Origin of the sequence: Gracilibacillus thailandensis, assembly GCF_010994055.1 — a bacterium.
GTDB classification, from domain to species: domain Bacteria; phylum Bacillota; class Bacilli; order Bacillales; family Amphibacillaceae; genus Gracilibacillus; species Gracilibacillus lacisalsi.
The window spans coordinates 1-48,058 of sequence record NZ_WJID01000055.1 but is presented as its reverse complement, the minus strand read 5'-3'; the positions used below and the strand labels follow the sequence as shown (position 1 = coordinate 48,058).

Here is a 48,058-nt window from a genome sequence, read left to right as displayed (position 1 = left end):
GTAGATAAAACTACACCACCACATTTGACAAAGAACCCAAAAACGCCAGTCAAGACTATCTCAATTTAGATCCATAAAAATCAAAGACTAATGGATAGCTGAAGATATGTGCTCTCCGAACGCTTTTGTAAAAATAATTTCCAAACTCTTTAGTGATAAATAAAAAATAACGCTAGAGCCTGGATAGACAATAAAAGTACCTAAATCATACAATATTGGATAACCCTCTATTATGTTTATAATCTTCATGACTAAACCAACGATACCGCCGGCGATAGCATAATTAACCCAACGCATTCCTCTATTGATTTTATCAATTATTATAGATGCAGGTATTCCGATAAATAAGAAAAAAGGGAACGAATACCAATAAACTATAAATAATCTTATTAAGTATGGAGCTTCTGAGAAAAAGGTAAACCTGGAACCAGCTATTGCATCGAATGTTAAAAAAGAAAAGTAAAGGATACATGGTGCAATTACAGACGTTATTATCCTTTTCATTTTATTCCTCCTAACATGTACAACATAACATAGAAAATAAACATTTACGAAATATGTTAGCAACAGATAATGATCCGGTATTTGACTGTTTTTTAGTTATTTCAGATCGCCATCTCCTCTTTACTACTACAATCTTTTTGAGGATGACCGTTCAAGATTGTATGCTGATGGTAGGATAGAAATAAAAAATATGTAACTTATGTAATGAGATACAGACGGGCGCCCATCTGTATCTGCAAAGGAGGTTATAAATTGTGCGATACACTAATTCAATCAATTAATTAATAGCCGTAACCACCACCGAAGGAAGCACCAATAATAATTAAGAGGATGAACAATACTACAATTAATGCAAAACCTCCACCGTAACCAGCTCCATATCCACTCATCGGAAGAAACACCTCCTTAAACTCAGATAATGCATACTATGTTATATTTTCAAAAGTTGTAATGGACAGCTGCCATCCTAATTCGAAATAAATCGATTAAGAGATGATCTAAACAATTTTTTTCTAGACAGTAACAAATTAGAGTAGAGGTGAAATGTAACTAGAACTGATCAGTAATAGCTTTTTAGTTAATATTATGTAAAAGATTTATTGGATTATATTTCTCATTTATTTAGAGGACCTAACTAAAGGTGAGGTCCTCTAAATAAGTTATTATCTACCTTGATTACCCATATTTGTTACATTGGAAAGTAATCTTTGAGCTTGTCCTTGCCCTCGACCATTCATCATACTATATGCAGCAATACCGACTCCGATGGAACCAAGTACAGATAGCCATTGTATATTTCTCACCCTAAACACCTCCGAAAGATATGTTGGCTTTATATAGCCTCTCATATTTTTTGGAGATTGGATAAAAACATGTATGGGAATCATTTCTCATTAATAAAGAAACCATCGGAATGATGGGGGACATACAGATACTAAATTTTATAAAAAGAATGGAGTAAATGGCTTTTTAAGGAGTATCAACTTTCTAAGTATCTGTGCGGGGGAATACATGACTATTGGATTATTTTTTATCATTCGAGGGATTGCGCAGATCCTTCACAACTAATAGGCAAGTAATAATGATAAAAATAATCATGGTTATTTGCGTGAAAGTGTGTTCCAAAGCTTGATGAATGCCAATGGATAATCCAGTTAACAAAATAAATAGGTATGTTAGTTGGTGTAATTTCATTTTTAAAATGGTGTTGAAGTAACACCAAATTCACCTCATTTCGGTTAAAATTTTATTTGCTTTATTTGTTATAATAAGAAGAAAAAGGCTGGTGATGATCAATCACAATCAAAGCTGTTTTATTCGATTTAGACGGCACTTTGCTAGACCGAGATTCGTCGATAAATATTTTTGCTGAAAATCAATATAATAAATATTATAAAGCTTTACAACATATAGATAAAGACTTGTATATAAATCGTTTTATCGAACTGGATAACAGAGAGATGGTCTGGAAGGATAAAGTGTACGAACAGTTAGTTCAAGAATTCACGATTACGGATTTAACATGGATAGAGTTGTTAGATGATTATATAAGTCGGTTTTGTTATAGTTGTAAACCATTCTCTAATCTACATGAAATGCTGAACAGATTAAAGAATATGAACATAAAACTCGGGCTGATCACAAATGGAAAAGGCACATTTCAAAGGCATAGTATTAATGCTTTAGAAATTGATAAATATTTTTCAATCATTTTAATCTCAGAGTTAGAAGGGATAAAAAAGCCAAACGCTAAAATTTTCGAAAAAGCTTTACAACATTTGCAAGTACAGCCTAATGATTGTTTTTTTGTTGGAGATCACCCCGAAAATGATATAAATGCTGCGAAACGAGTTGGTATGTATACGATTTGGAAATATACTTCTGGTGTTACATGTGATAGTGCAGACTTTATTATTGCCGATCTAAAGCAAATTCCAATTATTATGAAAGACTTTCAAGAAGAATAAGTTTGTTAAAAAGCTCTTGCCCACGATCATTATGAACAACCAAAATTTATCCAGTCTTTCGCTATATCTGATGCTTGAGTAATATTAGAATAAACTTTATAATAGTATCTACTATCATAAGGAAAGGCAGGTGAGATAATGGAGGAAGAAAGGGAAAACATTATTATTTTTCCTAAATGGAAGGATAATTTAGAAGGTAAAGCGAAAACAGCAATGCAGGAAAATCGTTTTCAAGAAGCTTATGACTTTTTTCATCAATTAACGGAAAATGGTGTCCGGTCACATGAAGTAATGACTGGTAAATTAATATGCATGATGGAACTTAACATGCATGATGAAGCGGAAGATTTATGTGAAGAACTAATCACCAAGAAAGATGATTATTTTGCTTCTTATGTACATATTTATGCCACATTATTATTTCAGTCAAGCAAGTATAATGAAGTGATGTTTCTAATTGATGAGGCTTTAACGCAAACAAATATTCCTTCTCATATTAGAGATCAATTACGACATATGTATCAGCTAAGTAAAGAATTACAGCAACAGGAAGATAAAAAATCATACATAGAAGTTCAGAAACAGTTAGAGGAAGCAATTGAACAGAAAAATGACCGTCAGCAATGGTATATGGTGAAGCGCTTACTCCAGTTGGAGGTATATCACGATAAAACTTTTTTTAGAGGGATGTTAAAGAATCCGGAAATTCATCCAGTGGTAAAGACGGCGTTATTAGAATATTATCAGAAAGTACAACCAGATCAGCCGATACATATAGAAAAGTTTCAATTGACAGATGAAATACATATAAAAGAATTGGACGATATTTTACCTGTTTCCTTTATAACAGGTGTTACCCATTGGTTAGATCATGTACAACAACAAGACCCTACCAAATTTCAAATGATTCAATTCATATTAGAACGTTTTGCATATGTATACACCCCTTTTCTACCACAAAAGGAAAACTATCAACTTTTAGCGGAGTCGTTGGTGTATTACGTTAGCAGAAGTTTCCAATTATTCGGCGAAGAAGACGATCGCCAGGTTTCTGTTATCAAGGAACATTATTTGAAAATGATTGATATATCAGAGACACTTTATGGAACAATTTTAGACGTTTAATGCCTGGTGATAAAATTCATTGCAAAAAAAATACTACATACGTTATTATTATTGAAAGCAAATGCAATTATGTTATAATAAGATGGTTGCAATTTGCGTTCGGTCTATTATAGGATGGTATATTGAATGAACGTCAAATATACAGATTTTTTTATGTTGGAGGGAATTTAGAATGACAGCAAAATGGGAAAAGCAAGAAGGTAATGTCGGCGTCTTAACAGTAGAGGTAGATGCAGACAAATTCGATAGTGCTTTAGACCAGGCCTTTAAGAAGGTTGTAAAACAAGTACAAGTACCTGGTTTCCGTAAAGGTAAAATGCCGAGAGGGATGTTCGAAAAACGTTTTGGTGTAGAATCATTATACCAAGATGCTGTAGATATTATTCTTCCTGGTGAATACACAAATGCAGTAGAGGAAACTGGAATCGAACCAGTAGATCAGCCAGAAGTGGATATCGAACAAATCGAAAAAGGTAAAAACCTTATTTTTACTGCTAAAGTTACTGTGAAGCCTGAAGTGCAACTTGGCGATTACAAAGGACTTGAAGTAGAAGAAGTAAGCACAGAAGTTACAGATGAAGATGTAGAAGAAGAAATCAAAAAGCAACAAGAACAACAAGCTGAACTTGTTGTGAAAGAAGAAGGCGAAATCGAAAATGGTGATACTGCTGTAATCGATTTTGAAGGCTTTGTTGATGGAGAAGCATTTGAGGGTGGTCAAGCGGATAACCATTCATTAGAAATTGGTTCTGGCTCTTTCATTCCAGGCTTCGAAGAACAACTAGTTGGTAAGAAAGCAGGAGAAGAATTAGACGTAGAGATTACTTTCCCTGAAGAATACCATGCAGAGAACTTAGCTGGAAAAGATGCTACTTTCAAAGTGAAAATCCATGAAATTAAAGCAAAAGAACTTCCAGAATTGGATGATGAATTTGCTAAAGACGTGGACGAGGAAGTAGAAACACTTGACGAGTTAAAAGAAAAAACAAAGAAACGTCTTCAAGAACAGAAAGAAAACGAAGCTGATGCTAACAAACGTGAATCTTTAGTTCAACAAGCGTCTGAAAATGCGGAAGTGGAAATTCCAGAAGCAATGGTACAATCTGAATTAGATCGTATGCTTCAAGAATTTGAACAAAGATTACAAATGCAAGGCATGACATTAGACATGTACTTCCAATTCTCTGGTCAAGATGAAGATGCGTTAAAAGAGCAAATGAAAGAAGATGCTGGAAAACGCGTGAAAACAAACTTGACATTAGAAGCAATTGCTGCTGCTGAGAATGTTGAAGTAACAGATGAAGATGTCGAAAAAGAATTAGAGTCTATGGCTTCTATGTACAATATGGAAGTGGATCAAATCAAACAAGCGCTTGGTGGAAACACTTCAGCTCTTCAAGAAGACTTGAAATTCAAAAAAGCAATTGATGTCCTTGTAGATAATAGCAAATCAAAATAAACAGTATAAGAAAACAAGGTGCGTAATCCCGTACCTTGTTTTCTAACCTTCATCCTGCCAAACTATACAGCCCCATTTTTTTTACACAAATAATTGATGAATGAAATAGAAGGATATACATTTGGTAAGACTAACATATACATAAAGAAAACTCTTCTCCTATAAAAGGCAAACTATTTGTAATCGACTTAAAAGACTGATACTCTTTACAAACGTGAAAAAGTGTATTACTTTTTTATTTTGGAACAATTTGATATGATTGCCTAAAGACGAAAAGTGTTTAATCGTTTTTATGAATTACAGGAGATATTTTTTGAACAAGGGGTGAATGTCATGTATAAATTTAATGAAGAAAAAGGTCAATTGAAATGTTCATTCTGTGGAAAAAGCCAAGACCAGGTTCGTAAGCTAGTCGCTGGACCAGGTGTTTATATATGTGATGAATGTATTGAACTTTGTACAGAGATTGTGGAAGAGGAATTAGGTACAGAAGAAGAAGTGGAATATAAGGATATTCCAAAACCACAAGAAATCTGTGAAATTCTAGATGATTACGTTATCGGACAGCAAAAGGCAAAGAAAAACTTATCAGTAGCCGTATACAATCATTATAAACGTATCAATTCACCAAAATCGAAAGATGACGTAGAATTGGCGAAAAGTAATATCGCAATGATTGGTCCTACGGGTAGTGGTAAGACGTTACTTGCTCAAACACTTGCACGTATTTTAAATGTGCCGTTTGCTATAGCAGATGCAACATCATTAACAGAAGCAGGTTATGTAGGGGAAGACGTTGAAAATATCTTATTAAAGCTTATTCAAGCAGCTGATTATGACGTTGAAAAAGCGGAAAAAGGTATTATCTACATTGATGAAATTGATAAAGTTGCTCGTAAATCAGAGAACCCATCCATTACACGTGATGTTTCTGGTGAGGGTGTGCAACAGGCATTATTAAAAATTCTTGAAGGCACAACAGCTAGTGTACCTCCACAAGGTGGAAGAAAGCATCCACATCAAGAATTTATTCAAATTGACACTACTAATATTTTATTCATTTGTGGTGGAGCATTTGATGGTATTGAACAGATCGTGAAGCGTCGACTTGGTAAGAAAGTTATTGGTTTCGGTGCTGACGCTGACAACCAGGAATTAGATAAAGCAACGCTGCTTTCAAAAGTACTTCCTGAGGATTTATTACGCTTTGGTTTAATTCCAGAATTTATTGGACGTCTGCCAGTTATCGGAAGCTTAGAGCCACTGGACGAAAAAGCACTAGTGGATATTTTAACAAAACCAAAAAATGCTTTAGTAAAACAGTTTAATAAGCTTTTCGAAATTGATGACGTTGAATTGGAATTTGAAGAGGGTGCACTGGAAGCTGTTGCTCAAAAAGCAATTGAAAGAAAAACAGGTGCTCGTGGTTTACGATCTATCCTCGAAGGCATTATGTTAGATGTTATGTTTGAACTGCCATCCCGTGAAGATATTAAGAAGTGTATCATCACGAAAGAAACAGTTACACAAGAAAATGGTCGTCCAAAATTAGTCCATGAAGATGGAACAGTTCTCGACCTTGAATCTCCAAAAGAAAGTGCGTAAATAGGGCGCCAGAGCTGGCCGTGATATATGACAGCACAATATTGCAGAAAAAATCCCTTGTTGTTCAACAAGGGATTTTGTATTGTTTTATCACCATAGGTAAAACTAATAAAAAGTACTTTTAGATTTACAAAAAAACGAAACTTCTTTAAACTTATAACAACAGAAGAAACATTCAATGGTACTAGGTATTATGCATATCATTTTATTGGCTATAGTATGAAACGAACGCTTTCGCCAACAGATATAGTGATTACTTTTTGTTTGGATACATAAGAACTAGTAGCTTTGACGGAGGTGCCATATGACAGAATCAAATTTTATACATATTCCATTATTACCATTAAGAGGGTTAATTGTATTTCCAGGTATGGTGATTCATCTGGATGTAGGGCGAGAAAAATCGATTCAAGCGTTAGAGAAAGCAATGATGAATGATCAGCACATATTTCTTGCTGCTCAAAAAGAAAGCGCCATAGATGAACCGAAAACAGATGATATTAATACGATTGGTACGGTTGCGAAAGTTAACCAAATGCTAAAATTACCGAATGGAACGATGAGAGTCTTAGTAGAAGGGTTGTACCGTGCTGAAATTCAACAATTTATTAATGAAGAAAAACAATTTTTTGTTGAAATTGAAGAAGTGGAAGATATACATCAGAAAAAAGCTGAAGAAGATGCGTTAATGCGTGCATTGTTAGAGCAATTTGAGCATTACACTAAAATTTCAAAGAAAGTCAGCAAAGAAACGTTGGCAAGTGTGACAGATATTGAGGATCCTAGCCGTTTTGCTGATCTTGTTGCTTCACATATAACCTTAAAGATGTCAGACAAGCAAGAAGTACTGGAAACGTTAGATGTTGCGAAACGTCTTCGGAAGTTATTGGAAATCATCTCTAACGAAAAAGAAGTATTAGAATTAGAACGAAAAATCGGACAACGTGTTAAAAAATCGATGGAAGAAACCCAAAAAGAATATTACTTGCGGGAACAGATGAAAGCCATCCAAAGTGAACTAGGTGATAAAGACGGTAAGACAGGTGAATTAGCAGCATTAAGAAAAAAGCTAGAGGAAAAAGACTTGCCTGAACGTATTGTGGAACTGGTAGAAAAAGAATTAAACCGATATGAAAGAGTGCCACAAAGCTCAGCTGAAAGTTCTGTGATCCGTAATTATATTGATTGGGTACTGTCATTACCTTGGACAGAGGAAACAGAGGATAACCTGGATATAAACCATGCCGAAAAAATTCTAGATGAAGATCATTATGGATTAGAAAAGGTTAAAGAACGTGTTCTAGAGTATTTAGCAGTTCAACAGCTAACCAATTCATTGAAAGGACCGATTCTTTGCTTAGTTGGACCACCAGGTGTTGGTAAAACATCTCTAGCTAGATCTGTGGCAAGATCGATTGATCGTCATTTTGTCCGGATATCACTAGGGGGTGTCCGTGATGAAGCGGAAATCCGAGGACACCGCCGTACCTATGTTGGTGCAATGCCAGGCCGCATTATCCAAGGTATGAAAAAAGCTGAAACCATTAATCCAGTCTTTTTGTTAGATGAAATTGATAAAATGTCTAATGATTTCCGCGGAGATCCTTCCGCTGCTATGTTGGAAGTATTAGATCCTGAGCAAAATAATACCTTCAGTGACCATTACTTGGAAGAAACGTATGACCTGTCCAATGTTATGTTTATTGCTACTGCAAATAATTTAGCTACGGTACCAAGACCGTTGTTGGATCGAATGGAAGTTATTTCGATTGCAGGCTATACCGAATTAGAAAAATTACACATTGCTAAACAACATTTATTGCCGAAACAGTTAAAAGAAAATGGTCTAAAAAAAGGGCATATGCAGATGCGTGATGAAGCCTTATTAAAGCTTATTCGTGTGTATACGAGAGAAGCGGGTGTACGTGGTTTGGAACGGCAACTAGCTTCTATTTGCAGAAAGGCAGCTAAAATCATTGTTTCTGGTGAAAAACACCGCGTCATCGTTACCGAAAAACAATTAGAAACGATTTTAGGTAAGCCAAAATTCCGCTATGGTATGATGGAGGAAGAAAATCAAATTGGTGCTGCCACAGGATTAGCCTATACCGCTGCGGGTGGCGACATTTTATCGATTGAAGTTAGTATCTCAAAAGGGAAAGGTAAACTAACATTAACTGGTAAGTTGGGCGATGTTATGAAGGAATCAGCACAGGCTGCTTTCAGTTATATTCGTTCAAGAGCAGATCAATTAAAAATAGATCCGGATTTCCATGAAAAATATGACATTCATATTCATGTTCCAGAGGGTGCTACACCAAAAGATGGACCATCAGCTGGGATTACGATGGCAACGGCACTGATCTCCGCTTTGACGGGAAGAGCAGTTCGAAAAGAAGTAGGGATGACAGGAGAAATTACTTTAAGAGGGCGAGTACTGCCAATTGGTGGGCTAAAAGAAAAATCATTAAGTGCACATAGAGCAGGTATTACAACCATTATTATTCCAGCAGATAATAAAAAAGATTTGGAAGATATACCTGAAAGTGTTCGGGAAGGTTTAACATTTGTTCCGGTTGATCATTTAGATACAGTATTAGAATATGCATTATTGGGGGAGAACGATGAAAGTCAATAAAGCTGAAATCGTCATTAGTGCGGTGTCCGAAAAGCAATATCCAAAGGATCGTTGGCCGGAAATTGCCTTAGCCGGCCGTTCAAACGTAGGGAAATCCTCTTTTATCAATAAATTGATCAATCGGAAAAATTTAGCTCGAACATCTTCAAAGCCAGGAAAAACGCAAACATTAAATTTTTATAATATTAATGATGCCTTTTACTTCGTGGATGTCCCTGGTTATGGCTATGCCAAAGTATCAAAGAAAGAGCGAGAAAAATGGGGTAAGATGATGGAAGAATATTTCTCGCTCCGTGATACATTGAGACTGACTGTGTTGATTGTCGATATCCGTCATAAACCAACAGAAGATGATGTGATGATGTATGATTTTCTTAAGTATTATGAGATCCCTGTATTAGTGATCGCAACGAAACTGGATAAAATTCCTAAAAACAAAAAAGCAACCCACTTAAAAAGAGTGATTGATACACTTGAACTTGATTCTGAAGATAGTGTCATTCCTTTTTCCGCTGAAACCAGTGAAGGAAAAGAGCACGTGTGGAGTTATTTATCTAATTATCTCAAGTAAAATCAGAAATCGAAAAAGTATTTATCTTAAAGCTCTTGAAAGAAAACAAGCATAAGAAATTAAAAAAAGTGTCTATCAAAAGGTTGTAAAAGTTGAAAATTATAAGACATAAACAAAAAACCGAGCGTTATTGCTCGGTTTTCGTAATTTTTCTTCGCTTATGGTAAACAGTTAGGAATGCTGCGCTGATTACTAATATTATTCCGATAACTTGTAAAAATTGTAAGTTGTCATTAAAAATAATCACACCAATCAATACAGCAATGATCGGCTCCATAGCTCCTAGAATGGCAGCTTTACTTGATTCGATGCGAGTAAGTCCAAATGTATAAAGTGTATAGGCTCCAATCGTGGATATAATAACGATTCCGCCGATATTCAGCCAGACTTCAGCTGATTGAAAAGCCTCTGTCTTCTCCCATAACTTACTAGTTGGTAAAATAAAAATACTTCCCATACATAACGCATAAACGGTTGTTGTAAGAAAATTATAGTGCCTGCTAACTTGTTTACCAATAATACTGTATAAACCACAGAAAAAGGCAGACAATAAGCCCAATACGATACTAATAAATGGAATTTGCATATTTCCAATTGGTATTAGTTGAATAGCCAGTGAACAACCAAAAATCGTCAATACTAGTGAGGTAATTTTTCTGTTTGTAATGGTTTCTTGAAAGAAATATTTAGACAATATGGTAACAAAAACAGGAGCAGTATACAATAGTACGACGGCTATGGATAGTGACGTCTGTTTCATCACTGTAAAGTAACACCAATTGAAAAAAACAATACTACATACCCCTAGTCCGATAAAGTGAGGGATATGTTTCCATTGAATTCGTAACTTCCTTGGAGCAAGAATGGCGATAAGCGGCATTAAAATGATGGTAGAAACAGTTAAACGGATTGCGACGATTTCCCATGCAGTAAATCCTTCGTTATACAATCCATCCACAAATAAGCCTGTCAAACCCCAAAAGCTCGCTCCGATTAAGGTAACGAAATAAGCCAAATAGTTCTTCATACTTTCACCTTCTTTTCTCTCTATATTTTCAAAGGCTTCTGTATTCAGAAAGCATAGCTATCATAGCACATATTATTTTTTTTTCAACAGCAAATACAAACCTAATCCAATTAAAACTACTGGCCAAAAACGTTCAATCCAGCTCATAAGCTGATGGATCCAGCTAAACCAACCTGGCTGATTATCAGCGAAGATGGCAAAACCGGAAATAATTAATAATATGACACCAGGAATAAACCCCTTTTTCGTTTTAGCAGCACGAGCTAAAAAAGCTATACCGATAATTATGGTATACATTCCCCAATGATCAATCCAAAATGGATAATGGGTAAGAGCGTGAAAATGGATCCCTAGTCCAAGCAAAAGAATACCGGGAAAAACATTTTTAAAATCTTTAGCTGAAAAAGCATGAATGAGAAAGGCTGCCCCTACCAAAATGAATAAAGTAGGCCATGAGTAGAAATCGGTAAAGATAGGGAGACGTAATTCCCTAAGTAAGAAAAAGATTCCGATTCCAATCAATAAATAAGCTACAAGACCATTATTTTTCAAAGATAAACACTCCTAGATTATAATTATTATTAATTTAGATTCATTTTCTTGATAAAATATATTGAATATGATAAAGTACTATTGAATTCAAAATCACATAACAACAACTTTCATTCTATCATAGATGATTAATAAACTGTTCATAAAATCATCACGATTTCGACATGAAAACATGTTATAATAATAATACTTATGTGTTAGGCTTTTGCTTTTTTGGGGGTAGATACAGTGCATATTTTAGCAGCGAGTATAAATTATAAAACAGCTCCTGTTGAAGTGAGAGAAATGCTCGCATTCCGTGAGGATACGGTTACTGATGCAATGACAGAATTAAACAGCAGAAAAAGCATTTTAGAGAATGTCATTATTTCTACTTGTAATCGCACGGAAATTTATGCGGTAGTTGATCAACTTCATACAGGAAGATATTTTATCAAACAGTTTTTGGCCGACTGGTTTGATATTGAAAAGGACGCATTCGCACCACACCTGATCATGTATGAAAACGAAGCAGCAGTGGAACATCTATTCCGCTTAAGCTGTGGATTAGAGTCCATGGTGATGGGGGAAACGCAAATTCTCGGTCAAGTAAAGCAAATCTTTTTAGATGCGCAAAAACGAAAATTGACTGGTACTATATTTAATGAGCTATTTAAGCAAGCAATAACGATCGGTAAAAAAAGCCAACGAGAAACATCAATCAATGATAATGCTGTATCTGTGAGCTATGCAGCGGTAGAACTAGCCAAAAAGATTTTTACTGATTTGCAAGAAAAACATATTGTCATTATTGGTGCTGGCAAAATGGGTGAATTAGCTGCCAAAAACATCTATGGTTCTGGGGCAGAGCAAGTAACCGTTGTGAATCGTACCGTGGAGAAGGCAGAACAACTGGCAAGCCAATTTAATGGGGTCGCAAAATCAACTGCTGAGCTTGAGAACACTTTGGTGCAAGCTGATATTGTGATCAGCTCTACGGGAGCGAATGACTACATGATTACTAAAGATCTGTATCAACGTGTAGAAAAAAAACGTAAAGGTCGTCCGTTATTTCTCGTTGATATTGCTGTACCAAGAGATTTAGATCCAGCTTTGGAATCTGTAGATAATGTGTTCTTGTATGATATCGATGATCTCCAAAATGTGGTGGATGCTAATCTGGAGGCTCGAAAAGAAGCGGCCGAAGTTATTGAACTGTGGATTGAAGAAGAAATTGTTGCATTCAATGAATGGTTACAAACACTTGGTGTTGTACCAGTTATTACTGCATTACGTGAACAAGCATTATCGATTCAACAAGAGACTATGAAAAGTATTGAACGCAAAATGCCTAACCTAACAGAACGTGAACGTAAAGTGTTAAATAAACACACAAAAAGTATCGTCAATCAATTATTAAAACAACCTATCTTGCAGGCGAAAGAATTTGCAGGTCAAAAAAACGCAGAGCAAGCATTAGCCTTATTTATGCAAATCTTTGATATTGAAGACCGTGTCAAAGAAGAAGTGAGAAAAACAGAAAATGACAAAGTGATTACTTTTGAAAAAAATAAGGATAGCATTATACAGAAACTACAAAATGTGTCGACACATTAATCGGGTGGTTTTCCCAATATGTTCGAAGAGAGATTTTTACAAGAGAGTGTATTATTACTCTATGGTTTGACTGTTATTATTTATTTTATAGATTTTCTGTACCATAACCGGAAAGCGAATCGTATCGCTTTCTGGTTGCTTGCAATGGTTTGGCTTTTTCAAACCATTTTTTTATTAACAGAAATTTGGAAAACATCAAGTATACCGATACAAACCTTAAATGACGGGCTATATACGTATACCTGGATTATTATTACGTTTTCGTTAATCGTTCATCGGATGTTCCGACTTGAGTTTTTTATGTTCTTTATCAGTGTATTTGGCTTTTTTATCATGATTATCCATACATTACGATCGATGCAAATCACGGATTCTACCCAGATCCCATTGGTATTAGATGAAATGCTTTTTGCGCATATTGTACTTGCGCTCGTATCCTATGGTCTGTTTACCATTTCGTTTATTTTAGCTTGTTTATACTATATGCAATATAAATTTCTTAAACAGAAAAAAGGGTATAAATGGTTACGAAGATTCCAAGACTTAGAAGGATTGGAGAAAAGAGCATTTCAATTGATTGGATTGGGTGAACCGCTACTATTGCTATCGATTATTCTAGGTGTCGTATGGGCTTACATGACGAACACGGAGTTTTACTGGGGTGACAGTAAAACACTAGGTTCCATCATTGTGTTCGCCATTTATGCTGGTTATTTATACATGCGAATTCAAAAAGGGTATCAAGGTAAAGCTATTTTAAGCTGGAATATATTCGCATTTCTCGTTTTATTAATCAACTTTTTCCTGTTTAACAGTTTATCGAACTTTCATATGTAACAAAACACAAAGGAGGCAACTAGCTTGCGTAAAATTGTCGTAGGTTCAAGAAGAAGTAATTTAGCATTGACTCAGTCAGAATGGGTTATTGAGCAATTAAAGAAGCATGCGGGTGATAAATACCAATTTGAAATTAAAAAGATTGTGACAAAAGGGGATCAAATTCTTAATGTCACACTTTCGAAAGTCGGAGGTAAAGGACTTTTTGTAAAAGAGATTGAAAAAGCAATGTATGACAAAGAAATAGATTTTGCTGTACATAGTATGAAAGACATGCCTGCAGTAATGCCAAAGGGATTGATGATTGGTTCCATTCCTGTTCGAGAAGATCATCGAGATGCTTTCATCTCCAATAATCATATCAAATTAGCAGATTTACCGGCTGGGGCGGTTGTCGGAACAAGTAGTTTGCGCAGAGGATCGCAAATTCTTGCTGCACGACCAGATCTGAAAATTCAATGGATTCGTGGAAATATTGAAACAAGAATGCGTAAGTTAAAAGAAGAGAATTTCGATGCGATTATTTTGGCAGCAGCAGGGTTAAAACGAATGAACTGGAGTGAAGAGATTGTTACAGAATATTTAGAACCAGATGTTTGTGTACCTGCCGTTGGACAAGGTGCCTTAGCAATTGAATGTAGAGAAGATGACCAAGAGCTATTAGCATTATTAGAAAAAATTAATGATGCTTACACGGAAAAAACGGTAACAGCGGAACGCACCTTCTTGCATTTATTAAATGGCGGTTGTCAGGTACCGATTGGTGGCTATGCATACCTTGATGGTGATGAGGTTGTATTAACTGCATTAGTGGCAAGTAGTGATGGTAATACGATATTAAAAGAAACAATAAGAGGGAATGACCCACAACAGGTTGGGAAAGAAGCAGCCGAAAAATTGCAAGCTCAAGGTGCGCAGAAACTGGTAGATGAAGCAATCGAGGAGAATCAGGGATGAGTCTGCCTTTAAAGGGGAAGAGAGTAATGGTGACAAGGGAAGCGAGACAAGCCTTGCCCTTGATCCAATTACTTGAAGGGTATGGTGCTAGTTGTGAACGTGTACCGCTCCTTTGTTTTGAGGCAATAGATGATGATGTAAATCGCAGTCAATTGACCAATCTTGCTTCATTTGATTGGCTATTCTTTACAAGTGTGAATACAGTCCGCTTTTTTCATCAATATATAACTACGCTTGGTATTCAAGTAAAAAATAAAATTGCAGCTGTCGGTGAAAAAACAGCAAGATCATTAGCTCATTATGGTTATGCCGTTGATTTTCAACCTTCCACCTACAGTGGTAAAGCTATGGTCGAAGAGTTTTTAAATGAAAATAGTACGAAACGGATTGCGCTTATTTGTGGCGAAAATGCCAGAAGAGAAATTCCTGAATTACTCAAGGAAGCAGGAGTATCTTTTGAAAAAATCGTGATTTATCGTACAATAAAAAATGAGCAATCAAAATCTTTGTTAAACAAAGCAGTATCTCAAGTTGATGCGGTATTTTTCACTAGTCCATCAACCGTTGATGCTTTTCAACAATTTTTGAAGCCTCACCTGTTTGAACAAGCTAAAAATAGTTTGTTGACTATTGCGATTGGAGAAACAACAGCAGAGGCATTACGTGAACGATCATTCTGCGATATTCTCTATCCGGAAACATTTACAGTTGAGAACATGGTAGAGGTTTATATTGATTACATAAGAAAAGGTGATGCATAATGGCAAAAACACAATTTGATCGTCATCGTCGCTTAAGAAACTCTAGTGTTATGAGACGATTTGTGCGTGAAACAGATTTAAAGGTAGATGATTTAGTATACCCGTTATTCGTTGTCGAAGGGGAAAATATTAAAAATGAAGTAAGTTCAATGCCAGGAGTATTTCAAGTATCACTTGATCACCTCGATGAAGAAGTGGAAGAGTTATTATCACTAGGTATTCCGTCTATCCTGTTATTCGGGGTTCCGAAAGAGAAAGATGAAGTCGGTTCAGGTGCCTATGACCCAAATGGTATTGTTCAACTGGCCATTCGACAGATCAAACAGAAGACCGATCAACTGCTAGTTATTGCGGATACCTGTCTTTGTGAATATACATCCCATGGCCACTGTGGTGTGATTGAAAATCAGGATGTTGACAATGACAAATCATTACCACTGCATGTAAAAACGGCGGTTACGCAAGCTGAAGCTGGAGCCGATATTATTGCACCATCGAATATGATGGATGGATTTGTAGCTGAAATTCGTAAAGGGCTGGATGAGTCAGGGTTTAAGCATATTCCGATTATGTCTTATGCAGTTAAATATGCTTCCGCTTTTTATGGTCCATTTCGTGATGCAGCAGAAAGTACTCCACAATTCGGTGACAGAAAGACCTATCAAATGGATCCTGCAAATCGATTAGAAGCAATGCGTGAAGCGGCATCTGATATCGAAGAGGGTGCAGACTTTTTAATTGTTAAACCTGCATTATCCTATATGGATATCATTCGAGAAGTGAAGAATCAACATCCTGTCCCAGTAGTTGCTTATAATGTAAGTGGCGAATATTCAATGGTCAAAGCGGCTAGTCTCAAAGGATGGATTGATGAACAAGCGATCGTTTTAGAGAAACTGACATCCATGAAACGAGCTGGAGCGGATATTATTATTACGTATTTTGCAAAAGATGTGGCCAAATGGCTTCAAAATAAATAAGGAGGTAGCTCTTATGCGTGAAAATCAGAAATCGGTTGATGCATATAAAGAATCGGTCAGCTTAATGCCGGGAGGGGTTAATTCACCTGTTCGAGCATTTAAATCGGTAGGCATGAACCCGATCTATATGGAATCTGGTAAAGGATCCAAAATATATGATATTGATGGCAATGAATACATTGATTATGTTTTAAGTTGGGGGCCATTAATTTTAGGTCATGCGGATGACCGAGTAGTCTCCAAGTTAAAAGAAATAACGGAAAAAGGGACAAGCTTTGGTGCACCGACATTACTGGAAAATGAATTAGCGCAATTAGTAATTGATCGTGTTCCTTCTATTGAAATGGTACGTATGGTTAACTCGGGTACAGAAGCAACTATGAGTGCTTTACGATTAGCTCGTGGCTATACAGGGAAAAATAAAATTCTCAAATTCGAAGGAAACTATCACGGTCATGGTGACTCATTGCTAATAAAAGCTGGTTCAGGTGTCGCGACACTAGGTCTTCCAGATAGTCCTGGTGTACCGGAAAGTGTTGCTCAGCATACGATTACTGTACCTTACAATGATTTAGAGAGTGTTCGCTATGCTTTTGAACAATTTGGTGAAGATATTGCAGCAGTTATTGTGGAACCTGTATCAGGTAATATGGGAGTTGTACCACCACATCAAGAATTTTTAAAAGCATTGCGTGATATTACTACTCAACACGAAACTTTACTTATTTTTGACGAAGTAATGACTGGTTTCCGTGTTGGTTATCATTGTGCACAAGGCCATTTTGAGGTTACACCGGATTTAACTTGTTTAGGAAAAGTAATCGGTGGAGGTTTACCGGTTGGTGCTTATGGCGGTAAACGTGAGATTATGGAACGTATTGCTCCTGTCGGTGATATTTATCAAGCTGGAACACTGTCAGGGAACCCGCTTGCAATGACAGCTGGTTTAGAAACGTTAAAGGCAATGGATCGTGCTGCCTATGATGAGATTAATAAGAAAGTGGATCGACTTGTAGAAGGATACAGGTTAGCAGCAGATAAGCATAATGTGTCATTACAAATCAATCGTGCGGGATCAATGGTCGGAGTCTTTTTCGCCGATGAACCAGTTATTAACTATGAAACAGCAGCGAAATCTGATACCGAAGCATTTGCAACATATTACCGAACAATGGCAGAAGAGGGAATTTTCCTTCCTCCTTCTCAATTTGAAGGGCTATTTATGTCAACAGCCCACACGGATGATGACATTGAAAAAACAATTGCAGCAGCAGAAAAAGCATTTGAAAAGCTATCTTAATTCAGAAGCTTGCAAGCCAAAAAAGGTTTGCAAGCTTTTTTGAAATAATCTAAATGGGATACTACAATCTATATGCTATACTAGAAAGAAAAATAGGGTGATAAAGTTTATGGTTCAAAAAAGACTATCTGATAGTGTAGCAGACGATATAATGTCCATGCTTGCTATTGAGAAAAGATTTCTTCCAGGTGATAAGCTTCCAAACGAAAATGAATTATCAGAGGAGCTAAATATTAGTAGAACAACCCTTCGGGAAGCAATCCGCATATTGGTTACTAATGGCATTTTAGAGATTAGAAGAGGGAAGGGTACATATGTAAAGGAAGACATTGATGTAAATAATCTAGAAGAAATGGGCTTTCTTGTAGAGGCTAAAATAAATGCAAAAGATTTGTATGAAATGCGCTTGATATTTGAACCCGAAGCTGCCTATTATGCGACGATTCGAGCAAGTGATCCGGAATTAAGGCGTATTTTAGATTATGGTAACCAAATAGAACAAAAAATTAAGCACAATGAGGATCGAACAAACGTAGAACAAATGTTCCATAAATCCATCGTAAAGGCTACCCATAATGAATTTATGGAAAAGCTGATGCCAGTTCTTTACCAAGCTATCGATAAGGGAGTCATTTTATCTAAGAAAAAGGAACTTGCAGTCAAAGATACGATCAATGATCATAAAATGATAATGGAATTTATGAAAAATCGTAATCCTGAAGGTGCAAGAAGCGCAATGAAAATTCATATTTTGCATGCAATGGAAGAGTTGCGAATTGAATAATAGTTCATTAAAAGGACATTTTGGATCTAACCAAGATGTCCTTTTTATCGTATGAGAAAGTGTACGATAAATATAAGCACCCGATATCCCTTCCATAAAATAGCTCTTCAACAACTATTTTATGAAGCTTCTTCTGAATTTGTCATACAACTATATTGACAGTAGACAACATACAATATAAAATACATTAAACAAATAAAATAAGGGGTGTGGTACAGATGAGAAGAAGTGATACGATAAAAATAGGAGTAGATCGTGCTCCTCATCGTAGTCTTTTATATGCTACGGGGAAGGTGAAAGCGAAAGATTTAGGGAAACCATTTATTGGTGTTTGCAATTCTTATATTGATATTATTCCTGGACATGTACATTTACGTGAGTTCGCAGATGTAGTAAAAGAAGCCATCCTTGAAGCTGGTGGTATCCCATTTGAATTTAATACGATTGGAGTGGATGATGGAATTGCGATGGGACACATCGGAATGCGTTATTCCTTGCCAAGTCGTGAATTAATTGCAGACAGTGCTGAAACGGTTATTAATGCGCATTGGTTTGATGGCGTATTTTATATTCCGAACTGTGACAAAATCACACCTGGTATGCTAATGGCAGCTGCTCGTACGAACGTACCCTCCGTCTTCGTTTCCGGTGGTCCAATGGAAGCCGGTACAAGTTCTAGCGGAAAACAACTTTCATTATCATCTGTTTTCGAAGGTGTTGGGGCATATAAATCAGGTAAGATGACGGAAGAAGAATTTAACGATATTGAAAAGAACGCTTGTCCAACTTGTGGGTCTTGTTCAGGTATGTTCACAGCAAATTCCATGAACTGTTTGATGGAAATGTTAGGTGTAGCACTACCTGGGAATGGTTCGGTTGTAGCCACAAGCGAGAAGCGTAAAGAATTGATACAAGAAGCAGCAAAACATTTGGTTCGTATGATTGAAGAAGATGTTAAACCGCGTGATATCATTACAAAAGAAGCGATTGATGATGCGTTTGCACTTGATATGGCGATGGGTGGATCTACCAATACAGTATTGCATACATTAGCTATTGCCAGAGAAGCTGGAATAGAATATGACCTTGAAAAGATTAACAAAATTGCTGCCCGTGTTCCGTATCTTGCGAAGATTATGCCTGCATCTGATATCTCCATGGATGATATCAATAAAGCTGGAGGAATTAGTGCCATTATTAATGAATTAACGAAAATCCCTAATGCTATTCATCCAGATCGCTTAACGATAACAGGTAAGTCAATGGGCGAACTTGTTAATGGATATGACATTACAAATAAACAAGTTATTCGTCCAAAAGATAATCCATACAGTCCAGTAGGAGGATTATCCATTTTATACGGTAATCTTGCTCCAGAAGGTGCTGTCATTAAAGTTGGTGCTGTTGATCCTGCCATCAAAGTATTTGAAGGAGAAGCAATCATTTTTGATTCTCAAGATGAAGCGCAAGAAGCGATTGATAATGGAACTGTTAGAGAAGGGCATGTTGTTGTTATCCGATATGAAGGACCTAAAGGTGGTCCGGGAATGCCAGAAATGTTAGCTCCTACTTCGGCTATTATGGGCCGAGGTTTAGGCAGTACAGTGGCTCTTCTAACTGATGGGCGTTTCTCAGGTGCATCTCGGGGTATTTCCATTGGACATATTTCCCCAGAAGCTGCAGAAGGTGGACCAATTGCATTAATTGAAAATGAGGACGTTGTGGTTATAGATTTACCAAATAGACTACTAAATGTAAAAGTATCGGACGAAGTCTTAGATGAACGTAGAAAATCACTAGAACCCTTTGAGCCTAAAATCAAACAAGGTTGGTTAGGAAGGTATTCAAAACTTGTAACAAATGCTTCTAAAGGCGGCGTGATGAGCATATAATTGTTCTGATTTTATAAATGATTGGAATAAATTCATAGAGTATTATTCATTAAGCAATCTTTTAATTAGAAAATAAACGTTTGGATGAAAGAGCTCCAAACGTTTATTTAAATAGCAAAGAAAGTATAAAATTGAGTTCCTGTCTAGCTCCGAACACCCAAAAACTAGGGGACTTCACGAATCGCCCTACGATAAGTCAGCGATAGGTTTTAAATAAAATGCAAAAGTACTATTCACCTCTTTAAACTACATAGCAGTTCAAGAAAATAAACAAGCTGAATGATACTGATCAAGCATATTTCTCTCGTTACCTACATATAGTTTATTGAGATGCTAGTACGCCTTAGCTAAGCAAAGGAAAGGGGGAAGTGCTTTGCAAGAAGCCTTTACATTTAATATTCATGAAGCAATAGCTTTTGATAAGGATCAGCAAATCCAGGAAATGTTAGGCATTGGATTAGAGCCGGTAATTTCAATGGAGGAAATAGGTAACACACTTTCTATTAGAGGAGTAATGGAACTGAAAGGAGAGTATATTAGGAACGATGCTCCTGTCGAAAGTGAAGTTCGCCAAACAGACGCGACCTTTGTAGAACGAGTAGAATCTTTGTCTGATGAAGTAAATGAATTTTTCCATAAATTCCTTATTGATGTATCGATTCCAATGGAGAGAATCCCTTCATTAGATGATGTTTCAATTGAAGTAGATCATTTTGATTATACATTAGAATCTGCTAATGAAATGGCGATAGAAGCAACCCTAGCTATTCAAGGTATTGAAGAACCACAAGTTGAAGCTGAAATTCAAGAAGAAGAGACTCTGCCATCTTTTGAAGAAAATCGTATGGATGAAGAATTAGAAGAAGAAGAAGATACATTCCATTTAGAAGTAGAACCAGAGTTAGATAATGAGCCAGAAGAGGAAAAAGTGGTAGATATCAGCAGTGTTCGAAATGATTCTGAAACAGTTGAAGAAGAAGATAGTATAGATGAACAGGAAGAGAACTTAGTAAGAGAGCCTGAAGATGATTTCGTATTAGAAAATGATGAGGAAGAAGAGGAAAATGCAGAAGACAAACTACATGTCCAAGCAAGGGAAGAGCGGACAAATGACACATCCTATTTATTGAATATTTTTGCTGGTGAAGAAAGTGCTAGCTATACTCGACTAAAATTATATATTGTGCAACCTGATGATCAGATGCAAACTATCGCTGAGCGTTATCAAGTTTCTCCTAGACAAATTATGAGAACGAACCGTCTAGAAGAAGAGGATATAACGGCAGGCCAATTAATTTATATTCCCATAACCTCAGAAGATTAGAGATTTAATCCCTTGGTGCCAGTCAAGGGATTTTTTGTTTACGAGTTTAGAAGAGTTCCGACTTAGTAAATGCTGAAGTAGTTACGTGTTGATTTTTTAAAGGAGGAAGACAAATGGAGTGGTCACAAATAATCGAAGCATATCAATTACAACCGGAGGAAATTGAGCAAGTGACAGAAAGAGTGTTTAAAATAAAGGCAAACTCACAACAGTATGCTTTAAAAAAGTCAAGGTTATATCCAGATGACTTAGGGAGATGGCAAGCGATTCAACAATATATACAACAAAAACAGATATTAGGATTTGTCCCGATTTATTATGCCAAAAATAATCAACCATTTGTAAGAGATCAAGATCAAATTTATTATCTGATGCCATGGGTAGAACAGGATTATACGGATCAGCCAATCGATGAATATGCATCAGTTATTCATGCTATAGGACGTCTACATGCTGCAACGATGGATTATCATCAGATTGCACCATTGAAACAAAACAAAGAAGGTATGGAACAGCAATTTCAGCAAGAATTATCTAGCTATCGGGACCAAATGTTAAAGTATGTTCGCTATTTTGAAGCAAAGCGTTTTATGTCGCCTTATGAGTTGCAAATTTGCATGTATTATCGTGATATAGAACAAATATTTAATCAACTAGAAAGATGGCAAGAAATTTATTTAGATGTAATGGAAGAAACAAACGAGATGAAATATACCTTATGTCATGGAAATATCCGACCTTCTCACTATGTGATCACACAAGCAAACACCTATTTTTTGAATTGGGAAGATGCATTGATGACATCTCCAACTTATGATTTAGCAAATTATTATCAATATTTATTTCAATTTCATGACTGTGATATGGGGAAAGTGACTGATTCATTTTCTATCTATTGTCGCTATATTGATTTATCGGACTATGAAAAATCTTTATTAGTATTACAATTACTGTCTCCGGCAAATTGGTTTCATGAAGTATTTACCAGTGTGCAATCATCGAGAAATAAAAATAATGTAAATTGCTCCATCAAAATTGAGCAGGAATATCGTAAGTTATTATTCGGTTTACAGCTACAAGATTTTATTTATAAAACATTAAAGTCAGAGCAATTTGAAGAAACGTATTAGAGCATTATATCCATTCTAATTGAAAAGCTATAAGAATACCAATTAGAATTCCTAACAATAACACGTCAAAAGTTGTTGGTATAAATATTGTACGTATCCCCTGAAAGATCACGATTGGAAGTGTACATCGTTCACAAATTAAGATCCATTCTCGAGCCCAAGGTGGTAAACGGTAACGATAATAACGAGACAAAGTATCACCTCATTCACGATATAATAATTCATTATATTGTAGCTTATGCAGTAAAATTGTAATTGTACCCAAAATGAAAGTATTAATTAAATTCCTTTTAAAAGAATGCGTAATAAAATCTTTACAAAATATATCAAAGTATTTATCTAGTTCGATTTTCTCAAAAATCTATAGATGTGCAGGAATATGATCGATGTTTATCGAATATATACTAGATAATAGGTACTATGGATTCGTCAAAATCTATTGTTGTTTTATAGGAGGTGTATGTAGCAGTAGTGTTCTTTTAGAATGATATAAATTTAAGTTCTGATCGACGAATAAAAAAATAAGGAGCTGCAGTTATAGTAACATTTAAGCATGTGATAAAAATATAATGGCTTGCATGCTACTCAAACTATGGATTCGTATGTTGTATTCGATAGATAAAATCAGAAAAAGGCAAACCTATTGAGAGGTAGGGACGCAAAGTTACAGGTCCGATTAATACTTATGTATTCGGATGGCTGAGCTGCCTGAAATACAGTAGTGTATTTTAGGAGGGGAATACGTTTATGCCAACAAAAGTAAACGTGGATTATGAATGGATTTACTTGATAGCAAAAGCGAAAGCGAAAGGTTACACAGTAGAAGAAGTTCGAGCATTCCTAAAACAGAATAACTGCAAGTCCAATGTGCTACCAAACTAATAATAAAACCCTGCAAAATAGGGTTTTTTATTTTTGAGAAAGTATTTAACTATAGGTAGCACAGCTTTTTTAGAGACTTCAATACTTTTTTAGCGCTTACACCGAATTGTTTACTTATATATCATATTACGATTTGGAAAAAATATTAGTTTTTAGATGGGGCTGGTTTATTAGACTGAAAATGACAATTTTGATATACTGACAGCGATCGATATGATACATACAAATCGTTTAAAAGGTGAAAACTATCGTAGTTAACAATGGCTCTAAAACAAGAAGGGAAGGATTCGATGATAGGAAACAGACCTAAAATAGTTGTACTTGGAGCAGGCTATGCAGGTATGATGACAACCAAACGTTTAACACAACAATTTGCACCAGAAGAAGCAGATATTACATTAGTCAACAAACACAATTATCATTATCAAACAACATGGTTGCATGAAGTAGCTGCAGGAACAATTGATGTTAATCGCTCTCGAATTATGATTTCCGATGTCATCAATACTCGCCGCGTTAATTTTGTACATGATGCAGTGGTGAAAATTAACAAAGAATCCAAAACAGTTCAACTAGAAAATGGCGAAATTAGTTATGATTACTTAGTGATTGGACTAGGTTTCGAAAAAGCCACATTTGGTATTCCTGGTATGGAAGAGCATGCTTTTTCGATTCAGAGTGTCGACACGAGTCGTATGATTAGAGATCATATTGAATATCAGTTTGCTCGTTATCGAAATGAAAAAAATCCTGATTCAAGTATGCTAACGATCGTTGTAGGTGGTGCTGGTTTCACCGGTATCGAATTTTTAGGTGAGTTAGCAGAACGAATACCGCTATTATGTAAAAAATATGATATCCCGCGTCAAGACGTAAAGATCATAGATGTTGAAGCAATGCCAACCATTCTACCAGGCTTTGATGAAGAGCTATTAAGCTATGCGAAAGAGTCATTAGAATACCGTGGTATTGAATTTAAGCTTGGTACCATGATTAAAGAAGTAAAAGCAGACTTTGTTGTCGTTGGGGAAGATGAAGAGGAAATTAAAGCAGGTACGATAGTTTGGACTGGTGGTGTACAAGCTAATCGAATTGTAGGAGAATCAGGTTTTGAGCTAACGAAAGGTAAAGTCAATGTAGATGCCACATTACGTGCTCCAGGACATGATGAAGTCTTTATTTTAGGTGATTGTGCATGGGTGATGAATAACGAAACAGGAAAACCATACCCGCCTACAGCCCAAATTGCCATACAGGAAGCAGATGTTTGCGCGCATAATATTAAAACGATGATTTATGGTGGTACACTACAAGAATTCCAGTTTGATGATAAAGGAACAGTAGCATCTTTAGGTGGAAGTGATGCGATGGGAACGGTATTTGACGGCAATAAATTATATGGTATGCAGGCAAAAGTGATGAAAAATGTGATTGATGACCGCTACTTGTTCTTATTAGGTGGGCCAATGCTCGTACTGAAAAAGGGTAAATTCCGTCCGTTTTAACAGAACTATAAAAGAGGAGGAAGTCATATGAAAAATACATTATTTTACACATTATTAACGGTAGTTGCGACGATTGCATATGTATTTGTTTCTAGGAAAATGGAAGATAAGCGTGATTTTCGCTAAGAATCGTGAGCAGATACAATCGGGTGTCTGCTCTATTTAAATTACATAGACCTAGTACTTTGGAGGAGACGTCATGTTTTCGATTAAACAATTGGTTTTTAAGGATATACTTACGGTTAACAATTTAGAAATTGAATCAGGTAAAATTTACTGCTTATTTGGAGAAAGTGGCAGTGGTAAATCTACCTTGTTAAAAATGTTTAACAGCATGCTTACTCCTGATCAGGGTACTATTACTTATAAAGATCAATCGATCGCAAACTTAGACCCTGTTCAATTAAGAAGAGAAGTAGTAATGCTTGGACAGGACCCGGTAGTTTTTGAAGGAACAGTTCGTGATAACCTTTTGATAGGACTGCAATTTGCGGATGAAGCAGATGTCGAAGATCAGGTATTGATTGATTTATTAAACGACTTACATTTAACAAAAGATTTAGATGACGAAGCGGATAAACTATCTGGTGGTGAACAACAAAGGTTAGCATTTGGACGTGTGCTTTTGATGAATGCCGAAGTCTACTTGTTGGACGAACCTACATCTGCTCTTGATGAAGAAACGGAAACCGCGATTATGGACTTATTTACAAAGAAAATCCGTGACGAAGGTAAAATGGCAATCATGGTTACACATTCAAAAGAAGTCGCAGAAAAATATAGTGATGAAATTATCTATATGAACGACATAGTAACGAAAGAGGGTGATTTTTCATGAATGAAATGCTTGAAATTACGATATGGCAGCTCGTTACTGCTTATATTTTTATAGTCATCCTACTTGCGATCGTCCGCTGGCGTAAAATCCCGCGAGAGAAAGAAATCATTATTGCTACACTAAGAATGACGATTCAACTTATATTAGTTGGTTATGTACTCATGTTTATATTTGAAAATGAGAAAATGATTTACTCGATTATCGTCATTATTATCATGGAAACATTTGCTGTTTATAATATTTATAAACGTACGAAACAAACCTTAAGCAGAGAGTTAAAGAAAATTATTGCGATTTCGATGGTATCCGGTACTTTATTTGCTTTTCTTTATTTTGATTTTATCGTTGTTCAGTTTTCACCATGGTATGATCCCCGTTATTTCATACCGATTGCAGGTATGTTAATCGGGAACTCTATGACTGGAATTACACTTGGAGTTAGCTCTTTAGTGGAAGGCTTCAGCTCACGTAAGAAAGAAGTGGAAGCTGCATTGATGTTAGGAGCGCCACCGAATAAAGCATCACAGGGTATTGTTAATCATGCTTTTGATTCAGCGATCTTACCGACAATCAACAGTATGGTCGGAATGGGGATTGTTTTTTTACCAGGAATGATGACCGGTGTTATCTTATCTGGGGCAGGTCCGATGGATGCGATTAAATATCAAATTGCCATTATGCTTGGTATCACGGGTAGTGTTTCATTGTCCGTAATTTTATTCTTATATTTTGGTTATAAGACGTTTTTTAATAAACATGCACAATTGACATTATAATTAAACTTGACTTCTTTGATTCCTTTTGGATAAAATAGCATATAATGAATCATAATTAAGACAGATGCGATGATGAGGAGGAGTACTTCACACTGTTCGCTAGAGAGGAAGACCCACTGGCTGAAAGGTTTTCTCGAAAAAAGGTGAAGGAAGGTAGCCTCTGATGCAGCTTTACTGAACACGACAAGTAGGTAAAAGCCGGTGAAATCCGTTATCTTCTGCTAAGCGTATAAGTGATAGTACTTATAAACAAAGGTGGCACCGCGGAAACCCAATCCTTTTCGTCCTTTAAACAAGGCCGGAAAGGATTTTTTTATGTCGCTGTGGAGAGGATATGCCAGATCCATAACTGCGAGATAAAGTGGATCCGAGGCTAATTTGGGCTAAGCACGGACATTTGTTCGTGCCAAAAGTGCTGTTTTTAGGGTGGTCACGGACATCTATTCCAAAATGGTGCTCATTTAAGCTAAAATGAACCAAATAAGGGATTCAATGTCCGCATCAAGACAAATTTTCACTAATTCGCAGTAGTTATCTATGATTACCGTTAGTAAATATAAGGAGGAATAAGCATGTCAGAACAACAGGAAGTTAATTTACCGCCAAAGTATGATCCAACTGCAGTTGAGAAGGGGCGTTATAACACTTGGGTAGAAGGGAAGTATTTTGAGGCAGAACGTAACACAGATAAGGAACCTTTTACGATCGTAATCCCGCCACCAAACGTAACCGGTAAATTACACATCGGTCATGCATGGGATACGACACTACAGGATATCATCACAAGAATAAAAAGAATGCAAGGCTATGATGTTCTCTACTTACCAGGAATGGACCATGCCGGTATCGCAACTCAATCAAAAGTAGAAGCAAAACTACGTGAAGAAGGTATATCTCGATATGATTTAGGCAGGGAGAAATTCCTCGACAAAGCATGGGACTGGAAAGAAGAATACGCTGGCTTTATTCGCGAACAATGGGCAAAATTAGGACTAGGTTTAGATTATTCACGCGAACGATTCACTTTAGATGAAGGTTTATCAGAAGCAGTAAAAGAAGTATTTGTTACATTGTATGAAAAAGGGCTTATCTATCGTGGAGAGTATATAATTAATTGGGATCCCGCAACAAAGACTGCTCTTTCTGATATTGAAGTAATCTATAAGGATGTGCAAGGTCATTTCTATCATATGAAATATCCTTTAGCAGATGGATCCGGACATATTGAAGTAGCTACAACGAGACCAGAAACGATGCTTGGTGATACAGCAGTCGCTGTACATCCAGATGACGAAAGGTATCAAGATTTAATAGGTAAGAAAGTTAAGCTTCCAATTGTTGGTCGAGAAATCGAAATTGTAGCTGATGATTATGTGGATATGGAATTTGGTTCAGGTGCTGTAAAAATAACACCTGCTCACGATCCAAATGACTTTGAAATTGGTAATCGCCATAACCTAGAACGTGTACTTGTGATGAACGAAGACGGTACAATGAATGAGAATGCTGGTAAATATCAAGGCATGGATCGGTTTGCATGTCGTAAACAGATCGTCAAAGACCTTCAAGATCAAGGGGTTCTGTTCAACATTGAAGAACATATGCATTCAGTGGGTCACTCGGAACGAAGCGATGCAGTGGTCGAACCATATTTGTCAACACAATGGTTTGTTGACATGCAGCCATTGGCAGATGCTGCGATTGAACTTCAAAAAGCTTCTGATGACAATAAAGTACATTTTGTACCGGATCGTTTCGAAAAAACATACCTCAGATGGATGGAAAATATCCGTGACTGGTGTATATCTAGACAATTGTGGTGGGGACACCGTATTCCTGCCTGGTATCATAAAGAAACAGGTGAAATGTATGTAGGTAAGGAAGCACCTGAAGATATCGAAAACTGGGAACAAGATCAAGATGTATTGGATACTTGGTTTTCCTCAGCGTTATGGCCATTCTCTACATTAAACTGGCCAAATACAGAGGATGAAGATTTTAAGCATTTCTTCCCAACCAATGTACTAGTAACCGGATATGATATTATCTTTTTCTGGGTATCTCGGATGATTTTCCAATCGGTTGAGTTTAATGATCAACGTCCGTTTAAAGACGTATTGATTCATGGATTAGTTCGTGATGCAGAAGGTCGCAAGATGAGTAAATCACTTGGCAATGGTGTTGATCCTATGGAAGTGATTGATAAGTACGGAGCAGACTCCTTGCGTTACTTCTTAGCAACAGGATCAAGTCCAGGACAGGATCTCCGTTTCCAGTGGGAAAAGGTAGAATCGACTTGGAACTTTGTTAATAAAATATGGAATGCTTCGCGTTTTGCTTTAATGAACATGGATGGCTTACGTTACGATGAGATTGATTTAACCGGCAAAAAATCCGTGGCGGATGAATGGATTTTGACAAGACTAAACGAAACGATAGAACAAGTAACACGTCACGTGGATAAATATGACTTTGGTGAGGCAGGACGTTACCTTTATAACTTTATTTGGGATGACTTCTGTGATTGGTATATTGAAATGGCGAAATTACCGCTTTACGGCGAAGATGAGCAAGCAAAGCTAACGACACGCTCGATTTTAGCGTATGTGTTAGATCATACGATGCGCATGCTTCATCCATTTATGCCATTTGTGACAGAAGAAATATGGCAACAGTTGCCTCACAAAGGTGAATCTATTGTACGTGCGGCATGGCCAACAGCAGATAATCAATTATCTAATGAAGCATCATCCGAAGTGATGAAGCAATTAGTGGCCATTATTCGTTCTGTCCGTAATATCCGTGCCGAAGTGGACACACCGATGTCGAAAGAAATTCCTATCATCGTTCAAGCTAATGATGAAGCGGTGAAAAAACAATTAGAAATTAACCGTATATATATAGATCGCTTCTGTAATCCGAGTGAATTAACGATTGATACAAACGTTGCGGTGCCAGGCAAAGCAATGTCTGCCGTTGTTACTGGTGCGGAGCTATTCTTACCTTTAGAAGGTTTGATCGACATTGACAAAGAGCTTAAACGTCTTCAAGGAGAATTGGATAAATTAAACAAAGAAGTTGAGCGCGTTGATAAGAAATTGGCGAATGAAGGATTTGTTAGCAAAGCTCCTGCACATGTAGTAGATGCAGAAAAAGAAAAGCAAAAAGATTACATGGAGAAGAGAGAGAAAGTACAAGCGCGAATGGAAGAACTTCAGAAATAACTAAAGCAGAGGCTGTCATTGGCAGCCTCTCTTTTTCACAACCACAAACAAATAAAATATGTTTGATTTAGAATAACTGCTTAGTTCAATGTGGACATTTTGTTCCGCTATTCATCGAAAAATGAGCGTGATTCTGTCAAATAACGCACTGAATGTCTGCTCAACAAATATTAGTTCATCGTTTTGTTTAAATAATAAAAAGGATGTTGATTTTATGATGGAATCTTTACAGGATTTGGAACATTTTTTTGCATCAAGACGAACGTTAGGAATAAAGCCTGGGTTGGAGCGATTGGATTATTTATTAGAAAAAGTGAATCATCCGCAAAAGTCAATACCAACTATCCATATTGCCGGTACGAATGGGAAAGGTTCTACTTTGACCTATTTAAAAGAAGTGTTAATGGAGGGGGGATATACTGTCGGGACTTTTCAGTCACCAGGTCTTCCTACGATTTTGGATCATATGGCGATTAATAATCGAACTATTACAGCGCAGGAATTTATTGATATTCTTCATCCGCTTTTGCCGATTATTGAAGAAATGGATCAACAAAACTTAGCTCCGTCTGAATATGAGATATTAATGATTATTACACTATTATTTCTCCAAGATAACATCGATATTGCTGTAATCGAAGCCGCTATGGGAGGCCGAGAGGACATAACCAATAGAGTTGAGCCGCTTGTAACGATTATTACAAGTATTGGATTTGATCATACAAGCTTTCTCGGTAATACACTAAAAGACATTGCTGCTCATAAAGCTGGAATTATCAAGGAAAAGGTGCCAATTATATCTGGTGATTTGGTCGATGAAGCTTTACAAGTTGTGAAAGAAGAAGCTAGTAAGCAAAGCGCACCCTTGTATTTATATGGCCAACAGTTTTGGATTGAAGAAATAGATAGGAATCATTTCCACTGGAATAATGGTACGAAGTATTATGTTATGGATCTTTCAATGAAAGGACGTCACCAAATAATGAATGTTTCTTTAGCTATACAAGCGTTGCATCTTTTACAAGATAATGGATTTAAAATTGATGACATAGCGGTGAAAAGAGGTTTGTCTCAAGCAAAACTACCCAATCGAATGGAAATCATTAAAGAACATCCAAAGATTATTGCTGATGGTGCACATAATGTCCAAAGCGTTAACAAATTAGTAGAAACGATTCAAGAAGAAAGTATAGAAGGTCGTGTCAAAGTCTTGTTCAGTGCCTTTCGAGATAAAGAGATTACCGTGATGTTGAAGGAATTAGCAAAACTAACAGACGAGATTATCGTGACAACCTTCGATCATCCAAGAGTATTATCTGAGGAAGAAGTACCTGAACATATCGTTTATATAGAATACGCTAGACAAGCACTGAATAAACTATTAGCTACTAGTAATCCAAATGATCTAATATTGATTACAGGCTCACTTCATTTTGTCGATTACGCAAAAAAATTAGTTCAAAAGTAATGTAAAATCGGCATTTTGTACTAAAAATAGTATTGTTCTTTATTATGGAAACAAGTATAATGAGTTTAACAAAAGGTTAATTGAAGGAAGGGGAGATAAATGGGAATTTACAACAGATTTCATAGTGAAAAAGGCTTTACATTAATCGAAATTCTTGCTTCGATTGTAATCCTCACCATTATCTCCCTAGGTTTTTTAGCCCTGTTTACATATGCTTCAAAGTCAAATAGTGAATCCGAAAATATTATCGATGGTAATGCTATTGCCCAAACAACAATGGAAAACATCTATGATCTAAGCAGAGAATCCTCTATTGATCAAACGATCACGCAGTTAGAAAATGATGCTTATCAGTTAATCAGTACTAGTGATCAATTTTATCATTTACGCAAGCAAGATAATCATTATTACATAGACGTAGAGTTAAAAGAAGATAATGATACTTCTAGTTTTTGGCTAGTCTCAGTCCAAGTTATTGACAAAAGAAACAATGAAAAGCGAGTAACCCAAATAGAATCCGGTTATATATGGTGTATAGAGAGGTTTGGTAATCGATGTTCAACAATCAACGAGGAGTGACATTAGTTGAATTACTTACCACTATTACGTTACTTTCAATAGTTTTAGCCTTAATCGGCTCTATTCATCTATTCTCTCAAAAGCAATTTATTCATCAATCAGAACAAGTTAACCAGCAATCTGAGATAAGAAACGCAATCACTGAAATAAGCAGACAAATTAGGACAACTCCTAGTGATCAAATATCCGTTTCTGAAAATACACTAAAGATTGATGATATCGAATACCGATTAGAAGGTAATCAGCTGCTGAAAAATCGAAGTGTTCTAGCAGAAAACATAGCCAGATTCTCCATTTCATTAGATGGATCGAAACTAAAGATCAATATAGAATCGGAACAAACGATTTTGAAGGATATAACTGCTTTAGAAACGACGCTAACATTAAGAGAGTAGGTGTATGGATGCAGAAGCGATACAATTATTTAGCAAACGAAAACGGTATTGGCTTAGTAATGGTGATGATGCTACTAGTCGTAATCTCTTTATTAGCTATCACGATTTTGTCCGTTTCTGCAGGCCAGTTAACATTAGCGACTAAAGATCGTTCTTTCCATTCCAGCTTTTATCTTGCAGAGGCAGGCCTAAACAAAACAGTGGCTGAAATTTATGATCAAGTAGATCACTTATATGCGTTGAGTCCAAATGAAGGAACTTTTTTTCAACAATTGGATAATGCCATTATGAAAGATCACGAATTAGTAGACCTTTCGTTCTCTAAACAGTATAGAAATGACCCAGAGGTGAATGTTAGTGTTTCGAGAATTTCTGATGAGAATCCTAGAACTTATGTGATTGAATCAGTAGGAAGTGTCAATGGTTCCAAGCGAACTGTGAAAACCAATATGGAAGTACGATGGGACAAGTCAACATCGATTGAAATACCGGATAATTTGGTTGCTTATACAGGGATTTTAAGTTCCAAACAGTGTGAAACCCCCCAAGCAAAATTTGCAGAGGGGGCGCAACTAAATGGAGATTATGGAACATCCTGTATCTCAGAAGGAGCAGTAGAATTTACTGGTGGTTCAAGTTTGAATGGAAATACAATTTATATCCCGACAGAAGCAGATGATTCTATTATAAAGAGGAATAATTATCACAATGAAATTCCTCCACTGTCAACTAATAATCATGTGTTAGCTGTAGAATCAATTCGTCAACTATTTGAAGAATTCCCCACCATACCTAGTTATGCCACACCGGATAATGAAACGATAGGTGATCAATACAATCACCATCAAGTGATTGAGAATGGTAATATAAATATTACCCATTATCAAGCAGATAATTATATATTAGAGTTGAATAATAATGCTTCCTTTCAAGATATTAACGTTTCGGGTAATCGTCGTTTATATATTGATACAAATGGTGTAGATCGAGAAATTACTGTTGATGATTTGAATCTGTCTAACGGGCATATCTCTATTTCTAATGGCCGACAATTAACCGTTTATGTGCAGGGAAGTATCACGTTTGGCTCAGGTAGCACATTTAATGCGGATGGTGCTTCAGAGGATTTGCATATAATTTTGGCTGGGGCGAATAAGCATTTCACATTAGCAGGTGCTCAAAAAGTAAATGGACATATTTTTGCTGAAGATGCATCGATAACTCTGACAGCTAGTGGTGGTTTTGATGGATCGATTATCACTGGCGGTAGCAAGGTTGAGTTAAGCGGTGGTACGTATAATGAATCACTTATTCTTGCGCCTTACGCTGAGGTATTAGCTACTGTTGGTTCAGAAGTGTTTGGAACTATCATTTCCGATCGCTTGACCGTTTCAGGGGGCGCAACCTTCACATACCGAAAGGTTGATGTAGACCATTTACCTGTACCTAACCATTCTGGAAGTGATAACGTTCCTGAAGATGCCTATAAGAAAGGACAAACATTAGAAAAAGATTAGCAGAAAGTGGGTGTAAACATGGCTATTCCATTTAAAAAACAAAAATTAGGTGAGCTTCTAAAACAGTCCAACCTAATTACCGAAGAAGAAATTCTCCAAGTCTTAGCTGATAAAAAAGCGGGACAGAAATTGGGGGATGCCTAGAACAAGGTTATATTTCAGAAAAACAATTAATTGATGTACTAGAAGAACAGTTAGGAATAGATTCTGTCTCTCTTTATCTATATCCGATTAAAGAGCAGGTTCTTGATCTAGTTACTAAGGATTTTGCAAGAGAACATATTTTAATTCCTATTGATCAAGAAGAAAACAAGCTAACAGTTGCCATGCATGATCCCATCGATTATTTCGCAATTGATGATTTAGAGTTGGCTACCGGATTTCAAATAAAACCGGTAATTGCTACTAGAGATGATATTTTGCAAGCAATTAACAAATATTACGATCAAAATGACTCTATCTACCAACAGCAATCTAATGTTGAGGAAGATGCACCTGCTGTTCGGATTATGGATGAAATCCTTCAGACAGGTGTTACGTTGAAGGCTAGTGATATACATATTGATCCAAATGAACAGCAAGTTAATATTCGTTATCGAGTTGACGGTATCTTACGAACAGAAAAGAAATTACAAAAGTCTTTACAAAGTGCTGTTACCGCAAGAACAAAAATTTTAGCCAATCTTAATATAACAGAGTCTAGGTTGCCTCAAGATGGAAGAGTTCGAATAATGATAGATAACCGTCCGATTGATTTACGTGTATCCACTTTGCCGACTGTTTTTGGAGAGAAGATTGTTATCCGGATTTTAGATTTGATGAATGCCTTTAAACACTTATCTGAATTAGATTTTTCAGAGAGAAATAAACAAAAATATGAAATGGTGTTGAAACAGCCATCTGGTTTAATTTTGCTAACTGGACCAACTGGCTCTGGTAAAACGACAACCCTTTATGCATCTATTAATGAGTTAAATCATGATGATGTCAACATTATTACGGTAGAGGATCCGGTTGAATATCAAATTGACGGAGTTAATCAAGTTCAAGTTAATAATGCCATTGGCCTTACTTTCGCGAACGGACTGCGTTCGATATTGAGACAGGATCCTAATATAATCATGGTTGGAGAAATCCGTGACAAAGAGACTGCTGAAATAGCGATTCGATCCGCATTAACTGGCCATCTCGTGTTTAGTACGTTACACACCAATAGTGCGATAGCAGCAATTCCTCGTTTATTTGATATGGAAATTGAGCCCTATTTAGTTGTCTCGTCTTTAACAGCTATTATGGCCCAACGCTTAGTGAAAGTAATTTGCCCGGATTGTAAATCTGAACGTCCGGTAACTAAAATGGAACAAGAACTTTTCCAAAAACATGATATAGAAATCGAAACAATCAGTGAAGGAGCAGGATGTAATTCGTGTAGAGGTACTGGTTATAAAGGACGAATAGCCATTCATGAATTATTAGTAATCAACGACAAAATTAGATATTTCATGATGAATCGACATAGTATGACTGAAATTCGCGATTACGCTCGTCAACATGGTATGCTTTTTTTATTAGATGATGGACTTCACAAAGTGAAAAAAGGGAAAACAACGATGGAAGAAGTGTTAAGGGTTGTAGCGGAAGACTAATCTAGGAGGACGTTATGAAACTATTAGAAGACTTGTTAAAAGCTGCACATGAACGAAAAGCTTCAGATCTACATCTCACAGTGGGAACTAAACCTGTCTATCGGGTGAATGGTGCCTTAAAAAGCTTTCATGATTTTACTATCAGACCTGATGATACAGAGTATATAGCGAAAGAAATATTAACCGATGAACTATGGAATAAATTACATAAGGATAAAGAAATAGATTTATCGTATAGTATAAGTGGCGTATCTCGATTCAGAGTAAACATTTACTTTCAACGTGGATGTATTTCGTTAGCTTTTCGGACGATTCCCCGTGAAATACCAACTATTGAGGGACTTCAGTTACCGGACTCTCTAAAATCACTTATGGAGAAAGAAGATGGCTTAGTATTAGTTACAGGACCTACCGGGAGTGGAAAAACCAGTACTTTAGCAGCGTTAGTAAACTATATGAATCAAACAATGAATCGACATATTATTACACTAGAAGATCCGATTGAATACTTACACGCACATAATCAGTCTATTATTGACCAGAGGGAAATCGGCTTGGATGCGAAAAATTTCAAAAGTGGTCTTCGAGCTTGCTTGCGTCAAGATCCAGATGTCATTTTAGTCGGAGAGTTGCGAGATTTAGAAACGATTTCTATTGCGATAACAGCAGCGGAGACAGGTCATCTCGTATTGGGGACTCTGCATACTAGTGGTGTCACTTCTACAGTTAATAGAATCATAGATGTTTTTCCACCAGCACAAAAACAACAAATACGAATTCAGTTAGCAAGTGTATTGCAAGCTGTTATCTCTCAACGTTTATTTCCTACAATTGATAATGCTAGTCGTATTGCAGCTACAGAGATTTTAGTGAACAATGCAGCGATTCAAAATTTAATTCGTAAAGAAAAAGTGCATCAAATTCCAAATATTATTCAAACATCGCGTGAAATGGGGATGCATAGTTTTCAACAAGATATTAGACGATTAGTCACTAAAGGACATCTGTCAAGAGATGTAGTTAAAGCATATCTCTCTGAGGTTGATTTTCATTAGGATTGAGGTGTTTCCGTGCTGTACTATCGATATAAAGGTAGGAACTTGCAAGGTAAATTAAAAAAAGGAAAATTAAAAGCTGAATCGGAAAAAGAAGTGATTCGATTGTTGGAACAAGATGGGATAACCGTATTTGATATTAAACCGTTAGACTCCTTTTTATATAAAGATATCACCATTGGCAAACCAATCAAGCTCCGGGATTTTGTTTTATTTTTACGACAGTTTGCAACCCTTATTGAGTCAGGAATATCAATTATTGAATCGATTCAGATTCTGGCTAAGCAAACAGGAAATAAGGCTTTTTCACAGACATTAATGCAAGTAGCCGAAGACTTACAAGAAGGGATTGGTTTATCTGAAGCGATGAAAGAGCATCGTGCGTTCTTTCCTGATCTGCTAACAAGAATGGTGAATGCAGGAGAAATAAGTGGTAATTTAGATGAAATATTAAATAATATGGCAAATTATTATGAGAAACAATATCAACTAAAACAAAAAATTAAAACTGCATTAGCTTATCCGATTTTTGTTAGTATCTTCGCCATTTTCATCACCCTATTTTTATTAGTTTATATTGTACCGATTTTTACCGATTTGTTCGCCTCTTTTGGAGAAGAATTACCAATTTATACTTCACTAGTTTTACATATCAGTGAGTTTGTCAAAGACACGTGGTGGATTATGCTACTATTGTTGTTACTCTGCTTCTTAGTAATGAAATCGATGATGCGATCAGGTCAGATAGCTTATCAAATAGATGTGATTAAATTAAAGTTGCCAATTATCGGCCCATTTCTTCAAAAATCACAATTAACGAGAATGTCCCAGACAATGAGTACACTGTTAAATAGTTCTGTACCTATTTTGCAATCAGTGAAAATTACCGAAAAGATAGTGGAGAACCGATTAATCTCTTCTGTTCTGACGAAAAGCTATGTAGCTTTAGAAAGGGGAGAATCAATGGCAAGTGCGATGCAGACACATTCTATTATCCCGCCGATGGTAGTTCAAATGATTGCTGTGGGAGAACGTACAGGTTCACTGGATAAAATGTTGCATAAAATTGCAGATTTCTATGAGAAAGACTTAGACGAAGCCTCCGATAAATTAAAAGCTCTCATTGAACCATTATTGATCGTGATTCTTTCGGTAATAGTAGGTTCAATAGTCCTAGCGATTGTAGTCCCGATGTTTACTATTTTTGATATGTTATAACGTCTAAAAGTCGCAAAAATATACTGTATAATTTGATGAATTATAGTATAATAGTCTCAAGATATAAAAAAGATATTTCCAACAATATACTTTAGAAATATAAAGCAATAGAAAGGAGAAGAGAAATGAGAGAAATATGGAAAAAATGGAATAAGGAAGATGGTTTTACATTAGTGGAATTGTTGGCAGTGATTGTGATTTTAGGTATTATTGTTGCTATTGCAGTCCCAGCGATTGGTAGTATTATTGATAGAGCTGAGGAAGGTGCTCAAGAAGCAGAGGCAGAATTAATCGAAAATGCTGCACGATTGGCATTAATTGCAGCTCAAGCAGACGGGGAAGAAGCGGATTGGGTATTTGATGGTGGGGATCAACCAAATATAACAGTACAAGAATTACTGGATAATGGATATCTGGAAACTGATGATCCACCAAGTGGTACGCTTAGACATGTTGAAGGAACTACATTTACCTTTGAACGTGATGAATAGATTATAAAAAGATTTAAAGTGAAAGACATTCTCAAAAGCCGGAATATGGACTACTGAAATATTCCGGTTCATTTTAACCAAGCCTTAAAATAGGAGTTAGCAGATGGATATTGTATATAGTGGAGTAAGCTTTGTCTTTGGATTAATTTTAGGTTCTTTTTATAATGTAGTCGGCCTTAGAATTCCACAACAGACGTTTTTATCCTCATCACGTTCTGCATGTCCAGCATGTAACCAGACATTAAGGTGGTATGAATTAATACCTGTTCTTTCCTTTATCTTGCAAAAAGGCAAGTGCCGGAACTGTCAGCAGTCAATTTCTATTCTTTATCCATTGGTGGAATTGCTTACAGGGATTGGCTTTCTGCTGAGCTATTTGCATTTAGGATTATCATTAGATTTATGGATCACATTTAGTTTAATTAGTTTATTCTCCATTGTCTTAGTAACAGACCTTCGTTTTATGCTCATCCCTAATAAAATTTTACTATGCTTCTTGCCTGTCTTTATTCTGTTTCGCGTGTTGCAACCTCTTGAACCATGGTGGTCCAGTATTACTGGTGCGATAGCAGGTTACGGTCTTCTTGCACTTATTATTATAGTCAGCAGAGGTGGTATGGGAGCAGGAGACATGAAATTACTAGGTTTACTAGGCATAATACTAGGCTTTCCTTACATATTACTTGCTTTTTTTATTGCAACAATTATTGGATTATTATCTAGTATGATTATGATGTTGAAAAGTGGATTTAAAGCAAAGCAGGAAGTACCGTTCGGCCCAGCGATAATCCTGGGGGCTCTTATAACGTTTCTTTTCGGTGATTATCTCGTGGAAGCCTACCTTAATCTGATTTGGTATGGAAAGTAGAAAGAAGGTGAGTATCATTTTTCATAATAAGCATGTACACCTAGTTATATATGATCGTTATCTTCGGTATATCGTATCCAAAAAGAATCGGTTAGAGGATATCGTAGATTCAGGAGAACTTCTGTTAAAGGAAGGTTTAATAAAAGACGGAAGGATAATGGATAAAGAGGGGTTCCATTATCATCTGGAACGTATTGTGAAACAGAAGAAGTGGAAAAGGGCAAACATTTCATTTATAGTTTCTGATGGATTTGTTGCAATTCGCCATCATCAGATTCCTGCAGGGTTAAAGAAAGAGGAAACGAAAGCAGTTCTACAAAGAGAAGCTAAAGACCAGCTTCGATTACCTTTTCAAGATCCAATCATTGATTTTGGTCTGATCAAAAAGCTAGAAACGACAAATGAAATACTTGTTTTTGCTTATCCGAGAGATGTATTAAATCCATATCTAGCAGTGATGGAATCTGTACATTTAAACCCAGTTATTGCTGACGTATCCTCTCTTGCTTTATCTAGGGTTTATCAGCAGTTTGTTACCAATAGAACAGATGAGCAAGATACCCTTATCCTGCAATGGGGAAAAGACGGATTGGTCCTTGCGGCTTTCGAACATGGACTAATCGTTTTCTCCAGACATGTTCCATCTCCAACAGATGAACGAATGTGGTCATGGAGCTTTGAACGAAATAAATTAGAATGGAATGGCAGTGAAGAAGATTTACAGGAATTAATGGATACTCATCTATTAACCATTGAACGATTTCTTGATTTCTATCGATATTCTGTTCAAAACGGTGAAAAAGCGATTGAAAAAATTGTCATAGCAGGAGATTTTCCATTTCTCGACTTAGCGATTCAATTATTAAGTGAACAGACTAAAGTACCTGTAATAGAAATGGGGAAATATTTGCCGAAAACTATCTCAGTAGCGTTTAGTGATTTAGCCGGGCTTCTTTTAAGAGGGAATTCTAAATAATAGGGTGATCAGATGCAGATAAATTTTATAGAACATAAAGCTTTTAACCTTACACCATATATCTTAATTGTCCTTGCTTTCATAGGCTTAATCGTTTCTGTTTGGTTTGTAATGGTTCCTTATATTTCTTTAAAGAATGAGGTAAGTTCGATGGAAGAACAATTCGAGATTAATGGAGAAGCGGAATCAGAAGCATTGCAATTAGAAAAACTGGTCGAACAACATGAGCAATTATCGGACTATATATCAAATATTGAAGAAGGGTTAATCGATCATATTGCATTAGTCGATCAATTGATTGCCTTTCTACCAAACAGTAGTAGGATAGAACATCTCCATTACATACAAGATGAATCAATTGAGGTAACAATGAGTTCAGCAAGGTTTAAAGATATAGCGATATATAACGAATCATTAACCTCTCAGCCATATGTAACAGATGTTAGCTTTCAGTTTATGGAACGTTCAAATGAGGGAGACTTTCAAGCGGCATATAGAATTGTAATCAATTCGAATAAGTGGATGGAGGTGGTGCAGTATGACGATTAAATGGACGCGCATCACACTTTTCTGGTTGATTATGATTGTATTATTTGTTGTTAGTATTTATTTTGTCGGTAAACTATATTTACTTGACCCTTTAGAGAACAAGAAAACAAGTATAGAGCAAAAAGTCGATACACAGAGTATGTATATTGAAAATGCGGAAATGTGGCAAGAAACGGTTTCCGGGATATCAACAGAAACGTTACACAAGCTACCAATTACAAAGGGCAATAATCAAATCGTGAGAATGATGGATCAAGCTGTAAAGGATTCTGGTTTAACCATTGAGCAAATTTTAGTAGAAGAAAAATCACCTGAAGAAGGTGATAACCTGCATCGACTGATGTATCAAGTAGAAGGAATAGCGCCATCATATGAGTCATTTCAGCAATTTGTAACACAGATAATCGCAAATGAACGTATCATAGAAATATTTGAATTGAGCATTGACCGTGAAGATAAAACAGAAGCAGCTTTTCAATTTAACATCCAATTTTATGCATTTTACGCTCCCGATTTTAAAAACTCGAATCAGAAATAACGAATAAAGAAAAAAGCACTCCATAACGGAAGTGCTTTTTTTACAAGGAAAGAAAGTATATAATCCGCGGTATCAACGCATTTGTAAGCAGAGTAGCCATTTTGAAATAGCATGTACAGGAAACCATCGCTGCGGCTGCCCGCTTCCCTTGGGCAAGCCGTAGCGGTTGTTACGCCTATTATTCATGTCAAAATAACTACTTTGGACAGGACCGGCGGGGTTTGCCGGTTTTTCTTAGTATCTATCGATTTAGCAGAGTCTGGTAATATATTTAGAATCTTTATGCTTATCTCGTTTTTTAAAACTATCTGTCACATTTTGATGAACGCTTTTTTGATAGTAATGACAAAAGTCGCCTTACATCTCGAAATAGATATGATAGGGTGATAGAAAAGGATTTGAAACGAGGGATTACCGTGGATAATAAAAAGCAAATTTCAATTCAAATCAACCAGAATAAAAACGGTTCAACTAAGCATAGTTCTACTAATCAATCCACATTAGAAGATTACATCAGAGAAAATCATCACCCAATGATGGATGATGATCAAGTATTTAAACGGAAATATACTCCAGACTCTAGTGCATTTAATCAATCTAAAAAGCCATCCTTTTGGTCAAAGTATAAGTCATTCATTATTTCTGCTTGTACAGCTATAGTAATAGGATCTTTTCTAGGGCTAATAATGCTGAAGATTTTTGTGGATTTGGACCCGGAAGAGGTAGCGTTTGAGCAGCAAAATACTTCTAACGACCAAGCGGTTAGTGCTACAAGTGATCAGTCAGATGAGAAAGGCAATACTACTGCCAATGCACAAGAAGGAGAGGCTTTTCAAAGCCAAGCTTTTGATTTTTTCGTTACTCAGGCAGGAGTGTTTACAAATCAGAGTGCAGCACAGCAATTAGTTCAAGAGTTACAAGAAGATCAAATAGAAAGTATGGTTTGGTCTCGTGATGAAAATTTCCATGTTTTTGTTGGCCTAAAGTCTACACATGAAGCATCAAAGCAATTCACAAGCAGTGCTTTTCCTAGCAATTATGAATTGTATGGTGGAAAGGAATGGCATATTGAATCTGCTTCGATCTCGCTTTCAGAAGAAGAAAAGGATTGGCTTGCAGGTCTGGAAAGTCTATTAGAAGAAATGATCGAAGGTAATTTGGATGAGGCAGTGATTGATCAATGGTTGGCTGATCAGCCATCCGCTGTATCTGAAGAAATCCAAGCAATGAGTAAAGAGATAGAGTCAGTAAAAACAGAAGAGGATGAACAAGCCAGCCAAGTAACATTATTAAAAATATTAAATCAATATGAAAATATTGCAAACGAGTAATTTTGTTTTTTCATACTCTAGAGGTAGCAAGTATTGCTTTTTTCTTATAACGAAAATCGTAATACTTGTTATTTTTAGTGCTAGAAAATCTATATATGGCTATTTGCTGATGATATTCCTTGTCGTTAAAATAAAAGATATTGCTTTGAAGGAGGAATATACATTGGAGATGACCACTATTAAAATGAAAGAAGTACCTAAAGAAGATCGGCCAAGAGAACGACTATTGGAACATGGTCCTGAACATTTATCGAATCAGGAATTACTAGCAATCTTATTGGGTTCAGGGACACAGAAAGAAAATGTACATCAATTAGCTGAAAAAGTACTGCAACATTTTGAAGGATTAAGAATGCTGAAAGATGTTACGATTGAAGAATTAACCGAAATCAAAGGTATTGGTCAGGTAAAAGGGGTTAATATTCTTGCAGCAGTAGAATTTGGTAAGAGAATTCAACAATTTAAAGAAAAGGAGAGGTATGTGATAAGAAGTCCGGAAGATGGTGCGAATTATGTAATGGAGGAAATGAGCAGTCTGAAACAGGAACATTTTGTAACCATCTTTCTTAACACGAAGAATCAAGTGATTCACCGACAAACGATCTTCATTGGTAGTTTGAATGCTTCCATTGTCCATCCTCGAGAAGTTTTCCGCGAAGCAATTAAAAGATCTGCAGCTTCTATCATCTGTGCACATAATCATCCTTCAGGCGATCCAACCCCTTCCCAAGAAGATATCCATGTTACCAAGCGGTTAAGTGAGAGTGGAAAAATGATAGGTATTGAACTTTTGGATCATTTGATAATTGGTGATCACAAATTTATTTCATTAAAAGAAAAAGGGTACTTATAGCACTATCTATTTTTGCTAAAGTTAAGTATAATAGAATTAACAAGCTTTTATAGCGCCTTATACAAGATCGCTTGTATAAAGGCGCTTATTATTATGAAAGAATATAATTTCTTGATTGAAAGCCAATAAAAGCATAAAATATTGAAGTGAATGTTTTGTATAATAATGGTTGAGAGGAAGAACAAGATTGGGATTATTTAATTTATCACAAGATTTAGGGATTGATTTAGGTACAGCAAACACATTAGTATTCATCAAAGGGAAAGGCATTGTTGTGCGTGAACCTTCCGTTGTAGCAATAAATAAGACAACAGGTGATATTGAGGCAGTTGGTAGTGATGCCAAGAATATGATCGGTCGTACGCCGGGTAATATTCAAGTTATTCGTCCGATGAAAGACGGTGTTATTGCAGATTATGATACTACTGCTGCGATGATGAAATATTATATTAAATTAGCACAGAAAAACAGATCCAGCTTTGCTAAAAAACCTAATGTAATGGTATGTGTACCATCAGGAATAACTATGGTTGAAGAACGAGCTGTCATTGATGCAACGAAACATGCAGGTGCAAAGGATGCATTTCCAATTGCAGAACCATTCGCTGCAGCTATAGGTGCTGGTTTACCTGTATGGGAACCTACTGGTAGTATGATTGTAGATATTGGTGGAGGAACAACTGAAGTAGCGGTTATTTCCCTTGGAGGTATCGTGACAAGCAGGTCCATTCGTACCGCTGGTGATGACATGGATGAAGCAATCATTCAATATGTCAAAAGAACGTACAACCTGATGATCGGTGAGCGTACAGCAGAATCATTAAAGATGGATATAGGATCTGCTAAAGCTTCATCTGAGAAGGAGTTAATGGATATTCGAGGACGTGACTTATTAACAGGATTACCAAAAACAATTAGTGTAAGTGCTTCTGAAATTGCATCTGCATTAAAAGATACAGTGGATGCCATTGTAGAAGCGGTGAAAAATACTTTAGAAAGTACGCCACCTGAACTTGCAGCTGATATTATGGATAGAGGTATTGTGTTATCCGGAGGGGGAGCACTTTTAAAGGATTTAGATGAAGTAATTAGTGATGAAACAAAAATGCCGGTATTTGTTGCTGATGAACCGTTAGATAGTGTTGCAATCGGTACAGGGAAATCCTTGGAATATATCGAGCATTTTCGATCACATCCAAATGTAGGGGTGCAGCGCTTATCAGATTAAGAAGGTGTTATGATGTTTTATAAAAAGAGAAGACTATTTATTTTAATGATTTCGTTAATTATTATTGTTGGTTTGATCGGTTTTTCTTTACGAGAAAGAACGGAACTAACTATTATTGAAGACTTTATTCATGACAGTGTTGGTTGGGCGCAGGAAGTGATTAATAAGCCAATTGCGTTCACAACTGGCGTTGCTAATAATATTAAAGAAATCCGAAATGTCTATCGTGAAAACCAACAATTAAAATCAAGCTTAGACGAGATAAGACAGCTAGAATATGAAAACCAAGAGCTAACGAAAGAAATCGATGAATTAAAGGAAGTTTTGGATAAATCAGAGTCAGATTTCCTGCAAAATTTTGAGGCCATTCAGGCATCTGTAATTGCAAGGAGCAAGGATCAATGGTTTAAGTTAATCACGATTAATAAAGGAACACAAGATGGTGTTCAGCCAAATATGTCAGTGATAACCGGAAAAGGGATGATCGGTAAAGTTCAAACTAGCTCACCGTTTACGTCCACCGTTTTATTGCTTAACGGATTTGACCGAACCAATCGAATTTCAGTAAATGTATATGAAGAAGATAAAGAAACAGATAGTTCTGGATTCATTGTTGGCTATGATGAAGAATCAGAGTTACTATTGTTAGAAATGAATGATAATGACAAGGATTTAGAAAAAGGCCAGTATGTATTTTCTTCAGGACTTGGTGGGGTCTTTCCAAAAGGGCTTGAAATTGGTGAAGTTGTTGATGTAGAAGCTGATCGTTATGAATTAACGAGTATAGCCCATGTAAAACCTTCAGCTGATTTGGAGGATTTAAATCATGTTATTGTCATCGATCGTTCGATGACGACTGTAGATGAAATAGAAGAAGTTGAAGAGCAAACGGAGGAGGATGAATCATGAAACGGATGATCCCTTTTCTTATTGCTCTCATCTGTTTTTTATTAGTGATACTGGAAGGTACATTAGCTCAAGTTTCTCTACCATTTCTGAAAGATGAATGGATAAATGTATCGCATTTTCTGTTTATATTTCTGTTATATGTCACGATCTTTTTTGAAAAAGAATCTACATACTATGCCATTGCACTGTCGATTATTTTCAGCTTGATTAACGATATTGTCTATACGGATGTGATCGGTGTGTATGTATTTGCTTATACAGCGGTTTTATACGCAGCAAGAGTATTAATGAAGTTGTTACAGTCGAACTTTCTGATTGCTCTATTGATGACGGCTGCAGGAGTTGTGGTTACAGACATTTTGATCTTTTTCCTTTATAATATTATTCAAGTACATGTTGATAGTTGGAGTGTATATTGGCAAAACAGGTTGATTCCGACAAGTATATGGAATATACTTTTTGGCTTGCTTATATATCTTATCTTTGCAAAAAAATTAACAAAATGGTCGTACATTAAGTTTGAACGAGCAGATTGATAACGGTTAGTGAATGTTTTAAGGGGTTGAATTGAAGTGGCAACAAATAAATGGATTACAATAAAGGGAACAAGAGATGGTCTAACCCTTTTTATGAATGATCAATGTGCATGGAATGAGCTGCTCGAGGAATTGGAAGAAATACTTTCTACAAAACATATGGCAACGGATGAGCCATTGATCACTGTGAAAATTGAATTAGGAAACCGTTATGTGACGAATCAGCAAGAACAAACGTTACGAGAAGTTATTCGCAAACATAATAAGTTAGTTGTTGACAAGATAGCTTCGAATGTTATTTTAAAAGAAGAAGCGTTACAATGGAAAGAAGAAACAGATGTCAATTTACATAATAAGATTATTCGTTCTGGACAAGTATTAGAAATTAATGGTGACTTATTATTGGTGGGGGATGTGAATCCCGGCGGTAAAATAGTTGCAACTGGTAATATTTTTGTGATGGGTAATTTACGAGGAATTGCGCATGCTGGCGCAGATGGTAATAGAGATGCTGTAATAGCTGCTGCACATATGGCACCAAGTCAATTACGGATAGCGGAAGTAATTAGCAGGTCACCAGACGCTGACTCGGAAGGTGTCCCTATGGAATGCGGCTTTATTGATTCAAAGGGTGAACAAATTGTAATGGACCGGATCAGTACTATCGCAAGATCGCGTCCAGACTTAAATGCTTTTGAAAGGAGAGTTATGAATGGGTGAAGCTATCGTTATTACTTCTGGTAAAGGTGGTGTCGGTAAAACGACAACTACGGCAAATCTAGGAACTTCATTAGCATTACTAGATAAGAAAGTTTGTTTAATAGATACAGATATCGGACTGCGAAATTTAGATGTGATTATGGGGCTTGAAAATCGTATCATTTATGATATCGTGGATGTGCTGGAAAAAAGGTGTAAAATTTCTCAAGCGTTAATTAAAGACAAACGCTTTGATTGTTTATATTTATTACCGGCTGCACAAACAAGTGATAAATCCGCGCTAACTCCTGAAGGTATGGTGGAAATCATTGAAGAATTGAAGCCGGATTATGATTACATATTAATTGATTGCCCGGCAGGTATCGAGCAAGGTTATCGTAATGCAGTGGCTGGGGCAGATAAATCGATTGTCGTGACGACTCCTGAGAAATCAAGCGTAAGGGATGCAGATCGAATTATCGGTTTATTAGAACAAGAAGATATGGAACCTCCTCATTTAATCATTAATCGTATCCGTAATCATATGGTGAAAAATGGTGATATGCTGGATGTAGATGAAATAATCCAAGTATTGTCCATAGATTTATTAGGAATTGTTGCAGATGACGACGATGTGATCAAAGCATCTAATCATGGCGAACCTGTTGCCTTTCAACCTAACACACGAGCTTCTATCGCCTACCGTAATATTGCAAGAAGAATCCTGGGCGAATCAGTTCCCCTACTCTCGTTAGAGGAAAAAGTATCATTCTTAGACAAAGTAAAAAAAGCATTCGGAATAAAAAAATAATCTATAAAAAAGAGTTTGCCTCCTATTAGGTAAACTCTTTTTTACCATCATATTCCGGTCAGTTCCATAACATATTATACATATACTGCGAAGTAACTGGACATGGATTTGTTCTCCCCCCGTACTCGTACTGCATTAAGAGATAATTTTGAAATAT

The 48,058-nt window shown here is 36.3% G+C and carries 45 protein-coding genes, 1 pseudogene, 1 riboswitch and 1 other annotated feature; of the genes and pseudogenes, 40 read left to right on the top strand and 6 right to left on the bottom strand.

Annotated features, from left to right (window positions below):
* Window positions 1-87: 87 nt before the first annotated feature.
* The 3 genes from GH715_RS15650 to GH715_RS15640 all read right to left on the bottom strand — a co-directional run bounded on the left by GH715_RS15650 (window position 88) and on the right by GH715_RS15640 (window position 1,307).
* A complete protein-coding gene (locus GH715_RS15650; protein WP_153836133.1) occupies window positions 88-504 on the bottom strand; it encodes a hypothetical protein in 417 nt (138 codons plus the stop codon).
* 281 nt (window positions 505-785) lie between these two features.
* Window positions 786-893 (bottom strand): YjcZ family sporulation protein, encoded by a 108-nt coding sequence (locus tag GH715_RS15645; protein WP_018931396.1) that lies wholly within the window; start codon window positions 891-893, stop codon window positions 786-788.
* Between the two features lie 273 nt (window positions 894-1,166).
* Entirely contained in the window at window positions 1,167-1,307 is a 141-nt protein-coding gene (locus GH715_RS15640) for a hypothetical protein (RefSeq protein WP_018931397.1), read from the bottom strand.
* A gap of 498 nt (window positions 1,308-1,805) precedes the next feature.
* Between GH715_RS15640 and GH715_RS15635 the strand changes: the two genes are divergently transcribed.
* The 6 genes from GH715_RS15635 (at window position 1,806) to yihA (ending at window position 9,869) form a co-directional block, all read left to right on the top strand.
* Window positions 1,806-2,471 (top strand): HAD family hydrolase, encoded by a 666-nt coding sequence (locus GH715_RS15635; RefSeq protein ID WP_163578707.1) that lies wholly within the window; start codon window positions 1,806-1,808, stop codon window positions 2,469-2,471.
* Between the two features lie 138 nt (window positions 2,472-2,609).
* Window positions 2,610-3,596, top strand: a complete 987-nt coding sequence (locus GH715_RS15630; protein WP_153836135.1) for a tetratricopeptide repeat protein — start codon at window positions 2,610-2,612, stop codon at window positions 3,594-3,596.
* A gap of 172 nt (window positions 3,597-3,768) precedes the next feature.
* Window positions 3,769-5,055 (top strand): trigger factor, encoded by a 1,287-nt coding sequence (gene tig, locus GH715_RS15625; protein ID WP_153836136.1) that lies wholly within the window; start codon window positions 3,769-3,771, stop codon window positions 5,053-5,055.
* A gap of 333 nt (window positions 5,056-5,388) precedes the next feature.
* On the top strand, window positions 5,389-6,660 hold the full coding sequence (clpX, locus tag GH715_RS15620) for an ATP-dependent protease ATP-binding subunit ClpX (protein WP_018931401.1): 1,272 nt from the start codon (window positions 5,389-5,391) through the stop codon (window positions 6,658-6,660).
* A 304-nt stretch (window positions 6,661-6,964) separates the two neighbouring features.
* The gene (gene lon, locus GH715_RS15615; RefSeq protein ID WP_153836137.1) at window positions 6,965-9,298 is read left to right on the top strand and encodes an endopeptidase La; all 2,334 of its coding nucleotides are present in this window, start codon (window positions 6,965-6,967) and stop codon (window positions 9,296-9,298) included.
* Complete coding sequence (gene yihA, locus GH715_RS15610) at window positions 9,285-9,869, top strand: ribosome biogenesis GTP-binding protein YihA/YsxC (RefSeq protein ID WP_153836138.1); 585 nt, start codon at window positions 9,285-9,287, stop codon at window positions 9,867-9,869. The genes lon and yihA overlap by 14 nt, the downstream gene beginning before the upstream one ends.
* Window positions 9,870-9,996: 127 nt before the next feature.
* On the opposite strand, the gene GH715_RS15605 is transcribed toward yihA, so the two are convergent.
* A complete protein-coding gene (locus GH715_RS15605) occupies window positions 9,997-10,896 on the bottom strand; it encodes a DMT family transporter (protein ID WP_153836139.1) in 900 nt (299 codons plus the stop codon).
* A gap of 72 nt (window positions 10,897-10,968) precedes the next feature.
* Window positions 10,969-11,448: a LiaI-LiaF-like domain-containing protein gene (locus tag GH715_RS15600; RefSeq protein ID WP_153836140.1), complete on the bottom strand. Its 480-nt coding sequence runs from the start codon at window positions 11,446-11,448 to the stop codon at window positions 10,969-10,971.
* Between the two features lie 228 nt (window positions 11,449-11,676).
* Between GH715_RS15600 and hemA the strand changes: the two genes are divergently transcribed.
* The 10 genes from hemA to GH715_RS15550 all read left to right on the top strand — a co-directional run bounded on the left by hemA (window position 11,677) and on the right by GH715_RS15550 (window position 23,009).
* On the top strand, window positions 11,677-13,044 hold the full coding sequence (gene hemA, locus GH715_RS15595) for a glutamyl-tRNA reductase (RefSeq protein ID WP_163578705.1): 1,368 nt from the start codon (window positions 11,677-11,679) through the stop codon (window positions 13,042-13,044).
* Window positions 13,045-13,062: 18 nt separating this feature from the next.
* The gene (locus GH715_RS15590; protein ID WP_153836142.1) at window positions 13,063-13,881 is read left to right on the top strand and encodes a cytochrome C assembly family protein; all 819 of its coding nucleotides are present in this window, start codon (window positions 13,063-13,065) and stop codon (window positions 13,879-13,881) included.
* A gap of 24 nt (window positions 13,882-13,905) precedes the next feature.
* Window positions 13,906-14,838 (top strand): hydroxymethylbilane synthase, encoded by a 933-nt coding sequence (hemC, locus tag GH715_RS15585; protein WP_153836143.1) that lies wholly within the window; start codon window positions 13,906-13,908, stop codon window positions 14,836-14,838.
* Window positions 14,839-14,864: 26 nt separating this feature from the next.
* Complete coding sequence (locus tag GH715_RS15580; protein ID WP_163578704.1) at window positions 14,865-15,599, top strand: uroporphyrinogen-III synthase; 735 nt, start codon at window positions 14,865-14,867, stop codon at window positions 15,597-15,599.
* Window positions 15,599-16,579 carry a porphobilinogen synthase gene (hemB, locus tag GH715_RS15575; RefSeq protein ID WP_018931411.1) on the top strand — a complete coding sequence of 327 codons (981 nt, stop codon included), beginning with the start codon at window positions 15,599-15,601 and terminating at the stop codon, window positions 16,577-16,579. The genes GH715_RS15580 and hemB overlap by 1 nt, the downstream gene beginning before the upstream one ends.
* Window positions 16,580-16,592: 13 nt before the next feature.
* Complete coding sequence (gene hemL, locus GH715_RS15570; protein ID WP_153836145.1) at window positions 16,593-17,879, top strand: glutamate-1-semialdehyde 2,1-aminomutase; 1,287 nt, start codon at window positions 16,593-16,595, stop codon at window positions 17,877-17,879.
* 109 nt (window positions 17,880-17,988) lie between these two features.
* On the top strand, window positions 17,989-18,663 hold the full coding sequence (locus tag GH715_RS15565) for a FadR/GntR family transcriptional regulator (protein ID WP_153836146.1): 675 nt from the start codon (window positions 17,989-17,991) through the stop codon (window positions 18,661-18,663).
* Window positions 18,664-18,881: 218 nt separating this feature from the next.
* Window positions 18,882-20,555 carry a dihydroxy-acid dehydratase gene (gene ilvD, locus GH715_RS15560; RefSeq protein ID WP_153836147.1) on the top strand — a complete coding sequence of 558 codons (1,674 nt, stop codon included), beginning with the start codon at window positions 18,882-18,884 and terminating at the stop codon, window positions 20,553-20,555.
* A 373-nt stretch (window positions 20,556-20,928) separates the two neighbouring features.
* Window positions 20,929-21,879, top strand: a complete 951-nt coding sequence (gene spoVID / locus GH715_RS15555; RefSeq protein WP_153836148.1) for a stage VI sporulation protein D — start codon at window positions 20,929-20,931, stop codon at window positions 21,877-21,879.
* A 113-nt stretch (window positions 21,880-21,992) separates the two neighbouring features.
* Complete coding sequence (locus GH715_RS15550; protein ID WP_153836149.1) at window positions 21,993-23,009, top strand: phosphotransferase; 1,017 nt, start codon at window positions 21,993-21,995, stop codon at window positions 23,007-23,009.
* Between the two features lie 4 nt (window positions 23,010-23,013).
* Here the strand turns inward: GH715_RS15550 and GH715_RS15545 are convergent, their stop codons facing one another.
* A complete protein-coding gene (locus GH715_RS15545; protein WP_083939002.1) occupies window positions 23,014-23,202 on the bottom strand; it encodes a hypothetical protein in 189 nt (62 codons plus the stop codon).
* Window positions 23,203-23,632: 430 nt separating this feature from the next.
* Window positions 23,633-23,721, top strand: a riboswitch (cyclic di-GMP riboswitch).
* A 35-nt stretch (window positions 23,722-23,756) separates the two neighbouring features.
* Here GH715_RS15545 and GH715_RS15540 point away from each other — a divergent pair.
* The 24 genes and pseudogenes from GH715_RS15540 (at window position 23,757) to minD (ending at window position 47,901) form a co-directional block, all read left to right on the top strand.
* Complete coding sequence (locus tag GH715_RS15540; protein ID WP_153836150.1) at window positions 23,757-23,891, top strand: anti-repressor SinI family protein; 135 nt, start codon at window positions 23,757-23,759, stop codon at window positions 23,889-23,891.
* A 260-nt stretch (window positions 23,892-24,151) separates the two neighbouring features.
* Entirely contained in the window at window positions 24,152-25,396 is a 1,245-nt protein-coding gene (locus GH715_RS15535; RefSeq protein ID WP_153836151.1) for an NAD(P)/FAD-dependent oxidoreductase, read from the top strand.
* 199 nt (window positions 25,397-25,595) lie between these two features.
* Window positions 25,596-26,234, top strand: a complete 639-nt coding sequence (locus GH715_RS15530) for an ABC transporter ATP-binding protein (RefSeq protein ID WP_153836152.1) — start codon at window positions 25,596-25,598, stop codon at window positions 26,232-26,234.
* Window positions 26,231-27,010: an ABC transporter permease gene (locus GH715_RS15525; protein ID WP_153836153.1), complete on the top strand. Its 780-nt coding sequence runs from the start codon at window positions 26,231-26,233 to the stop codon at window positions 27,008-27,010. Before GH715_RS15530 ends, GH715_RS15525 begins: the two co-directional genes overlap by 4 nt.
* Before the next feature lie 60 nt (window positions 27,011-27,070).
* Window positions 27,071-27,302, top strand: a binding site (T-box leader).
* A gap of 280 nt (window positions 27,303-27,582) precedes the next feature.
* Complete coding sequence (locus tag GH715_RS15520; RefSeq protein ID WP_153836154.1) at window positions 27,583-30,234, top strand: valine--tRNA ligase; 2,652 nt, start codon at window positions 27,583-27,585, stop codon at window positions 30,232-30,234.
* Between the two features lie 214 nt (window positions 30,235-30,448).
* Entirely contained in the window at window positions 30,449-31,702 is a 1,254-nt protein-coding gene (locus tag GH715_RS15515; protein WP_163578703.1) for a bifunctional folylpolyglutamate synthase/dihydrofolate synthase, read from the top strand.
* 99 nt (window positions 31,703-31,801) lie between these two features.
* Window positions 31,802-32,281 (top strand): type IV pilus modification PilV family protein, encoded by a 480-nt coding sequence (locus GH715_RS15510; protein WP_153836156.1) that lies wholly within the window; start codon window positions 31,802-31,804, stop codon window positions 32,279-32,281.
* Window positions 32,278-32,676 (top strand): PilW family protein, encoded by a 399-nt coding sequence (locus tag GH715_RS15505; protein WP_163578702.1) that lies wholly within the window; start codon window positions 32,278-32,280, stop codon window positions 32,674-32,676. Before GH715_RS15510 ends, GH715_RS15505 begins: the two co-directional genes overlap by 4 nt.
* 8 nt (window positions 32,677-32,684) lie before the next feature.
* Window positions 32,685-34,193, top strand: a complete 1,509-nt coding sequence (locus GH715_RS15500) for a DUF7305 domain-containing protein (protein WP_153836158.1) — start codon at window positions 32,685-32,687, stop codon at window positions 34,191-34,193.
* 18 nt (window positions 34,194-34,211) lie between these two features.
* A pseudogene (locus tag GH715_RS15495) lies at window positions 34,212-35,839 on the top strand (GspE/PulE family protein).
* A 14-nt stretch (window positions 35,840-35,853) separates the two neighbouring features.
* Window positions 35,854-36,894, top strand: a complete 1,041-nt coding sequence (locus tag GH715_RS15490; RefSeq protein WP_153836159.1) for a type IV pilus twitching motility protein PilT — start codon at window positions 35,854-35,856, stop codon at window positions 36,892-36,894.
* Between the two features lie 45 nt (window positions 36,895-36,939).
* A complete protein-coding gene (locus GH715_RS15485) occupies window positions 36,940-38,112 on the top strand; it encodes a type II secretion system F family protein (protein WP_228760323.1) in 1,173 nt (390 codons plus the stop codon).
* A gap of 125 nt (window positions 38,113-38,237) precedes the next feature.
* Window positions 38,238-38,603 (top strand): competence type IV pilus major pilin ComGC, encoded by a 366-nt coding sequence (locus GH715_RS15480; protein WP_153836160.1) that lies wholly within the window; start codon window positions 38,238-38,240, stop codon window positions 38,601-38,603.
* A 103-nt stretch (window positions 38,604-38,706) separates the two neighbouring features.
* Entirely contained in the window at window positions 38,707-39,471 is a 765-nt protein-coding gene (locus tag GH715_RS15475; RefSeq protein ID WP_153836161.1) for a prepilin peptidase, read from the top strand.
* Between the two features lie 7 nt (window positions 39,472-39,478).
* Window positions 39,479-40,447 carry a type IV pilus biogenesis protein PilM gene (pilM, locus tag GH715_RS15470; RefSeq protein WP_163578700.1) on the top strand — a complete coding sequence of 323 codons (969 nt, stop codon included), beginning with the start codon at window positions 39,479-39,481 and terminating at the stop codon, window positions 40,445-40,447.
* 12 nt (window positions 40,448-40,459) lie between these two features.
* A complete protein-coding gene (locus GH715_RS15465) occupies window positions 40,460-40,996 on the top strand; it encodes a hypothetical protein (protein ID WP_153836163.1) in 537 nt (178 codons plus the stop codon).
* The gene (gene pilO / locus GH715_RS15460) at window positions 40,986-41,534 is read left to right on the top strand and encodes a type 4a pilus biogenesis protein PilO (RefSeq protein ID WP_153836164.1); all 549 of its coding nucleotides are present in this window, start codon (window positions 40,986-40,988) and stop codon (window positions 41,532-41,534) included. Before GH715_RS15465 ends, pilO begins: the two co-directional genes overlap by 11 nt.
* A gap of 416 nt (window positions 41,535-41,950) precedes the next feature.
* The gene (locus GH715_RS15455; RefSeq protein ID WP_153836165.1) at window positions 41,951-42,865 is read left to right on the top strand and encodes a hypothetical protein; all 915 of its coding nucleotides are present in this window, start codon (window positions 41,951-41,953) and stop codon (window positions 42,863-42,865) included.
* Between the two features lie 169 nt (window positions 42,866-43,034).
* Window positions 43,035-43,718 carry a RadC family protein gene (radC, locus tag GH715_RS15450; RefSeq protein ID WP_153836172.1) on the top strand — a complete coding sequence of 228 codons (684 nt, stop codon included), beginning with the start codon at window positions 43,035-43,037 and terminating at the stop codon, window positions 43,716-43,718.
* A 187-nt stretch (window positions 43,719-43,905) separates the two neighbouring features.
* Window positions 43,906-44,946, top strand: a complete 1,041-nt coding sequence (locus tag GH715_RS15445) for a rod shape-determining protein (protein WP_153836166.1) — start codon at window positions 43,906-43,908, stop codon at window positions 44,944-44,946.
* Between the two features lie 12 nt (window positions 44,947-44,958).
* Entirely contained in the window at window positions 44,959-45,855 is an 897-nt protein-coding gene (gene mreC / locus GH715_RS15440; RefSeq protein ID WP_153836167.1) for a rod shape-determining protein MreC, read from the top strand.
* On the top strand, window positions 45,852-46,391 hold the full coding sequence (gene mreD, locus GH715_RS15435; protein ID WP_153836168.1) for a rod shape-determining protein MreD: 540 nt from the start codon (window positions 45,852-45,854) through the stop codon (window positions 46,389-46,391). Before mreC ends, mreD begins: the two co-directional genes overlap by 4 nt.
* 36 nt (window positions 46,392-46,427) lie before the next feature.
* Window positions 46,428-47,111, top strand: a complete 684-nt coding sequence (gene minC / locus GH715_RS15430; RefSeq protein WP_163578698.1) for a septum site-determining protein MinC — start codon at window positions 46,428-46,430, stop codon at window positions 47,109-47,111.
* Window positions 47,104-47,901: a septum site-determining protein MinD gene (minD, locus tag GH715_RS15425; protein WP_153836169.1), complete on the top strand. Its 798-nt coding sequence runs from the start codon at window positions 47,104-47,106 to the stop codon at window positions 47,899-47,901. The genes minC and minD overlap by 8 nt, the downstream gene beginning before the upstream one ends.
* Window positions 47,902-48,058: the final 157 nt, after the last annotated feature.

What these genes read in the sequence shown, in the direction of transcription:
- GH715_RS15650 (WP_153836133.1), bottom strand. Translation starts at nt 504, where the DNA reads ATGAAAAGGATAATAACGTCTGTAATTGCACCATGTATCCTTTACTTT.
- GH715_RS15645 (WP_018931396.1), bottom strand. Translation starts at nt 893, where the DNA reads ATGAGTGGATATGGAGCTGGTTACGGTGGAGGTTTTGCATTAATTGTA.
- GH715_RS15630 (WP_153836135.1), top strand. Translation starts at nt 2,610, where the DNA reads ATGGAGGAAGAAAGGGAAAACATTATTATTTTTCCTAAATGGAAGGAT.
- tig (WP_153836136.1), top strand. Translation starts at nt 3,769, where the DNA reads ATGACAGCAAAATGGGAAAAGCAAGAAGGTAATGTCGGCGTCTTAACA.
- clpX (WP_018931401.1), top strand. Translation starts at nt 5,389, where the DNA reads ATGTATAAATTTAATGAAGAAAAAGGTCAATTGAAATGTTCATTCTGT.
- lon (WP_153836137.1), top strand. Translation starts at nt 6,965, where the DNA reads ATGACAGAATCAAATTTTATACATATTCCATTATTACCATTAAGAGGG.
- yihA (WP_153836138.1), top strand. Translation starts at nt 9,285, where the DNA reads ATGAAAGTCAATAAAGCTGAAATCGTCATTAGTGCGGTGTCCGAAAAG.
- GH715_RS15605 (WP_153836139.1), bottom strand. Translation starts at nt 10,896, where the DNA reads ATGAAGAACTATTTGGCTTATTTCGTTACCTTAATCGGAGCGAGCTTT.
- GH715_RS15590 (WP_153836142.1), top strand. Translation starts at nt 13,063, where the DNA reads ATGTTCGAAGAGAGATTTTTACAAGAGAGTGTATTATTACTCTATGGT.
- GH715_RS15580 (WP_163578704.1), top strand. Translation starts at nt 14,865, where the DNA reads ATGGTGACAAGGGAAGCGAGACAAGCCTTGCCCTTGATCCAATTACTT.
- hemB (WP_018931411.1), top strand. Translation starts at nt 15,599, where the DNA reads ATGGCAAAAACACAATTTGATCGTCATCGTCGCTTAAGAAACTCTAGT.
- hemL (WP_153836145.1), top strand. Translation starts at nt 16,593, where the DNA reads ATGCGTGAAAATCAGAAATCGGTTGATGCATATAAAGAATCGGTCAGC.
- GH715_RS15565 (WP_153836146.1), top strand. Translation starts at nt 17,989, where the DNA reads ATGGTTCAAAAAAGACTATCTGATAGTGTAGCAGACGATATAATGTCC.
- ilvD (WP_153836147.1), top strand. Translation starts at nt 18,882, where the DNA reads ATGAGAAGAAGTGATACGATAAAAATAGGAGTAGATCGTGCTCCTCAT.
- GH715_RS15550 (WP_153836149.1), top strand. Translation starts at nt 21,993, where the DNA reads ATGGAGTGGTCACAAATAATCGAAGCATATCAATTACAACCGGAGGAA.
- GH715_RS15540 (WP_153836150.1), top strand. Translation starts at nt 23,757, where the DNA reads ATGCCAACAAAAGTAAACGTGGATTATGAATGGATTTACTTGATAGCA.
- GH715_RS15535 (WP_153836151.1), top strand. Translation starts at nt 24,152, where the DNA reads ATGGCTCTAAAACAAGAAGGGAAGGATTCGATGATAGGAAACAGACCT.
- GH715_RS15530 (WP_153836152.1), top strand. Translation starts at nt 25,596, where the DNA reads ATGTTTTCGATTAAACAATTGGTTTTTAAGGATATACTTACGGTTAAC.
- GH715_RS15525 (WP_153836153.1), top strand. Translation starts at nt 26,231, where the DNA reads ATGAATGAAATGCTTGAAATTACGATATGGCAGCTCGTTACTGCTTAT.
- GH715_RS15520 (WP_153836154.1), top strand. Translation starts at nt 27,583, where the DNA reads ATGTCAGAACAACAGGAAGTTAATTTACCGCCAAAGTATGATCCAACT.
- GH715_RS15515 (WP_163578703.1), top strand. Translation starts at nt 30,449, where the DNA reads ATGATGGAATCTTTACAGGATTTGGAACATTTTTTTGCATCAAGACGA.
- GH715_RS15510 (WP_153836156.1), top strand. Translation starts at nt 31,802, where the DNA reads ATGGGAATTTACAACAGATTTCATAGTGAAAAAGGCTTTACATTAATC.
- GH715_RS15500 (WP_153836158.1), top strand. Translation starts at nt 32,685, where the DNA reads ATGCAGAAGCGATACAATTATTTAGCAAACGAAAACGGTATTGGCTTA.
- GH715_RS15490 (WP_153836159.1), top strand. Translation starts at nt 35,854, where the DNA reads ATGAAACTATTAGAAGACTTGTTAAAAGCTGCACATGAACGAAAAGCT.
- GH715_RS15480 (WP_153836160.1), top strand. Translation starts at nt 38,238, where the DNA reads ATGAGAGAAATATGGAAAAAATGGAATAAGGAAGATGGTTTTACATTA.
- GH715_RS15475 (WP_153836161.1), top strand. Translation starts at nt 38,707, where the DNA reads ATGGATATTGTATATAGTGGAGTAAGCTTTGTCTTTGGATTAATTTTA.
- GH715_RS15465 (WP_153836163.1), top strand. Translation starts at nt 40,460, where the DNA reads ATGCAGATAAATTTTATAGAACATAAAGCTTTTAACCTTACACCATAT.
- pilO (WP_153836164.1), top strand. Translation starts at nt 40,986, where the DNA reads ATGACGATTAAATGGACGCGCATCACACTTTTCTGGTTGATTATGATT.
- radC (WP_153836172.1), top strand. Translation starts at nt 43,035, where the DNA reads ATGACCACTATTAAAATGAAAGAAGTACCTAAAGAAGATCGGCCAAGA.
- mreC (WP_153836167.1), top strand. Translation starts at nt 44,959, where the DNA reads ATGTTTTATAAAAAGAGAAGACTATTTATTTTAATGATTTCGTTAATT.
- mreD (WP_153836168.1), top strand. Translation starts at nt 45,852, where the DNA reads ATGAAACGGATGATCCCTTTTCTTATTGCTCTCATCTGTTTTTTATTA.
- minD (WP_153836169.1), top strand. Translation starts at nt 47,104, where the DNA reads ATGGGTGAAGCTATCGTTATTACTTCTGGTAAAGGTGGTGTCGGTAAA.